The sequence below is a fragment of the Pseudoalteromonas luteoviolacea CPMOR-1 genome (genome assembly GCF_001625685.1).
Classification (GTDB): domain Bacteria; phylum Pseudomonadota; class Gammaproteobacteria; order Enterobacterales; family Alteromonadaceae; genus Pseudoalteromonas; species Pseudoalteromonas luteoviolacea_K.
The window spans coordinates 1-57,671 of sequence record NZ_AUYC01000027.1; the positions used below are offsets into that span (position 1 = coordinate 1).

Sequence of the window (57,671 nt, forward strand, 5' to 3'; positions counted from 1 at the left end):
TACATCGGTCATCCATGACCTCACTCCTTGTGCTGCGAAACTTCGTTTCGGTCACTCATCACCTAAGCTGCCTGTACGGCAGTGAGCGCAGGGTTCAGCGCTTTAGCAACTCTAGCTAATTTCTAAGCTGCCTGTACGGCAGTGAACGCAATCACGCGCTAAGTCGATCCGAGAAATATTTTCTAAGCTGCCTGTACGGCAGTGAACCAGGTGACTCGCTCGATGCAATGTCTGGATTTTTTCTAAGCTGCCTGTACGGCAGTGAACCGCATTATCGATGCATTAAAAAATCATTTATATTTCTAAGCTGCCTGTACGGCAGTGAACGAGCACACCAGTTCTAGCTCTCGCAAATCTCATTTCTAAGCTGCCTGTACGGCAGTGAACAACCACAATTTAATCCTGGTCAAACTCGTTTATTTCTAAGCTGCCTGTACGGCAGTGAACCTACAGCAAAAAGTAGCAAACGCCTGTGTTGTTTTCTAAGCTGCCTGTACGGCAGTGAACTGGTACCTCTTGTGAGCGCTGGAATATTGTGTTTTCTAAGCTGCCTGTACGGCAGTGAACGACGAAGCGCGTTATTAGCAAATTCTAATACTTTTCTAAGCTGCCTGTACGGCAGTGAACAATTCCAAAAAGAATGCCAAGAAATACTTGAATTTCTAAGCTGCCTGTACGGCAGTGAACAGTTTTTTGAAAGTCAAGACGCTGTATATGAATTTCTAAGCTGCCTGTACGGCAGTGAACTATGAGTTTTTAACACAAAAACATGTGAATACAAACACCTAACTAAATAATTCAAAAAACACCATGTTTTTTTAGATGGTTTGTAACTCATTGATTTTAAATATTATGATACTAAACAAAAATAAAAAGGTATTTTAGTATTTTTGCACCCACCAAAAAGGCCGCTGCACCGGCCTTTCATATCACCTATTATTTAACAACAAGGTTTAACTTTATTTATTTGCGCAGTTGTTCATACAACTTCTAATAAAATCATTACAGTTTGTCCAAGGTGGCGCCCATTTCACGCACGCCTCGTAGTGACTTTGACAGCGCGCCTCACACGCATTTGACGGCGTCAGCAACGCTAACACATTAGGCTGAGCTGGATAAGTAGCAGAAGTCACACCATCCACTGTTAACGTTTTATTTACAGTGGTCGATTGCGTATCGGCTGCAATAGTAGCAACGCTCATTCCTAAACAGCTAATCGCAGTGAGTAGTACTTTTTTCATGATTTCTCCTTAAATGGTCTGTATCAAATTAAGACCATAAAACGCTATCAGAACCACATAAAATTAACAATTGAGTTATTTTTAACCAAGCAACTTCTGAATTCCCACTTTTAAGAAGACACAAGCAAACTGCGACTTATCTATATTTCCCAAGTTTTTAAAGAACGTATTACCGATCTCATTATCGGTCACTAACAGGTATTCAACCGAGCCGCCTACTTTTATGTAAAGCCCCTTTACACGACATGAGATTCCGCTTTCCAAAGGCGAGTATAGTAACCCCCAATTGAAAGCAAACAACGGTGCGAGCCAGACTCCACGACTTTTCCCTGCTCTATCACTAAAATATTATCCGCCTGCACAATGCTAGATAAACGATGCGACACGGTGATCACTGTGCGGTTTTGTAATAAGTGCTGTATCGCACTGACCACATCCGCTTGTGTGATCGGATCTAATGAGGCAGTGATATCATCTAATAAAACAATCGGTGTATCTTTAAGCAATGCTCTGGCAATGGCAATACACTGGCGTTGCCCACCAGATAACAAAACACCACTCTCCCCAACCTGAGTATTTATCCCCTCAGGGAGTCTATTAATAAATTCAAGACAATGCGCATCAGCGCATGCTTGATATATTTCTTCATCCGTTGCATCAGGCTTACCAATTCGAATATTCTCTAAAATACTGGAATCAATGAGCTGTACATCTTCAAAGATCACACTTATTAGGTTATGTACGTTCTCAGAGCCTATCTCTTGCAAACCTACCCCGCCCACTTTTACACAGCCACTGCTTGGTTCAAAAAAGCGTGCGCATAGATTGAGTAAAGTCGACTTACCACTCCCCGCCTCCCCCACAATTGCAGTGATGGAACCTTCTGGTGCATAAAATGACATGTTATTAATAATATCAATACCATCATAACCAAACGATACACGCTCAAATTCGATACTATGATTCTGAGGCGTAATTGGATCGCAAGGCTCACTTAAAGTGGGCTTATTTAAGAATGCTTCGACTTTACACTCAGACTGAATTGCCATACGCAACGTACTGAAATGTTCTGCAACTTCATTGAGTATCATCAATAATGGGATGATCAATACCCCAAAAAAAATGGCATCAAAATTCATCGCAGATGTGTTTGCCTCAGGTAGTGATAAAGCCAGTGTCACAACAAATAAAACCAGTGCCATATTGAGTACAGCCCGATAGCCTAGTAAGGGGCCTACACTCCACATTTCAGCCTGTAACGCGTGTTGCTTAGCAACATCCAACTGTTTTTGGACGCGAGCCAGCCAATGGTGTGTTTGATCAAATAACCTAAGGGTTTTGAGTGCCTCAATATAATCTATTAGGGTACTACGGGTATGCTTTTCAGCATGCGCTTTCGCTTTAGAAATGTGGATAAATCGCTGCTTTAAAAGATGCATTACCCAAAATGCACAAGGCAAAATTAAACACATGCTCAGCGCATACAAAGGGGCAATAAACAGCAAGATCACCAACCCTAATAAAGCCGCCATCAGGGCTGACAGCAGATCAGGCAACACATACGAAAATATGCGCTCTATTTTCTTAATGTCATCACCGAATAATTCAAAAAATTCACTGCTGTGCATTTGATGCAAAACCCCTAGCGGCAAGCGCCTAAAATGCGAAATCGCTTTACTACGATAATCCTGCGCTATTTGGTAACTGCCTATAAGGCTGTGCTGCTGACCCACATAAGCACAGATGAGTTGTAATAAAAATACACCGCCCAGTGCCATTAAATAGTCACTCGGTGTCGACAGAAGCGTGGTGGTGATGGTGACTTTACTGAGCTCTGCATAAAGCCAGTAAAAACATAAAACACATGGCAAAATTGATAAGCATCGCTCTAATACCCTAAATGTAATGCCAATGATAAACGACTGCTTACCTGACTTTACATGGCCGAGTACTCGGCTAATACTGCTGATGGCCTGTCTATCCATTTAATTCTCGTAACTTGGTAACGGGGTTGGAATAACCGGTGTTTTCTGAGGAGGCACCCCCACTTGTAACTGCCACCCTTTTTTATAGTGCTCACACCGAGCTAACATAGCCTCATGCGTGCCCTGCGCTGTAATCGTGCCATCCATTAACGTGAGAATTTGATCGCTCTTTTCAAGACCAAAATAATGATGTGTGATCACTAAAAATGTGGTGTTTGGATAATGCCCTTTTAAGCCTTGATAAAACTTTGCATAGGTCAGGTTATCCATGGCGGCACAAACTTCATCTAAAATCACCAAAGGCGGTGCGTTCAATAATGCTCTGGCAATGGCAATACGGATGCTCTCTCCCCTTGATAAATTTATGCCGCGTGCTTCTACCCATGTATCCAACCCTTTAGGTTGGCGTCCCAGCCAAGACTTAAGTTGAGCCGCAACGATGGCATGCTCTAGTGCCTCTGTTGTTATGCCACTGCGACCAAATGTGATGTTATCTCTGATTGTCCCCTCAAATAAATAACTTTCTTGCATTACGACGTTCATCGCCCGAGCTCGAGCGCTATCCGTAAGTTCAAATACATCTTTACCATACCACTGGACACGGCCCTTATTTGGCGCAAATAACCCGCTTGCAAGCATTGCGATGGTTGACTTACCACTGCCCGTGCCACCGACAATCACATTCAGGGCATTGGGTAATAGCTTAAAATGCACATTCTTCAGCACAGAAGCCCGCCCATAACAAAAATCGACGCCATAAAATTGTAGTATCGGGTACTTTGAAGCCGCTTGAACCGGTGTAGTATCGTTTTCAGTAGGCGCCATACAGTACAATGGGGTGATCCGAGCAATACTGGCCAGCACATCATTAGCTTCGATAAAAAAACGGTTCACTTTTAACAGTGGGCCAACCATGCAGGTAGTCAACAAAACCGCTAATATAAACTGCTCGATTAAAATCAGCTGCAAGCTATATAACCAGATAGCCGTTGGTAACAAAAATAAACAAGACGACCCCAATAACACGCTATACGCAGCCCAACCAGATAACGCTTGGTGAGTAACCGACTTCACTATACGGTCATGGTTTTCCAGCTTGTGGTGGAGTATCTCAAACCGCTGGCTATCTAAATTATGTAACTTCATCAAAGGGGCTAATTTTACATAATCATAGAGTGTGGTGTTTAAGCCCGCTTCCTCATGGCTAAATTGTGCGTCGCGCTCGGTGGTTTTGCGCCTCCAAAAATCACGCAGAAAAAAGGCCAGCGGCAAAACGGCGATAGCGCTCAGAGCAAGCCGCCAATCAATTAGGCACAATGCACAGAATATAAAGAGCGGAGACAAACACGCGTTAAATAACTCAACGCTATTATGTGCAATAAAGTTTTCTAGTTTTTTAATATCATGGAGAATTTGCTGCTTTAACGCGCCTGTATTTTGCTGGCTTAACCACTTAAGTGAAACTCTGGCTAAATGTGTTGACAGTGTCACCCTGACATCAGCAAACGCTTTAGACGCAACTTGGTAACTAAAATAATACGCGCTAATACGAAACAACGTCTTACATACGATAACCGCAACCAGCCCTGCAGCGACCCAAAGTAATGTGTTGGCTGATGTGGAAATCGGGTCGAGTAATTCAGTTATGGTGATAAATAGCAAATATACAGGCAGTAACTGAGCACAACTCGCCAGCGCAGATAGGCTCAGTGCCAGCATCATTTTTCCTTTATATCGAGCACACATTGACCACAAAACCAGCCAAGGTTTATTGCTATTTTCGGTATCATAAGACTCAACACGCATATAAACAGCTCCTTGAAATGCGTTTTTAAATCGGGGCCAAACGGCTAGCCAGATAATAGAGGGGTAGCAAAGTAATGCAATGATCTCGCTACCAAATACAAATTTTGTTTAAGTGCATTTGTCATAAATCAAACAAATCTACGAGTCCTTTAAACAAAATCAATTATAAAGAATGAATTCAGATTACAAGCCTCATGATTTTTATCAACGTTAAATAATTCATACAAAAACCAAAATAAAGAAGCATTTATTCATTTCATGACGCAAACACTACAGTATTATTCATCGCAATTTGGTTGATAGGTAATAATGAAAGTACAAACAATACGCTGTATAAAAGTTTTTTTAATTACTTAACAATACGTTAGCATGTAGTTGCCGTGACTAGTTATTATTACCATTGCGGCTTGTACCAAAGACATAACCGAGCAAAGCTGTCAGGGTCGGAAATAAAACATTGAGCAAAATTAATTGCAAAGTATCAAACCAAAAAGCTCTAAAGTCGCTTCTCTGCTGCGTTAGCTGTTTTAGGACATCCGAATTAATTACTTGATTCGTTAACATCAGTTGCTGCGTTTCTCTCATCGCGATAAAGAACTGATATTCACCCCACATAAAAATACATAAGATGATGACCAAAAAAACAATTAATACACTGATGATCCCCCACGTTAAATTAACGCCTGCTTTTTCTTTTCCGGTGAGGGGTTCGGAGACAGGGGCATCCTCAGGCGTATAGTCCTGTGCCGATGCAAGATCAATATCCTGCCAAGATTCTGATGATGGGATTGCGTTTGATTGTGTGCAGTCCTGTGCACTTGAAGACATGATTTAACTCATTTAATAATTAATGTTCTATAAATTAGTTTTGGAAATATTATTTAATTCAGGTATGACAAGGCGATGTATGTCTTTGCCTTGTTTATTTGCGGATAAAATTGTTCTGTCGTGGACAACCTCATCTGATGCCCAATCAAGTAACGTCAAAGCGACTTTGGTCAGATCACTTGATTTTTTCAGTCCTAAACGGCTTTGTAGCGCCGCTAAATAATCTGCATCAACCGAAAACCTAACTTCTGTCTTTTTTGCATCCGCCATAAAAACTCCAAAAAATATCCAGCTTTTTTCCGATTCTAGTGGATATAATTTGTTTACGCAACAGCAAAAGAGGCTCCCAATTACCCAAATTAAAAAAATATTACACTGAATCAAGACTGGACACTTTTGCCATTGCTTTAATCTGTGGATCCACTCCATTAAGTAAATCAATTAGTTGTGCAGCAATTCCAAAGTCTGATTGCACACGACTTTGTGCTTCATACTCATCAATCCCATTTACCAGCTCCTTTAGTGTTAAAAAGAACCCACTGTTGCATTTATTACCAATGCCCTTTAGCGTAACGCACACCATCACATTTCTTGGTTGGCTCGCCGTGTTTAATATTACACTTAATAGCCGCGGTGGCATGTACATATATAAGCTAGCCAATGCCTGAAATTGATACTCTCCCATCTGAGTGTATATCACCCAAATTGGTAACTGCTTACTGTACAGGGGTTGATAATTAACTACTGGGCACCTATCTGTTGACAACATGTCTATTAACCCACACTGTACTTGGTGAGATATTCTTTGCTCCACACCGGCTCTAAATTGGTTTATCAACCTAATGTCATGTTCTATCCTTGTCATTACGGTATGCTCCATATATAGTATTTACATATTTTAACATTTTTATAATAAATGCTTAAACATCTAAAAATCTTTAGATTAGTTAACATTTTTGTATTTAGGGCGAGACATTGAATAAAACTGTTAGGCCGCACGATGAGCAAAGCTTAAGTGACTTAAAGGTAATGAGGCTCGCAGCTAACAAGACTCAGAAGCAAATGGCCAAAGTACTCGGGACGAGCGAAGCAACAATTATTAATTATGAAAATGGCGTAAGTGACATTAAGTACAAGGATTACCTTAAATGGTCACTCGCATGCAAATTCGATTTAAGCGCTATTGAAGAACAGCTTCAAACTTTACGTGATCTTGTTATCGAAAACAACTTGCACCGATACCGCAAAGTCAACAAGCTAAAGCACGAAAAATAGTCATCAAGCCTTATTCAAAAACCATAAAATGTCCCCAAACGGTGTGATAGATTAAAAATATAAGGAAAATAACCATGAAAATACCACTGAACACTCAGCTACTATCCCAAAATACGTGTCGACTTGTAAATGGTGCCTACAAAACCAAATACCCGACAACTAAACCCGTAAAACCCAAACAGCCACCTATTATTCAACTTTAAGTATTCTGTATCATGAACCTTTTGCGCATCTCCTGTGCAGCCTTCATGATCATCGCTTTGATATTTGTCTATTCATATGACTGGATGTTTATGTCATTTGCGACCATCTCATTTTGTTTTGGTGTTCTCCTGCTTAGGATAGACAATATCAACGCGGTCTCTATTACTGCCCTTATTCTCGCCATGTCTTTATTTGAATTTGTGTCATTCAATTACCTGATCCCTCTAGAGTCTGAGACACTCCCCATGATTTGGCTTGGTTCAATCGTATATGGTGTGCAGTTGTTGTTGTTTTTGAGTACCTGTATTGTACTTTTACTCAGAGTTCGACTGACCCAACGACTTTTCAAACAAACACACAATATTGCCCCGACCTATGCTGAGGGGCTCATCGCTTTTTGTCTCTTTATGACAACGATGTTAATGGCGCTCATGCTCATAGAAAATTTTGTCAGAAATACCATTGATCTGGGCTTCACAAACCACTTCTTTGGCGCATTGACTCATTTAACCATTGTTTATGATAGCTACGAAATAATTGCCTATACGCTACGTGCATCAATATGTGCCCTATTAATTTCTATGCTTTTTGTTGTTGAGATAGATACAGATAAACTGGTTGAACAGAGCAAGGTGCGCGGATAATCAGCCCTCCTTTAACATACCTTTTTACTCAGAAAGTACATATTTCATACACAACATCAACAGATGTTTGTTTTGTTATTATGAATAATCTCATTTCTTAATAAAAATTTCTCTAATTATGGTTTTTAGGATGACAAACCCCAATGGATCTGAGAGAATCCGCCCCACAAACGGTGAATTAGTCAGTATTTACTTACTACATAGTAATTTATAATTATAAGTCTTTTAATAATGCGTAACGCCCTAGTGTCATTAATTTTGCTGTTTACCTTTCTTCCCGTACTGACCTTACACGTACAAGCAAGTAATGCTTACTATAAAGTAACATACCACTACAACATTGGTGATGTATTTACAACGAAGGAAAATGGCGTTTGGCGAACCGCTAAAATTCTAGATATTGATACAAATGAGCAATCATCAACCATTCATGTCTTGCTTTACAACAGCACGAAACAAAAGCCAAAGCTTGAAGAAGTGTATAAGTTATCAGTTGTAACATATCACTCCACCATTGCACATGCCAAGCTTGAGAAAAAATGGCTATTCATTGGCAATGACACACCCCTTAAGGCTGAATTGAAAGGCTACATTAACTACTTAAAGAGTCATGACTTTAACAAGTACGCTGAGGCAACAAACCAAAAAGTTGATGACCTCATTTTCAGAGCCAATACGCTATATACAAAAGGGTATGCTTTAAATCAAGCAGCCCAATACCAGCAAGCGATTGAAGCGTATAAGCAAGCCATTCATATCTATCCTATGTACTTTGAAGCCATCGATAATATCGGCTTTGCTTACATGGATATGGGGGATTTTAAAACAGCCATCAACTACTTTGATCAATCTTTGGTCGTTAATCCACAAGGGATGACAGCGCTGTATTATAAAGGTATGTGTTATATCAACCTGGAAGACTATGTGCGCGCCAGTGAAGTTTTCAAACAAGGTATGCATGCCTTTCCCAAGCAAAAGCAAGTTTTCGAAGAGATCTATATAAAACTGCAACAAGATAACCTTTAATTCACCTTTGTTTCTCCTCATGATTTCGTAAGAAAGTTGGTTATAAATTCTTCTATAGGAATTGACTGCCAACCTTTATTCACGTATTTTATTTTCAACATCAGCAAAATAAATACCAATAACCATAAGGAGAACTCCATGGAAGGTAGTGTCGTGCTACTGACAGGCTTTATTGCCACGATTTGGATAACGATAGGTGTCTATATCGCGGGAAAACTCTATCCAAACTACAACCACAAAACGCAATTTTGCAGTGAGCTTGGCGCTGCAGGCAGCCCCACAGAAAAACTCTCACCGCTCATTAATAACTATCCCTTAGGGATACTGTTTTGTTTATTCGGCTGGAGTGTCATAGAGCATGCAAACGAAGCTCTAACGCTCATCGCTGTAGGTTGGTTAATCATTATCCATGGCATTGGCACCTGGGTTGCGGGGTTCTTTCCTATGGATAAAGATCCGTACACAAAAACCCCAACACTAAATTGCCAAATTCACTCTCACGCAGGGCTTATCATGCTGCTATCACTCTTAGTCGCACCGCTACTGATCCTATTTAGTGATCTGGCTATTGAATTTCGTATTTTTTCAGGTGTGTCTGCCATCGTTGCTTGTTTTTATCTATACCGAATGGCAAAGGCGTTCAAACAAAAAGCCTCTTTAGGTTTATATCAGCGTATTTCATATTGGGCCAAGCTCATCTGGCTAGCCGCACTGTCTTTGCTGCTTTGGATCACGACCTAATCGTACGACCTCTGCACTATTAAAACTGAATGGTGCAGAGGGTAACTTTCGACTAAAAAAAGCGTTTAGTCATAGCACCGATTTTGACTTGTTCAACTTTATCAAATTCAATTTCACGTATTTTAGACATATTTTTCCAAAGCAATTTGTAACCTCGAGTAAAACGAGTTTTGCTGACCCGCTTTTGAAATTTTACCTTCTCATACTCAGTGGCATCTCTTAGCTCCCCTAAAGTGCCATATAAACGCACTGCAGGCCGACTGACAAACTCGCCTCTAAGCAAAGACTTTAGCCAATACCACATACTGCCATTGACCGCTAAAATGCAGACTCTACCCTGAAAGTGGGCAGATTTAGGCAAGTGTGTTGTGAACTTTTCAAAATAATATCCTTTTCCTGGCTCAGTCAAAATTAACGAACCTATAGGCGTAATATGTGGTTCCCCCTCAGCAGAAATACTGGCAATCGCATAATGAAAGGAGGACTTAAAGGAGCGCTTAAACAGGGTTTTGATTTCGAGCCAATTGGTATGTATATCCATATTAATGTCCCATTTTTTGTTAGCTTATTTTATTGTGTCTGATTTTTACTCTCAAGCAAACTGGCAGCATAAAAGAGTGAATCCATATAAGGGTCTTTGAATTCATAGTATGCGGCTTCATCATTTGGAAAACGCCGAGCTAGTGCACTTTTTATTTTACCGTACGCATCTGCGATAGGTTTATTATCACGCAAAAAATCACGAAATTGTAAAGCGTAAACTTGGTTCACTCGGCCTACCTCTCTGATGTGAATATGGGTTTGCCGCTGCCCTTGTGGTTCTCGAAAGTATCGCTTCTCCAAGCATGCATCTCCCTCTTTATAACCGATTAAATTATCATGGGTAATGTCAGGTCTGAAAACATACCCTGATTCACGTAAAACGGATACTAAATACGGGTTGTCAAGGTCCTTTACACTCACTTGAATGTCTATGACATCTTTCGCTACAAGATTGGGAACTGCGGTCGAACCTATGTGATCAATACGCACAGCCAACCCGCCTAACACCTGCTGCAAAACTGACTGAATTGTAATAAACTCTTCTGTCCACCCTGGCTGATACTCTATCACTTCTATTTTTTTCATTGATGCTAACTCTTAACTATCGATACACGCTTTGACGAACACTCCGTAATGATAATTAAATAATTTATCACCAATCACATAGCCTTACTTGTTCAAACCACTTCGCATGAAATGGCTGAGTTCGCTGCTCAGTTAAAGCTGGGACTGTCACTTTTACTTTCGGTGCCAAATGTGTTGCAACTAACCGCCGGACTTGATCGCTCTCTAAGTGCTCAAATAATGCTTGTAACTGGGTGCGCTCTTGTGCTGATAGCTTTTGGCCTTGCTGAGTTAAATAAGTGATATTGATCCACTGTAAAAAAGCCTTTTTTGCTTGATTCGGAAAAGCATCAGTCAGCGCCTTTATAGGTGAATACAAACGCGCATAGTTGACGCTTTCACCTCTTAACACGAATAGAAAAAGTAAGTTGGTTCCCGCGGTAATATGACCAGAACGTTTATCCACACGTTGATAGCCTTCTAGCGCAGCTCTTAAATAACCATCCGCTTCATTATAATGAGTCAAATCTAATGCTATCGCACCTAAATTGTTATTAATGGTTGCAGCCATCGATACATTACGCTGTTTTTTGGCCAATAAAGCCGCTTGCTGATAGAACCCAATCGCTTTTTGGTATGCCCCCATATGTCTTGCTACTAAAGCTCTGCTATTTATCAATGTTAAGCGCTGTGATGCATTTTCTGCGTACTTGAGTGCACATTGCAAACTCATGTCCGCTTCACTCAAGTGCCCTTTTCGACGCAGCCAAATTCCAAGTGCACTTAAAATACTGGTCAATTTATTGGTGAAGTATGGATGTGTACTATGCGTAAACAAAGTCTCAAGAGACTGCTCTAGCAAAAGGAGTTGATTGGTAGGCACTGATGCACGCACCCGTAAAACATGCCAGCGTATCTTTAGCGCCGAAGGTAATGCATCAATATCAGGCATTGTTTTAAGCAAATACAAAGAGTGAGAGGGTTTCACCGTTAAATAATCTTCAACCTCCTGCAACCTCTCCATCTGTTGCTCTACAGACGGCTTTGCCTCAAGTGTAAAAGAAATAAACAACCCAATAGTGAACAGTACAGCTTTGCCTATCAAATCAAGTTCCTAGTCATTAATTACTTATTGAATATAGAGGAACAATATGAACAGACCAAATTATCCGTTCATAACAGGCCAAAATAGTAAATTAACTTGCAAAGCCTGCAGGCATTTTAGTTTCATGGTGATTGACTGCCAGCCTATCACATATGTCTGCAACCTCAGGATAATCAATTTTTAAAACCTGATGATCTGCAGCTTCAAAACAATCTCCTGTAAACCCCGGTGCCATTGTGCAGCCAAATATCGCATATTGTCCAAACTCACTCAGTTCACCAGCCTGCCAAACACCAGCAGGAATACGATACTGTAGCTGTTGTCCCTGCTTAAAGTCAGGGCCCATCACCACAGTTTCAACGTGCCCATCTGGGTAAAGTAAGTACAGATTGAACGCATCGCCTTGATAAAAATGCCACACTTCATCATGTGTGAGTCGGTGAAAACACGATACACTTTTAAGCGCATGGCAATACATACCAATCATGGCAGTACCAATTGGTTTATTATCATGAAGCTCTGTATTAGCACGCCAAGTGCTTTTATATAAAGTCCCTTCAACGGGAAGGCGAAGAAAACGATAATGTGCGAGCACATCTAACAGCGAGGATGACACTTCTCGATGTGCAAAAAGAGAATATTCAACAACATCGACAATCGCATCGGTATTGAGTTTGCCATAAATGTGTGGAAACAATGTATGGCTGCCGAGCCGCTCACTCGGCGCTTCAAAAATCAACTGCGCATGAATAAGGCGCGGATCAACCACAGCCACTTTGACGTCATCCAAGCTTGCGTAAAAATGCTGATAAACATCTTTTACTTGCTCTGCTGTACACGCATGTATGTAACCCTCTGCACTTAAGGAGGAGGGCGCATAAACCGTTTTATTGGACGTGATCTCATCACCACAAAATAGGATAAATATCGCGTTATGTTTTGTCATACAAGTCCTTAATTAACCAAGACGTTCAAGCCCCATATAGTCGGGTGCGCTACTTTAAAGAAGTATTACTATGTCGCTGGCGCAGCGCTGTGCTAACCGATTTCAAATGATGCGACGCCAAAGATGCGCGCAATTGGTAAGGTAGGAAAGTCTCCTGTGTACATTCTTGCCGTTTCAAAGACCATGTTCATACCTAATAATTCAGCTAAATTCACTGCGGCTTGATTTGGCTCAGGGGTATCTAAAAACACATCTAGCGGTTGCTCTAAACCCTTAGCAGCTTTTAACAGCAAGGCTTTGACCAGCGCCCTAGCATGCTCTGCATCATTTGCATAAAGAGGCCCAATTTTATATCCAGTTCTACAGGCTCGAATAACACCATATCCAAGTACTTCTTGTTGTGCTTGTATGCTCACAGCATGCGCATTAGGTTGAGTACGCCACCGATAATTAAACTCATCACGATCTGCTGGGAAAAAATCGCGTTCGTATTGAGTGAGCGATGTTTCATCTACAGCCTCTATATCACCATCAACTGCAGCATTTATCTTTAATATTTCACTCGCCGTGAATGTACCTTGATATCTGATATTCCGATAGGCAAGTTTAAAACCAGATTTTTGATAATTTGCTTGTTGATCAACAACACCATCTAGGCCAATGTTACAACCAGACAGATATGACATTGCCGCTTGCCAGATCTGGTAACCATAGCCCTTCCCTCTATAATCTGGTTTCACAATATAAAAGCCGATAAAGCCAAAACTCGCATCATATTTCATTGCAGAGATAACCGCGATAGGTTCATCATTGAGAAGCCCTATCAAAAACCCTTGAGGATCGGCTAATGCGTAACTTGTGGCATCACACTCCCCTGGATTCCAACCTTCTGCCGCAGCCCAATCTATAGCGATATTTATTTCATCATTAGTCATCGCCCTAATCACAAAATTATCCTTACTCATCTTTTCACCTTAGCTGCGTTATTCATCACTGATATTTAATTTTTCTCTAGCTTAATCAAGGAAAAATTAAATTCAACAGTGGCCTATTTTTCATTCATAAATATTTGCATAGAAATTGGCAGTTCGTTGCTTTTATTGAAACATAGTGTGTATCATAAATTGGCATTTCTAGGAGTATGATGTATATGGACTCAACGAACCAACCTACACAAGTAGGTCAAGACACCCCCAAACTTATTAGCTTTACGGGCAATGCCAAAGATTTCTTTGGCATATGGATTGTTAACCTGCTTTTAAGTATTGCCACTTTAGGCATTTACTCTGCCTGGGCAACAGTCAGAACTAAACAATATTTTTATGGCAATACCAGTATTGACGGTCATCGTTTTGAGTACTTGGCTACCCCAATGCAAATTCTGAAAGGGCGTGTTGTCGCAGCCCTGCTACTCGTAGCCTACTTGTTTTGTGCCAATTACTTTCCTGTTATTGGTTTAATAATGGCCCTCGCACTCACCATAGCCGCTCCTTGGCTCATCAATCAGAGCTTCAAATTTAATATGCGGATGACTCGGTTAAGAAATATCCGATTCAACTTTCAAGGCAGCTATGGCCAAGCATTTAAGGTCTTTGTTCTCCTGCCTATTCTGTGCCTATTGACTTTGTACCTACTGACGCCATGGGCGTTAAAAAAAATCGATGAATACTTGTGTAATAATATGCAATTTGGAGACAAACCGTTTTCAGCAAAACTGTCAACAAGTACCTACTTAAGTGCAATACTCATTACATTCTTAAGTTCTCTTGCCTCCATCCCATTGATTATTGCGATTATATTTACAGCAGGCGGCAGCTTCGAGAACTCAGCAAATGCCCTATTCATCGTTGTACCTGCTTATTTTGCTTGTATCTATTTATTGAAGGCAATTTACCAAGCGATAATCAGAAATCATATTTTCAATAGTACAACTATTAATGACGTTGCAGAGCTACATTCAGACCTTTCGCCTGCGAGGTATGCCTATGTCGAGGCCACGAACATACTTGCAATTGGCGCAACTCTTGGGCTTGCTTACCCTTGGGCAAAAATACGCAAAACCCATGTGCTTGCTAAAGCCAGTGCGATTAGCTTGTTACCAACAGCTGACAGCGTTTTGGACACAATGGATTCGTCGGAATCCTCGCTAGGAGATGAGGCAGCAACATTGTTTGATGTTGATGTGTCTCTGACGTAGCTATGCGAGTCTCAGGCCTACTTTACCCATTTTCAAATAGCACTGCATACGAAGTAGAAGCGCTGCTCGAAAATGGGCAGCTAGTGATCCATTACGATCAAAATCGCGCTGCTCGTTGTGCACTTGATAATGTGTCACTATCCACTCAGATCCCAGGCGTTCCAGTACAAGCCACCTTCCCTTCTGGAGAACGCTTTGTGCCTCATAGTCCCGACTTTATTTGGCCTATTAGCGCTCACCGTCAAGGGATGGCCAAGTTTGAACGTCACTATGGCATGATCTTATCGGCATTATTACTCACGCCCTTATTAGTTTACGTTCTTTTATTTAAGGTGACCCCGATGGCAGCCGTGCTGATAGTCGACTATGTACCTGACAGTATTGTAGAGACTATGGGTGAGCAATCTATGTATGTGGTTGAAGAAAACTTTTTATCACCGAGCGCATTGCCGCCTCAAACGCAGCAAGAAATACATGCCATTTGGGAAGATACGTTAGTCAACGTTGCTCTGTCGCAGGAGCAATATCAACTAGGTATTTATGCTTCTGAGCATTTTGGTGCCAACGCGTTTGCGCTACCCCATGGGCAAATTGTGATAACGGACGACCTTATCTCGGCACTTAAAGACAACCCCGATGCAATTCGTGCTGTATTGCTACATGAAATAGGCCATGTCGAAGGAAAACATAGCATTCGACTTGCTGCGCAGGCATTTGCAGGCACCATTGCTATGAGCTTTATATTTGGCGATATGGAAGGGATCTTAGAACTACTAATAGGTTCTGGAAACTTAATAATGGGCGCACAATTTTCACAAAAAATGGAGTGGGAAGCAGACCATTTCGCACTTGAAAGGCTTACTCAACTTGGTCGTTCAAACACGGATTTTGCCGACGCCCTCAAGCATTTAAAAGCGCTTTCGGAAACTGATAAAGACTCAACATCAGAGCGTGCACAGTGGCTAGAATACCTATCTACGCACCCAAGCCTTGAAGCGCGTATCCAACACGCACAATCATATCAACATCACCAATAGGCGGCTAATACAAGCCGCCTTTACCTGCTCATATCGAGCCATTACTCACACTTTGCGGCAGGGTAATCATCGACATATGTCTGAATATGCTGATAGTAATGATTTTGATCAATTGCCGTCGTGCCATAATGTCCAGCATCAGGCCCAATCGTAAAGCTACTGGTTTCGCCCAGCCCTGCACGAATAAAAGCTTCTGCATCCGTTTTTGCATTGCCATAGGCACGCACGATGTCTAAACCTTGTGCCTGTAAACGGTTTATTTCTGCTGTTTTATATTCTGCGGTACGGAATAAACTGGTCTCGTTGCTCAGTGAAGTACGTAAAAAACCTTGGGGTAATCCCATCCAATTAAGCCAATCTCGTGTACCTTTTGCATACCAATATACGCGAGCGGTCAAATACACGGGCTGATAACCAAGATCTAAATATCGACGAACTAAAGTGTATGCACCTTCTTTTTCATCCGCTCGGCTAATGCCCGTATAGTCTCCAATTTGCTCGGCATCTGATTCCGTCAATGTACCATCAATATCAAACAAGACCGCTTGAGTCCCTGCTTGCACAACCGTCACATAACCTTCAGTACCGGATTTATCTGCCGGTACACCTGCGTAAATTCGGTATTGCCCAGCTTGTAACGCGGGTAATGTCACTCTGGCTTTACCATCGTGGTCTGTCACAGCATTGGCCAAAAACCGCCATTGAGTATCCTGCTCTGAGCGAATATAAAATTTTACGGCTTCATACTCTAAATCTTTATGTGCTACAGCACCATAATCAAACTTTGCCGTGACCGTTACTGCATGCCCCTCAGCCACAACTTGATCATGAACCATATGAAATGCGGGCAGCCAAGTTATGAGTTTATTTAAGCGGTTTCTATACCCTGAATCAGGCAACTCTGGTTGGACAAACTGAGTTTCTAGCCATGCCAGATTTGGACAAGTAGGTAGTGCACTCGCCGCATTGCTAAATCCGGCGAGTAAAGCCATATAACCAAATAATTTCATCTTCTTTCTCATCATAATTTTGTCATTTAAAGAGTAAATACTCCACATTACAAAATTATTAACAATATTTTTTCTTTTTCCAGTGAGGTGTGGAGGCTTGTTGATGGGAATAATATTAAAAAATCATAAACCACTGAATAAAAATAACAAAATTGAAGTCTAGAAGAATAAAAGGGGCCAAATAAATGTAAAAAAAGTATGAAACTACTTTTTGGCAATGACATCAATAGGGGAAGAAAGCCTATCAGGGTACTTTAAATACTGCTTTTTACCTTCATATTGCGCTGCGATCCAACCATATTGCGCATGAGAACGGAACAGATATTCTCCATTCGTCGTTTGCAGTCGGCCAGCCACAGAGCGCCCCTCCAACGTCAGTTCAAGCGCCATATGTTGTTGCATATCATCAGCAAAATAACCAGAAACACTAAGGCCACCTTGCTTTGACTGCTCAATATCATTAATCACAATGAGGTAACTTCGTGCATGCTGAGGGACATAAAATGCAATTAAATCAAATACTTTTAAACTTTCAATCCGTCTAATATCAAATTCAATATAAGCCTGACTGATGTATTGATGATTATCAAATAGTGCCTTTCTTGCATTTGATGAAGCTTTGTTAATAACAAAGTACTCTGTATTATTTTGAGATAAAGCGGGCTCAAGTGACACCAAACTTTCCGCAGTGACGCTTAAAGCTTCTGGCTTTATTCCATTTGCACATACATTACTGAGCCCTCCCCATAGAAGGCATGCAATAAACAGTGCTACAGCGCAGGCTATTCCCTTATACATATCACTATATTAACAATTATCAGTTATTTAGGTACATTAAATGGTGCAAGTCAGTTAATCAAGCAATAAAACTCTATTATCAATCACAAAATTTTCACATTAGAAATACGTAATATGCTTGACACATTAAATTCAACAACTTGCATTAAATTATATGTTTACGTTGATTTACAAACAGCATCTATGGCCGTGATAACTTATTCGACAGGTAACGTGAAATACACATCATTATAAGGCTCATCTATCAATGTGAAGTGCCACCACTCTTCTGTTAGGCCCTTAAACCCTGCAGACTTCATGACGTTAGCTAACAACATGCGATTAGCCCGCTGCGAGGCATTGATGCCTTGATGGCTTGGCCATGATACTTTCGAGAAGTAATCCCACCCAGATCCCATATCCAACTCTTTACCGGTGGTCAGGTCAACCAAGGTGACATCCAAAGTACTGCCACGGGAGTGACCTGAACGCGCAGCGATATAACCACGCTTAAACAATTCACTTTTAGGTACATCAGGATAATATTTAGCTTTATTCTTTGTGTCATCTAACACTTTTGCCCAGCGAACAAAGTGATCAACCGCCATTTGAGGCCTATAACAATCGAATACCTTTAAGCCTAAGCCAAATTCATTTAATGCAAACTGCGCCTTTGCTGTTGCTTGCGCGGCAGCCTCGCTAAGTAGGCACTTTGGAGCCAAATAGCCATCGATTTTTGTGCCGACAAAATTGTCTGTGGTGAAATAGCGGATCTCTGTTCGAATATTTGGTACTTTGGATGTGATATCAACAAACTCTGCTGCTGATAGTTCGCTTGTGGCCAATACCAAGCAAGCCAGACCATACATGCATTTTTTCATTTTCTACCTCAAAGTACCTTTAACTTCCACAGAGGGCACAGTGTGAATTGAAATTATGGAAGAAGTATGGACAGTAAATTTTGGAATTCAACTACGTGGCAGTGCCTCAATACAAAAATGGGCATGCTTTTATTTTTCGAAAATGTGAGTCCATATAGTCAGTGCTTACTTACACTTTTTTACTTATTAACACACTCTATAACGGAATTATCGCTCTCGTGTTTTATGCTATAAGTAACTCACTATTGGGATGGACAAATGCTATATGCATTATTTTTCAGGGACGATGACTTTTTCATCGCCTGTTTACTCATCAAAAAGCCTTTATTTGGGCGCCAAAAATTCAGCAAATAAAGCCCTGACATCCACTTTAGCCCTTAACCTTGCAGCAATTAGATACAACCCAGCTAGCTTGCGATGAATAAATAACGCATCGACTGGCGGAGTATGCCATTGTCGTTCTTTTGTGCTCAGTGCCATGCCTTTATCACGGATCTGAGTCGCAATATCGCTCTGTGCAAAGTCATAAGGCTGCTGTGCTCTTAAAGGCTCGGTCGCCATAAAAAATAACTCTAACACAATCTCTTGATATGCTTCATCAATCTCATCGCCGAAGTAACCAATAGCATAAATAGCTTCGATCATTTTTTCTTTGTTATGTTCCAGGCCAGCTTTTAACAGTAACCAGTAACCTTGCGCCAACGGCAATGGAATGGAACGAGATGCCCCAAAATCCAATAATACAACTTGCTGTGCACCCTCATCGTACAGATAGTTTGCTAAATTAGGATCGCTTTGAATGGCGCCAATCTCAAACATCTCAATGAAAAACAAACGAATTAAATCTTCAGCAATGTTATCGCGCTGTGCCTGTTTAGCATTTTCAAATGCGACTAGCTCTTTCCCGCTGACAAATTCCATCGCCAAAATATGATCTGTTGAATATTGAGGATAAAATTCAGGCACTCGATATTGTGTATGACTTTTTAAGCCTTGCTTAAACTCTTGTAACCGCTTCCCTTCTGCAAGGTAGTCAGTTTCTACTAAAAGTTGCTGCTTAGCCTCCGCTATTAGAGGATCGATCACCACTTGTTTAGGCATCAAGCCCGACATTTTTATCAGCATAGCCACGTTGTCGACATCACTATCGATGCTATTGGCAACGCCGGGATACTGAATTTTTAACGCTAACTTTTCCCCTGACTCTGTCGTTGCTTCATGGACTTGACCGATGGACGCCCGTGCAAAGCTTCTCAATTCAAGGTGACTAAATTTATCAAGCCAATTAGGGCCCCAATTCGATTTAAGTAATTGAACCAGCTGCTTATGCGGCATGGGCTGAGCATCCGCACGCAGTTTATCTAACAGTACAGCCAGCTCCTTAGGTAACAGGTCACCAGAGTCCATTGAAACCAATTGACCCAGCTTCATCGCGGCTCCTCTTAAATGCGCGAGTTTGTCAGCAACGGCATGCATGTTCTTAGGCTGTAAGAGTAGTTCTTTTTTTGTGACAGATTGCCCAGTGAGTACCTGCTTTGCGCCTGAAAGTACAACATTTGACGCAACCTTTCCTGCTAACCCACCTAAATGTGCCAGTCGAGAAATACGTGAGGAAGGAACCCGCTTACTTTTATCTGTCATTTTATAAACCAATCAAACCCATGTTGATACGTGCGCAATAGAGGTACTGTGTTTTTTGCAATTTGGATCAATATTTCCCTTTCAAAATACAAAACACGCATAAGCAATGATATCAGTATATCAAAATCAACTTACATGCCCTACCAATGAAACATCCTCTTTTATAAATAACCGTCTAAGCTATAATTTGATTAATTTGGGATGTTCTCGTAGTTACTAATGAAGTATTTGCTTACCGCTGTTTTTCTAATGTTTACCAAGCCACTCTATGGCGAGACATATCACTTTGCCTCAATTAACTATCTGATAGAACAGGAAGTTGGCAGAATTGTACTCACCGAAGTCTATAAACAACTTAACATCGACATCACCATTACACCACTGCCTGGTAAACGCGCTCAATTTGAGGCTACAACAGGCATGAAAAATGGCGAAATAATGCGTATCTTTAGCTATGGTGAAGAGAACCCCGCAACGCTCAGAGTTCCGACCCCCTATTACTATTTAGAAACCACCGCATTTATTCGTAAAGATAGCGACATCAATATAAGAACTGCTGCAGACCTAGCGCAATACCACATTGTTAAGGTCAGAGGCGTAAAACACACCAATAATATCACCAAAGGCCTTAAACATGTTGAGGATATGGACACCACGGCGCAGATCCTAAAACTGGTGTCAAAAGGCTTAGCAGATGTTGCCTTAACAAATAAAACTGACGGACTCATGTATTTAAAAAAACTGGGTATAAAGAATGTCATGCATAGCCCAAGTCTAGCGGTGCTCGATCTTTATCACTATATACACGAATCACAGCGGCACTTAGTCCCTTTAGTAAACAGCAAACTCATAGAGATGAAAGAGTCAGGAGAACTCGCTAGACTGATTAAATCAGCCGAAGAACAAGTGATGTCTTCACGTCAATAAAATGATGCCAGCTCACTCATTTAACCATTCTTTTTTATAGAATGATTTTTTCGTATTTTATCAATTTCATTCGCATGTCAAGCCAACTAGAGTACGTTTATTAGCATACAACAGTGAGACAGCTATGAAGATTTTAAAGGTAACCAAAGCGCAACCAACACAAGATGGGGCTGGGGTAAAAATTAAGCGGATCGCAGGGTTTGACGGTAAAAGTATCGACCCTTTTTTAATGATTGATGAACTTAAATCTGACAACGCCCAAGACTATATTGGTGGTTTCCCTCCCCATCCTCACAGAGGTATTGAAACGTTTACCTATATTAGACAAGGCGGCTTTGAGCACCAAGATCAAATGGGAAATAAGAAAGCCATTCGAGCAGGAGAAGTGCAATGGATGAGCACCGGTCGTGGTGTAGTCCATTCTGAAATGCCACTCGCTGACGCGAAATACGGTATGCATGGATTTCAAATTTGGCTCAATATGCCAGCAAGGCACAAAATGGATCCGCCTAAATATCAAGATTCGAGTGAGCGAGCGTTGCCCACACTAACAACTGCACAGGGTGCAACTCTCAAAGCGCTTGCGGGTGAGTGGTCGGTAGGAGAAAAAACCATCTCTTCAGGATTAAACGACTTATCAGGGGAAGGGGCTATCAGCGATATCACGTTGCCAAAGCATAGCTCAATCCAACTCGACCTATCACACTTTGGCAAAGTTATCGCTTATATTCACTCAGGTTCATTAAAAGACGAGTCTCACCAGGCTGGTCGATTACTCACTTTAGATGCCAAATCTCCGATCCTTATAGAAACCGCAGAACATGACGCGGGGTTATTATTGCTGGCCGGTCAGCCCATTAACGAAAAGATCGCACATATGGGCCCATTTGTTATGAATACACAAGCTGAACTGCAGCAAGCAGTCAGAGACTATCATGCAGGGTTGTTTGGTACACTTTAACACGGTCATTGTAAACCCCATTTACATACAACAAACTCTTACTTTTCATTAATTTACAATTGATTGAGTGCAGCTTATACTCGCTGCGCTCAATATAATAAGGAAAGTAACACAGTGAACAAGTTAGTAATTGCGTTGATAACACTGATAGCGACTAATGCAAACGCCAAGCACGCTGAGATGAGTGTCCTACATGATGAGGCACGCAGCAGATCAATTCCAATTGAAATAACCTTTCCCACCAACGCAGCTCGCTGCACAACCAACACACCATGTCCTGTTGCGTTTATCAGTGCAGGCTATGGGGTATCACACCAAGACTATCAATTTTTAAGTAAGACATTGGCACATCAGGGCTATTTCTCCGTAGCCATTCGCCATGAGCTCAAGACAGATCCCCCTCTATCAGTTACGGGGAATCTATACGAAACCCGACTGGAAAATTGGCAACGAGGTGCAAAAACATTGGATTTTGTGCGTAATACACTCAAATCTGACTATCCACATTATGATTTTGATAACCTGCTACTGCTCGGCCATTCCAATGGAGGAGACATATCCTCTTTGCTAATTAACCAAGGTGCTTCATATATTTCAGGTTTGGTGACACTCGATCACAGACGTGTACCACTTCCTCGGAACAAAGCCATCTCGGTACTCTCAATTCGCGGCAGTGATTTCCCAGCTGATAAAAACGTTTTATATACAGTACCAGAATCGCAAACTTACCCTGTCTGTGTGATAGAGGTGCCTAACTCAAAGCACAATGATATGACAGATGAGGGCCCTGCTTGGCTAAAACAGTCAATGGTCACTTTGATTAAAGGGTACTTGCATGGCAAGACTTGCCCCACTCTAAAAGACACATTAAACAATTAACTTAATGCCAATGGCTTACAATAAGTGACTCCACCACAGCCGCTTATTGCAGCCTTTACTATAAGAGTAACTCCGACTCTATCGCAAAATACTCAGAGGCGGCATTCATCAAACTTGCCGCCGTCAATGACGGGACGCCATATACATGTGCCTCAGTCTGATATTTTTCACGTACTGTGTTGAGCAAAATATCAAAATCACCATCCCCAGAGACCAGTACAACTAAATCAGATTGCTTAGCGGATTCAAGTACATCGATGGTGATCCCCACATCCCAATCTCCTTTCGCAGACCCATCTGCACGTTGAATAAACGGCTTAAGCTTAACTTCAAATCCTATGGCTCTGAGAATATTTTGAAACTGCCGCTGCTTCTCATCCCCTCTATCAATCGCATAAGCGTAAGCGTTAATAACTTGCCTGTTCTGTGTCACTTCTGCCCAGAATCGATTGTAGTCAAAGTTGCGTTTATAGGCGCTCCTCGTGGTGTAATAGATATTTTGTACGTCGACAAAAATACTCACAGTTTGCATTAAACTCTCTCGCACACATAACTCACGTTGAAAAGTTTAAGTCTACCATTAAAGAAAATATTGAACACAGTCAAAAATCGCTATAGTTTTAGTAATTAAAAAATAATCAAAAGGAATAGAGTATGAACCCTCCATTACAAGATAAAGTAGCGCTCATTACAGGCAGTGCGAAAAATATGGGTCAAGCTTTTGCACTCAGTCTCGCCCAACAGGGCTGTGATATTGTCATTCATTATCACAGTGAAAGCGCACGCACAAATGCAGAAGATACCGCAGAAAAAATCATTGCGTTAGGACGCAAAGTCTCAGTTGTTCAAGCCGATTTAGGTTGCACGGCTCAGGTCAAAAACCTCTTTGCACAAGCGTTAGAAGCATTCGGCAAAATTGATATCGTCATAAACAATGCAGGTCAAGTGTGCAAAAAAGCATTTATAGATTATTCAGAGTCAGATTTTGATACGCTATTTAATGTAAACGCCAAGGGTGCTTTTTTTGTTATGCAAGAAGCGGCTAAAACACTTCAAGATAATGGCAGAGTGATCAATATTGGTACTTCACTTTTGGGCGCATTTACCGGTAACTATGCACTATACGCTGGCTCTAAAGCACCTGTAGAACATTTCACCAAAGCGCTAGCCAAAGAAGTAGGCGCACGCGGAATCACAGTCAACATGATCTGCCCAGGGCCCATCGATACAGACTTTTTTCATAAACAAGAAGATGCAGGCTCTGTCGCCTATTTAAGCGATGCTAGTGTGGCTGGTCGGATTGGCACCATTGAAGACATTGTACCTATGGTCGATTTCCTTTGCTCATCGCAATCGCAATGGACTACAGGACAAACTTTGTTTGTAAACGGTGGATTTGTCAGTCGATAGCCATTGTAATTGCCATGCTCAAGATTAAAAAAGTAGAGTATGGCAAAAATTAATACCTTCTCAATAAATGGCCACTTTTTTCGAGTATACGCTTCTCTGTCTTGATAATTTTCAAGTGCAAGCGAACGTTTTAACTGTGCATATTGCTGAGCAACTGTATCATTTGTGCGTAGAATATCCATGTGTACGCAAAGTCTCTATCGCATCAATTGACTCATTGAGGCTGCGCACTCCAACCATAATATCAATAATAGGCTTTGCAGAAATACCCGGTACAGAGGTACTACCGACATGCTCTATTGTGCCATGAAGCCAAGGCCTTAAAAGCGATAATAAATGTGCTTGCTCTCGCTCAAACTCTTTAGGCCACGCTTCATCGTAACTGACTAATTCTACCTTCATATGGTCACCTCACTCCCCATAATTACCTGACGATCACTGACACAACATGTTTAATCCACCAATCTTAACTCAAAGGTTCTTCAAAAAATCTAAAAACGCCCTACATAAACTGTCATCTTGATGGCGTACGTTCATAAGGTCAGTGATTGCGTTTCACATGCCAAACACATCGCTCTTATAGCAAGGATAAAGCATGGAAATTACCCTAAAGCGAGCATTAGAGTCCGACAAGCCCTATATACTCTCTCTGCGTGAGGAAACAATGACCGAGCACTTAGAGCGGCTAGGTATATTTTTGTGTCATGAAGCCCATTTAAGCAGGTTGGAGGAGTATTATCATTATGCCAATCTTATATTTATTGATGGGAAAAAAGTGGGCTGCATAAGGTATAGGGCCACAGTGCACCATCTTGAGATCATGCAACTGCAAATTGTGCCAAAGCATCAGAATAAAGGGATTGGAGCCGCCGTACTTAAATTTATTTTAAATAGTTATTCGACCATTCCTGCGCATCTCAGTGTGTTAAAAGAAAATCCAGCACAACGCCTCTATCATAAGCTGGGGTTCCAAACATACTCTGAAGATGAATTTGAATATCATATGGTACTCAAACGTGCCTAAAGACAGGTTAAAAAACTGTCAACCCCCTTTACATAGACGTACTGTTGAGCACTTGGTAGTGTGACTGTACTAATTGCCCCAACAACACAGACGTCGCCTGCAAACTTATTTTACTGTTGAGTGGACGCTCTGGCAGCCATTTTAGCCCCTGCCCCAGAACAACAGGCACCGTAATGACGATTAGCTCATCAATTAATTTTTTAACTAAAAAGTTTTGTACTAACTTACCACCATCTATGTACAAGCGGTAATGGCCCAATTGATGAAGCTGAGATATTACTTCTTGCTCACTTGCACACACCAAATAGGCTTTACCTTTACTTTGCTCAGGTAGTTTTTCTAAAGACTGGCTCAACACAAAAACAGGCTTATCATAAGGCCACTGTCCATATCGCATGACTTGCTCGAAAGTGTGTCTACCCATAACAATGGCATCTATCTGCGCCATGAAGTCAGCAAACCCAAGATCACTATGCTGTGGATTATCAATTTTAGATAACCAATCTATGCTGCCGTGCTGATCGGCAATAAACCCATCCAAGCTCTGTGCTAAATATACTGTATTTTTTGTCTTCATTACCTTAACCGCCCACCTTATCCAATGATTAAGTATCGGCTAAAAGTCTAGATTAATTAGCAGCTTTGATACATTTTTTAGTATAAAAAGACCACCAGCCTGTTTATAACTCTGACCATAGATAATCCATTTGATGAGCTGTTTGCCTGGCAACATCAAAGCCAAACCTTTTTTTAACCATATCTAGGCTCATATCAATGCCACACGCAACACCTGCCGAGCTAGTAAAATTTTGATCTGTTACAAACCGTTTATCATTAATAACCAATAAATGAGGATACTTTTCACGTAGCTCTTCGATACGCTGCCAATGCGTCGTCACGGTTTTACCCTCTATGAGCCCCGCTTTTGCAAACAGAAATACACCACTACATATAGATGCACAATGACGAGTATGTGTTGCAGTCTCTGCCAGCCAGTCTAATACCGCTTGGTTATCTATGACACGGTCAAGTTTGCCACCAGCCACAATTAACAGATCAAACCTAGGGTGACCATGAATGCAAAAATGAGGGTTAATGGATAAGTCGCCGCGCGCTCTAATGGGAGAATTACTCGGTGCAATCAAACTCACATTGATAGGGCGTTTTGAAATGCGCGAAGCAGTCGTAAAAACTTCAAGCGGACCACAAAAGTCCAAAGCTTCCACGCCATTATAAATAAAGATACCAATTTCCATGATGTCATCACGGGTTCAAAGTATGTGTAATTAAAGTGGCTCAAATTTGACCAACAATCAAGAGAAAGTTTTATGAATAAAATTAAAATTCAGAAATAAAAAAATATAAAAAATAGTAAATTTCATTAAAAATTCGATGAATAGCGGTTTAAAAGCGGCAGAGTTACCCTATGATTTGGCCGTCACATTTTGCAATACTTTTACGCTTGATCACATTTGCACTTTATATTGATTACAGTAGTATGTCCCCGAATTAGCAAGCTTGTATCTCCTGTAAAATTAGATATGGCGGCCACTACCTGGTCAATATTGCAACTCTATAACTCACAATTATCAATCGAACAAACTGAGAACACTATGAAATTAAAAATGTCATTTTTAAGCGCTGCGGTATGTTTAGCGCTGGCTGGGTGCGGTACTACACCTAGTTCACAAGACTCAGCACCCGTTGAACAAGTAAAAAAACAATATTCAAACCCTTTATTGAAAGCGTACACAGGCCCTTATCAAGGTGTTCCTCAGTTTGGCGACATGAAACTCGAAGACTTAGTGCCTGCAGCTGAGATTGCGCTTGCAGAACAACTTGCAGAGCTTGACGCCATCGTTAATAACTCTGAATCCCCAACGTTTGAGAATACCATTGCAGCCCTTGAGCGATCGGGCAGTGCTGTACAAAATATTTACCCTTATTTCGTTACCTATATTACGAACCTGTCGTCACCAGAAGTGCGTGAGCAGCAAGCCATTGTGATGGCAAAGATGTCAGAATTCGAATCAAAGCGTAACCAAAACAAAGCGCTATTCCAGCGTGTAAAGGCCGTATATGAAGGTGCTGAATACAAAACGTTGACGCCAGAGCAACAACGCGTCACTTGGAGTCAATACAACAGTTTTGCTCGCCACGGCGCAACCCTAGAAGGCGAAAATGCTGAACGTTATGCTGAAATCAATCTTAAATTATCAAAGCTGTATACTCAGTTTGGCAACAACGTACTTGCTGATGAAGAAGGTTATACGACGTTCTTAACCAAAGATCAGCTATCTGGTTTGCCACAAGCATTTATTGACTCAGCAGCAAGTGCCGCAGAGAAAAAAGGTCAACCAGGCAAATATGCGATCACCAATACACGTTCATCAATGGATCCGTTTTTGACCTACTCGACTGAGCGTGAACTGCGTAAAGCGGTTTGGCAAAACTACTATAGCCGTGGTAACAATGCCGGTGAGCACAACAACAAAGCGGTGATCTCAGAAATACTTAAACTACGTCGCGAACGTGTTGAACTGCTTGGCTACGAAGATTATGCACAGTGGCGCCTTGAAGACCGCATGGCGAAAAACCCAGAAAATGCCATCGCTTTAATGGATAAAGTATGGCCTGCTGCTATTGCCCGTGTTAAAGAAGAAGTTGCAGATATGCAGGCGATTGCAAACAAAGAAGGTGCAAACCTCACCATTGAGCCTTGGGATTATCGCTTTTATGCTGAAAAAGTCCGAAAAGCAAAATATGACTTAGATTCAAATGAAATTAAGCAATACTTACAACTAGACAAGCTCACTGATGCCATGTTCTATGTTGCAGGGCGCTTGTTTAACTATGAGTTTTCACCTATCCAAGACGGCTCAGTGCCAGTTTATCATGAAGATGTAAAGGTATGGGAAGTCACAGATAAAACAACTGGCAAGCATATTGGTTTATGGTATTTAGACCCGTTTGCTCGTCAAGGTAAACGCTCCGGTGCGTGGGCGGTATCCTTCCGCAGTCATACGTCTATGGATGGCAAAACTAACGTACTCAGTACCAACAACTCTAACTTCGTTAAGGGCCCTGAAGGTAAAGCAACGCTTGTTTCATGGAGCGATGCAGAAACTTACTTCCATGAGTTTGGTCACTCACTACACGCGCTCTCTTCAAACGTGAAATACCCAAGCTCAAACGCAGGTGTACGTGACTATACTGAGTTTCAGTCACAATTGCTTGAGCGCTGGCTGTCTACCGAAGAAGTGATCAATAAATTCTTAGTGCACCATGAAACTGGCAAGCCAATGCCACAATCTTTGGTCAAGAAGATCAAAGAGTCTGCAACTTTCAATCAAGGCTTTGCCACAACAGAATACCTGGCGTCTGCAATTATGGATATGAAGTTCCATACAACTGATCCAGATAAAATTGGCGACCCTGTGGCGTTTGAAAAAGCACAACTTGAAGCGATTGGCATGCCTAGCGAAGTCGTTATGCGTCATAGAACAACACACTTTGGTCATGTTTTCTCAGGCGAAGGCTATGCCACTGCCTACTACGGTTACCTATGGGCAGAAGTACTCACCTCCGATGCTGCGGAAGCGTTCGCTAATGCACCAGGTGGTTTTTACGATAAAGACGTTGCAAAACGCTTAGTAGATTACTTATTTGCAGTTAGAAATGCGATGGACCCAGCTGAAGCGTATCGCAAGTTCCGCGGTCGCGATGCAGATGTAAGCGCATTGATGCGCGACAGAGGTTTCCCTGAAACCAAATAATATTGGCTTTTATATCTAAAAAAGGGCGTACACAATACGCCCTTTTATTTTCATATCGTTAGTGACAAAGCTGACCGTGTTCATCCAGTACATTAATTCTTTTGAGTTGCTGTATTAATGTGGACATATTGAATGGTTTCACAACAAAGCCATCAACTTTCTTGAGCAAAATTTCCTGCACTTTTTCTTTACTATTTTCACACGTGACCATCAATACTGGCACCTGAGCTAAACGAGGTGTTTCTCTGATTTTACTGAGTAAGGTTAACCCATCGATATGTGGCATATTGAGATCCGATACAACCAAATGGTATTTGCGCTTACCAAGCAAAACCAACGCTTGCTTGCCATCTGTCGCTTCATCAATATCGTCAAATCCCAGTTTTCTCAGCATATTTATCATAACATGACGCATCGATGTCATATCATCTACCACTAAAATTCTCATTTTATATCCTTATTACTCGTATAGAATAAGTGCCGAGCTTCAAAGCTAGCCAACTTTTAAGCACTTGTCTAACCCCTTTACAGTGACATCGGATGTGCTGACAACAAGTCATAACGACTATAATCAGAGTGAACGAGATAATATTTTGCGAAAAACGCCAATGCGATGTGAAGATACCGATTTGATTGAAATTGCATGTATGAAGTCTTTCATACTAAAGATTACAACGAATACAAGAACATATGAAGGGAGAGCGAAAGACATTGTATACAACGAACATCGCATACAATGTCTTGTCATAGAACAAAACAGAGCGCTCACTCAGATAGCGCTAGACACAATCTCAGAGGTCACAGCACTGACACAAAATCCATTTTTTCAAACGATTAAGCTTAATGCTAAGACTTAATCGGATTGCAGGGATAATGACATAAACACACTGAGCGGATTATCTCTGTATAAACCAAATCGTTCACAGCGCTCAAAGCCTAAAGACTCATACAATTTAATCGACTCTGCTTGCTTAATACCCGTTTCGAGACGGATCAATGGAATTTGAGCATCACCTGCGTAGTGCAAAAGAATTTGCATAATACGCTTCGATAACCCTTTGCCACGAAAACTGGGTTTAACGTATAGACGCTTTATTTCGCCATACAGCCTTTTATCAAACTGCTTCACAATGGCACCACAAGCCACAATTTCTGATTCATCTTTTAAACCAACCGCTCTCACATTGGGCTGATTCAACTCCTCTAGAGCAAGCGATTGATCACTGGCAATTGGATAGAGGGTGTTCATTAGACGGTCTATTTCTGCAAATAAATCTTGAACATTAGGATCATCTGGCTTTAGCTCTACTAGCTGCATAGGGTCCCTTTTACATTGTTATTTTTTCGCTCATAAAGTGTGCACATACATTGTGATTGGTTTCATATATAGAAATGCACAACACACTCTAAGTCGTACTCCAAGGCACTCATATGCACCTTTAAACGAGGGGAGTCACTCAAGTAAACAACTCAGTGTAATCTAAATTGACGCAAGTATAACGGAAAATAGTTAAAATGTTATTAAAATGCGATTTCTTGCGCCAAATGGGTACAAAACATCTCAAAATGAGTAGAAAACAACCATAACGTCAGGGGAGGCTGATGGGGCTTAAAGCCGTGACATATTTAATTCCGGCACGTTCAAAGCAACGAATATCTTGCCTACTATGATAATGGTAAACCCATAATTGGCTGATTAATGAGCTTGGGTATTCGCGAAGTAAATCATCTATGCCACTGTGACTGGGGTTGCCCTTTACAGCACAGTCATGAAAAATAATTTCACTCTCTGATGTGACATGCGCAAGCAGCTCAGGGATTGGACGTGTATCTCCAGAATAAAACATAACTCCAGGAATATGTAACGCGAAAGCAGAGTTGGGAGCATGGTGACGAACAGGGTATACCCACACTTTCACCCCTTGATGCCAAAAATACTCACAGACAGGATGCAAAATAAAGGTATGCCAAACATCTGCTTTTAACTCTGCTAGCTTAGTGTAACGAAGCATGGCACATAACTGCGAAACCAAAAAAACAGGCACATATACTCTGATCTTTTTATCAGATAGCGTCGCTTTAAAATAAAGCTGCTCAAGACCGCCCACATGATCATAGTGTAAGTGTGTAATGAACACGCTATCGGGCAACTCATCAGGCAACACAGCATCATATCGATGCAATGTATCATGACCGCAGTCAATTAACAGCCAAGGTCTCGACTGATGCTGCAATAAACACGCAGAGTTACCCAGCTCCATAGCGCTTGCATCACCAACCCCTAAAAACAAGGCTGAATCAGGCCTGATTTCTTTTTTACATTGCGCCTCAACCATTGGCGTCAATGAATCTGGCATAGTCACATCTTGCAACACCATCGACCTCATTAACTAGAAGCTATTAAGCCAATATGCAGCATCAAATTGACAGAGCAATGACATGAAATTGACGAACCTGTTACGTAAAGCACTATATTTTAGTCAAAAAAACCATATCAACAATCAGCAAAAAACAATTAATTTATTAAAAATCAATTAATTAAAATATTTTCGAATTTGGTCCTATATTTGCTGCTAATATCTCAAACCAAACAAAATTAAAAAAGATTATAAAGATGAAAAGAATAATTACCCCAATTATCGCCGGATTATTGCTAAGTGGTTGTGTGGTTCACATCAATGGTAATGCGCAAGACGACTTAGTACAGTACACAAAATCCCTCTCTCTACCATCTGCAGGTCTATCTGAATTAAGCATAGATAATGGTTCTGGCGATATTATTGTCAAAGGTGCTAAAGATGCCACATCTATTTCACTCACTGCAAACATCATCACAGCCCCTGATAGAAGCTATACTTTGACATTAGATAAACACGGCGATACGGCAAAACTCGTTGCAAAACATGACGCATTCGTGGGCGTCGCTTGGTACTCAGGGAAAAGCCCACAAATTAGTATTGAGGTGACTGTGCCTGACTCTATGATCCTCGATATAGACGATGGTTCAGGTGCGCTGTTTGTCTCTAATGTTGACAGTGTCACCATTGACGATGGGTCAGGCCACATTGAGCTGAAAGACGTTGATGGACACATCAAGATTGACGATAACTCAGGCGATATCACCATTACTCATGCCACTCAAGATATTCGCATAAAGGACGGTTCTGGTAATCTAGAGCTAACAGATATTGATGGCCATATCGACATTGACGATGGCTCCGGCAACATTAGCATCGCCAACGCCGCAAAAGATGTTCGCGTGCAAGATGGCTCCGGTAATATCCTAATAAACTCTGCTCAACTTGTGTCTATTGAAGATGCTTCGGGAGATATTACGTTAAGAAACGTTGTGGGAGAGATACAAGTAGAAGACGGCTCGGGAAAAGTCGACATTGTCGGTGGCCAATCTGTGACACTCAAAGACGACTCTGGAGATATTCAAATCTCAAACATTGCTAGTAATGTAACCATCGATGACGGCTCTGGTGATATTTGGGTAACACAAGCAAAAGGCGAGGTATCTATAGAAGATGAGTCAGGTGATATCGCCGTCAGTGACAGCCACAAACTAGAAATTACTGAAGATGGTTCTGGCGATGTCAAAATTTCAAATGTCACACATGTTTCGAATCTAAATTTAGATAGATAATGACTGTGTTGTTTTAATCAAAACACGACAGCTGCGCGCCCCATTTCACGCGCGCAGCCCTGAAAAATACCGAGCCTGCACACTTAGCGCCATAAATTGCTACTAGGGCTTATGCTAAAGTGATCACATATTGGAAAAAAATGCATAGCTAACAAGCATTGTTAATAATAATTACCTATATCCCATCCCTTTAAGTTCTCATAATATAATCCTCTTGCTTGTTATACCTATGGGAATTCAGTGTTTAAGGTTTTTATCTCTGCGTGCTTATTGTCGCTTGCAGCAATCAACTCTATCGCACATGCCTCTGAAGACTTTACACAGTATAAAACTCAGTCTGAGGCCAAGGGCAAAAAAGATCGAAACGCGCTTTTAGAAGATGCGCAGAGCTTACTCGCAGATCCCACTTTAACGCACACACAGCGCACCTATGTATTGCATCGCAGCGCCTTACACTTAGTCAGGTCGAATCAATTTCAAAAAGCCGCTAGGCGTCTGGATGAACTTGCAGCTCACTTAGCGCAGTTCCCTGATACTAATTTACTGGGTAAATATCACTGGGTAGCAGGAGATTTGGCTATACTTCTTGGTAACAGCACCGATGCACAGCGTCACTTTGAGCAGGCGATATCCCAATTTGAGCAATCTGGGGACCTTCGTATGAAAAGTCACGCTCATCGAATGCTAGCCAATGTACTGTCTCAGAAGCAAGATTACTTTCCCGCACTAGCACATGTTTTTCAGGCCAAAGACACGGCAAATAAAATCAACAATGTACATTTATTTAGTGCTGCATTAAGTACAGAAGCGAGGGTATATAGAGATTTTCACCAGCTAGACAAATCACTAGATGTACTCAATCAACAATTGGAGTTTCAACTAGGTGAGCCAGACATCAGTCTTGCGCATATCTCATCTACTTACTATAGCTTGGCACGTATTTATGAAAAACTGTCAGACCATCATGCCGCAATTGAAGCACTAAACAAGTCGTACGACATAGATAAAAAGCTCGATGATAAAAATTATATGGGCTTAACTCAGCTCCATATTGCAAAGTTATATATAGAACTGGAAGACCTCACCGCTGCACGCACAGCCATTGATCTGGCAAGCTCATTATTTTCACTGGTTAATAATGAAAAAAACCAAGCAAGAGCACAAGCTGTACAAGGGCAAATCGCGCTGGCCGATGGCGACTATGTGAAAGCCATCCAACTGATTACCTTGGGCTTAGACAAGCTAAATGCACAAGATAATGAAAAGCTCTACCAAGAGTTTCAAGTTAAACTGGGCATGGCATTAGCCTATGAACAACCTGCAGAGGCAATTGAACTCTTATCGACATTACTTGATACAGTCAATGAAGAAGATAACTTAACGGTATTACAAAGCCTTGCAGTGGCACATAAAAGCCTCAATGACTTTGAACAAGCCCTTTATTACCAAGAGCGCGCCTTTGCAACCAAAGAACACATAAGTCAGCAAGCAATTACCACAAGGTTAGAGGCCAAAAAGCTTAATAGTGAGATAGGCCTCAAACGATTGGAGGTCAATGAACTACAGGCAGGTCTAGCACAACAAAAGCAAGACACAAAAACACGCACCGTCGTGTTGGCTGCTGCCATTATCGTATTAATTAACTTCATATTACTCTTTTATCTGTACCACTTAAAACGCCGCCGTGTGATGGAAAAGGAAGCCGAGTTATTAAACCAAAGCCTGAGCTTGAAGCAACAACTACTGGCCGATGTGTCTCATGAATTGCGTACGCCGTTAACCGTACTCAAGCTAAATATTGAAGCGCTCGAATATAATTTAACTGAAGACCCTAAAACAACGTATAAAGTGCTGCAACGCAGACTGGATATGCTCAATACCCTAATTGCAGACATTTATGAATTAGCTCAAGCCGACACAAATAACTTGCGACTTGAGTTTGAGCTGTGCCAAGCAAAAGCTTTATTCGATGACTTAACTATCGCTATCGCCCCAATCATTGATTCATCTGATTTAGAGGTGATATACATCAATCAATTGCCAGAACAGTTACAAGTTGAATGCGATATCAGTCGTTTAAATCAAGTGTTTAATAATTTAGCGCGTAATAGTGTGCATTACACCGATCAACCGGGACAAGTAAAAATAACGGTGTCTCAGCAGCAACAAACCGTGGTATGTACCTTTGAAGATAGCGCGCCTGGGGTCAGCACGGACGCACTGGAAAAACTATTCGAGCGACTCTATCGATGCGATAAATCTCGCAGCCGAGATTTAGGTGGCTCAGGTCTAGGCTTATCAATCTGTGAAAAGATCATTGAACTACACAAAGGTCATATCGCGGCTATGCACAGTGAATTGGGGGGAGTAGTGATTCAATTTACCTTACCAATCAAGCCCTAACCAAATCGCTCTCTCACTAACATTGTCAACTGACCCCCAGTGATCACACGTCTATCCAGTTTGGTCACGTCTTCCTCATTCCTACTGACGGATTTTCAGGCCCATACGCTGTAAGTCAGCTAATCAATTTGTCATTTAACGTCTATATTTTGAATATGTTTTGATATATGAACAACCAACCCATCAATTTTTTGGATTGGTTTGATTAATTCAATCAAATATACAAATTAAATGTTCAGCGACATAATAGCTCCATCAACTTTAGAGGAGAATCAAAAAATGCTAAATAACATCGAAGGCAAAAACGTACCATCAGTTACTTTTCCAGTGCGCGTAGGTGAAGAGTTTCAACACATCACATCTGATGAGTTGTTCAAAGGTAAAACCGTCATCGTATTTTCACTACCAGGTGCTTTTACACCAACATGTTCATCAACACACTTACCGCGATACAACGAGCTTGCGCATGTATTTAAGCAAAATGGCGTAGATGACATTGTATGTATGTCTGTCAACGACACGTTTGTTATGAACGCTTGGGCAAAAGATCAAGAAGCAGAGAATGTCACACTCATCCCAGATGGCAATGGCGAATTCACTGACGGTATGGGCATGCTTGTCGACAAAAGCGACCTTGGCTTTGGCAAGCGAAGCTGGAGATACTCAATGCTTGTGAAAGACGGCGTAATTGAAAAAATGTTCATCGAGCCAGACTTACCTGGCGACCCGTTTGAGGTGTCTGATGCTGACACCATGCTCGAGTACATCAATCCGGAGCAAAAAAAGCCAGAGCCAGTATCCATTATTACTAAACCTGGCTGCCCATTCTGTGCTAAAGCAAAAGCACTGCTAAGCGAAAAAGGCTTGGTATATGAAGAGCTAGTACTTGGTCAACAGGCAAGCTTAACCAGCTTAAAAGCTTTATCTGGTCGTGAGACAGTGCCTCAGGTATTCATCGGTGGTGCACACATCGGCGGCTCAGATGACTTGACCACCTACTTCGAAAATAACTAACTCCTAGCACTGTAAAGGGGCATGACAGCCCCTATAAACCACATTTTCAATCTTTAGTGAGGTAATAATGAAACAGCTTGAAACAGATGTCGTTGTGATTGGTGCAGGTACTGCTGGCCTGAGTGCTTATCGTAATGCAAAGCAATACACACCCAACGTGTTGATGGTCGAGTCAGGTAAATATGGTACAACTTGCGCACGTGTTGGCTGCATGCCGAGTAAACTGTTAATAGCTGCTGCAGAAGCCGCTCATCATGTCGAACAAGCCCCTCAATTTGGCGTCATGAGTGAACCGGCAAAAATCGACGGGAAAGCAGTTATGGCCCGAGTGCGCAGCGAGAGAGACCGTTTTGTCGGCTTTGTAGTCGAAGCTGTCGAAGAGTTACCAAATGAAGATCGCATCATTGGTCACGCTAAGTTTCTTGATGACAATCGCGTTCAAATCGATGACCATACCATTATTACCGCTAAACGCTTTGTGGTTGCCACAGGTTCTAGACCCAACATTCCACCACCATTTTTAGCATTTGGAGATAGGCTCATCATCAACGATGATGTGTTTGATTGGCAAGACCTTCCAGATTCAGTCGCTGTATTTGGCCCTGGTGTTATTGGGTTAGAGCTTGGACAAGCACTTCATAGACTTGGGGTAAATGTAAAGCTATTTGGCGTTGGAGGCAATATAGGCCCGCTGACGGACCCCGTGATCCGTGACTACGCAAACACCGTATTTGCCGAAGAGTTTTATGTTGATACGGATGCAAAAGTATCTGACATGAAAGTCGTTGATGGCAAAGCCCAACTCACCTATATCGATAAACAAGGTCAATCTCAAACTGAACAGTTTGATTATGTGCTGGCTGCAACGGGCAGGGTACCTAATGTAGATCAACTTGGCCTAGAAAATACGTCATTAGAGTTAGAAGATCATGGAGTACCAATTGCAGATCCCCATACCATGCAATGTGGTGATAGCCACATCTTTGTAGCCGGTGATGCCAGCGATCAAATTCCGCTACTACATGAAGCGGCTGATCAAGGCACGATTGCGGGCGTTAATGCCGGACGTTTCCCTGATATCCGAAATGGGTTACGCCGCACACCAATCGCAGCTGTATTTAGTGACCCGCAAATCGGCATGGTTGGTGATAATTACGCTCAGTTGACTGCAAATTATGGAGAATGTGGATGCTATGAAATTGGCGAAGTCAGTTTCGAAAACCAAGGTCGCAGCCGCGTGATGCTCAAAAATAAAGGCCACATGCGCGTGTATGCAGAGCAGGGGACTGGTTTGTTTTTAGGCGCTGAGTTTATTGGACCAGCTGCCGAGCACATTGCGCATTTACTTGCTTGGGCTGTGCAAAATAAGATGACGGTACCGCAAATGCTGGATATGCCATTTTACCACCCTGTAATTGAAGAAGGTGTTAGAACAGCACTTCGTAACGTCAATGCGAAATTAAAGTTCGGCCCAGACATTATCAAACATTGCTTAGAGTGTGGTCCAGGCGCTTAATTAAGGCCGCTGTATTTCAGCATACCTAGAGTGAGCACTATGCTCACTCAGTCTGGCTGTAAAAGTGTTCGGGATCAAATATCTCTGGCCGACGGCTTCTTATTACCTTCAGCGCGTCATTCATTTTATTAATTATTTTTTTATCTATCGCTTTGTTGCAAGCGAACCCTAAATAGGAAGAACGCAACGGCATCACAATTCGATAGTGCTTTGGATTGATCCCAGCTCGTTTAAACTGATAGCGTGCAATCACATCCCCATATGCAATTAAATCTATACGCTTTAACTTTAACATTTGTACCAACTCAAAACCTGAGGCTAAAAAGACTAAACTCTCTTTATCAATCCCAGATTGACGCAATAATTGATGACCAATATCATTTTTCACCACACCAATTTTTAAATCGCCAATACTTTTCAGGTTCGCTAAGTGATAGCTTGTTTCTTTGTGGCCAATAATTGCAATGTGATTATCCATGGTCGGGCCAATAAATTGAAAAAGCTTGGCACGCTCTTCAGTGTAAGTCATAGAAAAAATGCAAGCATTGTGATTAGACAGCGTCATCTGATAGGCCCTAGGCCAAGGCAATAACATAACGTTGTTATCGTCAAAATCCCAGCCTAAATCAAGATAGATAAGCTTCAACGCTTCAATAGCAATGCCTTCTACTTGGCCATTCACATGGTAATTAAAAGGCGGGTAGTCTTCAGTAAACCAAACAAGGCTAGGCCCCTTAGCGACAGCCGAATGCGTTAACATCACAATCAGTAAATAAAACGCGAATTTGAGCATCATTGGATTTCCTCACTTCACTTATAGTGTAGATGCAATCGCATCGTTTGTAAGGTGCGTTTTACTATACTGATACAACCAAAAAAGGCAGCCTACGCTGCCTTTTTTGATAAAAATTTGAACTTAAGCTTTTTTAATCGCTTTTTTCAGCTTTTTAATTTTTGCTTCATGCTTTGCGATCTTCTTAATGCGTTGCTTAACTTCTTTTTTTAGCTTTTTAACTTCAACTTTCTTAGCCATTATGATCTCCTATTGACTTTGATTTATGCTTATTTAAAAACCTTTTGATAAACTTTCTAATTTCTTTTGATGAACTCGTTTCTAGCTCATTACACAACGCAATAAACTGATCTTTCTGGTCTTTATTAATACGCACTAGTAACTGTGCATCTTTGTTCTTCGCCATACCTTCCCCTAAGCGTATATACAAACGTATATACATTTACTATCTATGTCAACGATAAATCTGTACAGTATTTGTGCTGCCATTATACATGTCTTAATCTGTCCTATGCTTGTCGAGAATAGGTATCTACTTACTTTGCTTCAATTTTTATACTGGTCACAACAAAGTAACCGATATAGGACAAACGCGATGAGCAAAGCACTTATCATTATTGATACACAAAACTCTTTTTTTAAAACGGATTATTGGCAGGAAAAAGATTTTCCCACATTCAAAAAAAATCTAGGGAGTCTGATCACGCATTTTAACAATGCTAACTTGCCGATTATTAAAGTGCTACATAGCCGAGAGGATGCGATTGACAGCCCATTCAATCCTGCTTCAGGCTTAGTTGAACCGATGGCCTTTTTACCAAACTCATTTACGAAAGTGTTTTACAAATCCGTACACAACGCTTTTACAGATACTGGGTTGGCAACATGGTTGAAACGATACAACATAGATACAGTGGTGATCAGCGGCATACGCACAGAGCAATGCTGTGAGACCACTGCACGTGTTGCCTTTGATTTAGGCTTCAACGTTGAGTTTGTTACTGATGCCACACTGACCTTTGATATGAATTGTCCCATAACGGGAGCAGATTATTCATCAGATGACATCAAAGCCAGAACAGAATTAGTACTTGCTAATCGTTTCGCTTCCATTCATTCTCATCAAGACTATTAGTGCTTCAAGTTGGCGGTGCACCTTGTTTATAAGAGGTTTATCGCCATTTTATATTAACAATTCCATCCTTTTACAATGTGGCGACAACCAGTGACTATTTATTTTGTTTTGCTTGCAGACACACTCCCACTCGATTTTGCAGGCCCTCTGCAAGTGTTCATAGAAGCTAAACGCTTAGGTTTAGACTACGAGATAAGCTATGTCAGTACATCTAAACAGCTAAGCTGCGATGGGGGGTTGCAATTAGCCAACCTAGCACCTTTACCGCCAACATTAGCGCCTGAAGACATCATAGTACTGCCTGGTTGCCATCGTGCTTTCGATGCATATTCAACTCAAGATGCGCGAGAGACTATTCAATGGCTAAAAAACGTCATCGAAGATCACACGGTCCTCACCATCTGCTCTGGCGCTGTGCTGGCTGCAAAAGCGGGGTTATTAGTTAATAAATCCTGCACAACGCACTATCAACTCATAGATACAATGCGCACAGCATTTCCGGAAAGCCACGTATTAGATAATAGAATATTTGTTGAAGATACGCATATCATTAGCAGTGCTGGCATTAGTTCGGGGATCGATATGGCACTTTATTTTGTGAGCACTCAATTCGGCGAGCATATTGGCGCTCAAGTGGCGCAAGAAATGCTTGTCTATTTCCGTCGAACAGGCCAAGATCCTCAGCTCAGTAGCTGGCTGAAATATCGTAATCACATGCATCGCAGTATTCACAAAGTGCAAGACGCAATTTGTAGTAATGTCACTGAACACTATTCGCTCGAGCAACTCGCCGATATTGCACACTTGTCACAGCGTCAATTAAGTCGTCTTTTTTCTGTACACCTCGGCATCTCCCCCCGAGAATACCTCCAGCACATCAGAATCGGTCATGCAAAACAGTTGTTGAAACACAGTAATCATAGCGTTGAAATTGTTGCACAAAACTGCGGTTACTCAAGCGGCCGTCAGTTCAGGCGCGCGTTTACTCAAACAACACACATGAGCCCCCAACAATACAGGCTACAATATAGTGGTGTGTAACTTCTCAAGGGTAAGAGATCACCTGTGCGATATATCAATACATCAACAAAGTAGATCAGATAGTGTATTTATATTATCTTTATGAACGTCTAGACTCAAAGAAACCACTATCTATGGAGTGTTTATGAGTGACTTATTACTCTACGTCCAATTACGCTTAGAACCGGGTTGTATGGGCCCGCAAGGTAAAGACCATATTGAAGCTTTTTGTAAAAAGGAAAACGCGTCTCCTTGGCAAAATCAATTTGCAACGGTGAGCGTAGTACCTCGATATGACAAAACCCTACCTGAGTGGGAATATAGAGTAAAAAACAAATTACTGAGCGCAGAACAAGCCACTAAGTTTATATCTATGCATGATACAACTAAATCAGATTTAGAGGATGACATTGAATCTCATATGGCCGAAGAGATTGATGCCTACATGCAGGGTAAGTTTTAGTCAGAAAACTCCACATTACGATATCAACCTACTTACCACGGGGTGATCTATACACGATCACCTTCTAATATATTTATCGTATACATTAAACACAGTTATATTCATACGCGTACTGAAGACTTCTAAACAACAAATGCGCTTTGTTATCCCAATATAACAACTCAAAACGATCAGTAGTGCAGTTAGTATTTGGTTTTGCCATGCATTCAATGCCCATTGCCCAGACCAAACTAGATTATAATCAGTCATCATTGGATACGCATACTGAATAGGCCATTGGAAGCCATCGGGGCCTTTTGACCCCAATACATCGCAGAAAATATGCAGGTGAAAGCAAAAAAATGATGCAAACCAGACACAAGCTTTATTTGTCTTTGCTATCCATGCACATAACAAGGAAATAGTAAACGCAGCGAGCAGGTTATGCCCTAACACATGATGGTATTGACTATACCAAGCGGTTTTACCCGTGATGGCATCGACCACAATCCCCAACCCATCCAAATCTGGAGCAATACCAGATAAACTGACTAACATACGATTTCGTCGACTTTTAAATGCAGCAACCGATACCGTCCAGCTCAATAATAAATGAGTAACTGGTGCCATGCACTCACTCCCAATATTTATAATTCAGATACTCTCGTGATTTCGTAATCAGGACAATATTATAAAAATGGGCATAAATATGCGCTGAATAATTTTTATAAAAATGAGCGCAAGTCATAGTGTAAAAAATAGAGTGTGACAACAAGAAGGTGCATCACGCAATGCGAGTAAGAGGCACAATGCCACTGTCTGCCTCTTACTTTTATATTTTTGGGTGCTAGGGGTGTAATGCCCCTTTACAGCCTTGAGTGGCCTCATTGCTCTGCATAAAAATAGTAACCTCAGCCATCACTAAGCCAAACTTTTTTATATACGAGCGGTTCATTAACGTGCATTTATCAAACGCCCACATCCAATCATCAAAAACAACACGGTAGGTGCTCTCATCAACGGGTAAATCCATTTCGTACTGCCATCTAAGCGCATTGCCGTAGACAGTCCCAACAGCGGGTGTTGCAATGTCAGATGCACGACCTGTAAACCCGTCACCGCGCTTTTCTATGGTCCAAACTCGATGCTTAACACCATCACCGACTCCGTAAGTAAACGTTTCATCAAGCACCAGTTTTCCCTGCGCATTGACAAAGCCGTCTATGCTCACTTTAAAACGCTGAACAAGCTCGCCACTGCGATTTTGAACGATACCCCATGCATTGACCTGTCCATCAAAGAAGCGAAAAACGTCAATTTCTGGATTCATATTTTGGTATTCATCGCTTTGCACTGAACTTTGGCAAGCAGAAAGTAAGACCAATACGCAGCATACAATCACAAACTTCATTATTTCTCTCCCAACAATTTCATGCGCATTTTGGGTTCAGTGGTCTTTTCACCCAACCAAATATCAAAAAACCACTTAGTAAAATTTTGATCTGCGATTTCGCCTAATAACTTTTCAGAATCATAAAAACGTGTCGCTCCCTTCTCATCTCTCACACCATAAAGCGAGTAATTTTTGGAAACATCGGGAAAAATCGACTGCATTTGTGTTAGCCAAATATCACCCAGCGCTTGATCATCGAAACCTTGCTTTTGCATTTCTTCCAACGAGCGTTTCGCAATTTCTTGACCATCTAAATCGCGTAAATACGTTAACTGTAAGACAAACGGCTTTAGGCGTTCATATTGACCGGAGGGCGAATAAAGTCGGATATCATACACGTCCCAAAACAAATAAGTCATTCGCGCCGTTTGACCAACTTGCGTCATGTCTCTTGTCAGATCAAGTCCTATATTTTCACTGCTATTGGCCAAGCCGCTCACCACAAGGAACAACGCCAATACACTATTTTTAAACTGTTTCATTTTTAATCCATCATTTATGTTCAACAGCTTATACGCAAGTATTATATGTTTCGTTCACTTAGCAAGCGGCTATCTTGTAAGAATGTGTATTGGAGTATCTAGGAAGGCATCGCTTCGACCAATGAGAAGTTAATGTGGTTCGTGATGTAAGCCGTAAAATTGACAAAACTGCGATATAAACCACTGTAACTTCGGGTCTCGTTGACGCGTTTTGTGCCAATATAATTTTACACGATAATTTGGTACGTTGATGGGGGGGATATGGCTAGACAACTGATACTCTTTTGCAGCATGTGCAGCATACCTTGCAGGCAGAGTGATCAGCCAATCAGTGTCTTTTATAAGCGCTAGCGCATTAAGCATATGCGGCGTCGCCATAACGACATGACGAGACTTTTTAGACTGTGCCAAAATACGATCCACGATTCCTCTTGTTTCATTCCAAGGTGCAATCAACACATGTGATTTCGACAAAAAAGTTTCCAAAGACAATTGCTCGGGAAATAACTGCTTTGCGCAGCTCAATGTCACATAACTCCCTTCAAAGCAATTTAACTGTACCAACCCCTCTAACGTTTCTTGCTGGTGCTCAAACCCACAAACAAGATCTAGTTTTAGGTCTTTCAATGCCTGAACGGGAATGCGTTCTTCCAATTGAATTATTTGAATAGATAAGTTCTTAAATCGAGATAATATGTCACTTAAAAATGGCTTCAAGCACCATGCTGTATAATCTGTAGCGGCCAGTGTAAGCCGCTCCACTTGTTGCGGATCAAACGGTTTTGCCCCTTGCAGTCCCAAGATAATCGCTTCAAATGCAGGCAACACATCCGCGGCTAGTCTATTGGCATAATCCGTTGCCAACATCTGATTATTTTCTCTGACGAACAGCTCATCTTTTAACCCTAACCGCAACCGAGTCAAAGCATGACTGCATGCCGACTGGCTCATATGTAAAATATTCGCGGTTTGGGTCACTGAGCCAGTTTGATACAACACAGCAAACAGCTTCAACAAGTTTAAATCTATATTGGGTATATTGTTCATGCATTTAATACATATACTAAGTGCAAACCATGCACTTTATTCATGTGTTACTAAACAGTACACTGATACGCATCTAAGTCAAACAGGAATAAACCACCATGAGCTTATCTATAAGACCTGCAGAAATGAAAGATGCAGCCACTATCTTGCACTTCATTAATGAATTAGCCATTTATGAAAAAGAACCTGATGCGGTAGAAAATACGGTACAAGATATTGAAAAAAAACTATTTGGCGATGATGTGCGGGCCCATGCACTTATCTGCGAGCAAAACGGCGAAGCCATTGGCTTTGCGGTATACTTTTTCAACTATTCAACGTGGCTAGGCAAATATGGTTTATACCTTGAAGATTTATATGTTGCACAAGACAAGCGCGGCGTAGGTGCGGGTAAAGCATTGATGAAACACCTTGCCCAAACGGCAATACAAAAAGACTGCGGCCGTTTTGAATGGGTGGTTTTAGACTGGAACAAACCCGCCATAGACTTTTACCAGAGCATAGGTGCACAGCCGCAAGATGAATGGATAATTTATCGTCTGACCGGGCAAGCACTTAAAGACTTTGCAGAGCAGCCTTAAACATCTACGTATTTATCTTGCATTGCTTTGAGCTCCGGTGGAAGAGCAATGCCTTCACGCTCAGCAATCGTAAACATGGCCCGTTGAATATACCCACCATAAATATTGCCGGCATTATCCGTGATCTGCCAATCTTCTATGTCTTCCAATTGGCAGACATAATTGTGGGCCATTTTACCGGTATGCGTGATCGGAGGTGTAACCAAAAATACACTCACTTCATTGCCCTTAATTGTCTCAACGTGCGCACCCAAATGTTCAATGACACCTCTATCACTTTCAAAGCCAAGTTTGACAAATGCATCCTTTGGATATCTTAAGAACAAAACCCGAAATTCATCGATTGTCGCTTTCGCAAGCGCAACGGCCTCCAATACCAGAGGATCATTCGGATCGGTCTCAATTGGCGGAAAGTCTTGTGATTCAGAGCTATAACGATTGTGTAGCCAAAACCCAGCGAGTATTACCAAAACAACTAGACCCCAGTACATACTTTCTCCTTCCGGACTATTATCGAAGTGTGAATCTCACTTTTAGACACTCACTATGTCATTGTTAAACCTATAACACTCAGTTTAGGACAATTTTGATCTAAATTAAGGCGATTATTGAAATGTAGAACAGGATAGTAGGTAAATTGAAATCGAGACTATTCCGAAGTCGGAGTTGATAAATAAAACATGCCTAACTTAACAAAGCAAATACACAATAGAATAACAATCTATATGTAAACAAATGCAAAAAATTGAATTTTCACAATTATTTACAATAAAAATATTAATTTTTTGGCTTACCGATATACAGCGGGCTTTTGTTCTCTCTTGGTCTGTTTTCTGCTCATATTGTTACCGAGCAAATCTTCTCGGCTAACTAAAAATCCACATATGCTGCTTACCACAATATAGATCCCATACATGGATCCAATGTAAACCCAATCATTTTCGCTGGTTAGCAATGATAAATTAGTCCCATCATTCACAAACAATACATTGATGATTGATAACACAAACGCAGCTCGATAGTACAGTGAGTGACCAAGGTGACTGGCAAAAGCAGAGACTAGTAATGCAAATAAGCACAAATAAAAGCCTATCACAGAACCTGCGCCAGGTTGATAGCTCGGGTATATGGCAAAAATCGAAATTAACACCGAGATCCATCCCGATAGGTGGTAAATCATTTTCAGTTCCCTTGAATTAAAATGTTATATTTTGTAAACCAAAGCATGTGGCGATTATGGTAGATGTGCGGCATTTTAGCAACTCCTTTGAGATGACATATTTATTGACTAACTCGTTAAAACGTCTGATATTCGTTTTTTTAATGCAGGAATTGCATTTATTTCAAACCAAGGATTCCGTTTCAACCAATAATGATTTCGTGGGCTTGGATGCGGTAATGGCATCTTAGTTGGCATAAACCTTTCCCAATTCTGAACAGCTTCGGTGACATTTGTATAGCTCGCCAAGTGATAAGCTTGCGCATACTGCCCAATTAATATTGTAAACTCAACCTGATTAAATTCCGCCAATAGTTTTTCACGCCAAGTGCTAGCACATATTTTAGGTGGCGCTTTATCACCGGTTTTACCTTTTCCCGGATAGCAAAACGCCATAGGGATAATGGCAAACAATGATGGATCATAAAATTGCTGCTCCGTAACACCCAACCAGCCTCGAAGCTTTTTACCACTCGCATCATTAAAAGGTTTCCCTGTTTTATGTACTGTCATGCTAGGCGCTTGCCCTGCGATTAGTATCCTAGCGTTGGCACTGCCTTGCACAACAGGGGAAGGCACATGACCAAACTGTGTATGACACAAACGGCATGCCGCTATCTCATCTAATAACTTCATGGCTATTCTGCATTCTTAAAAAGTACACTATCATTGCTTAAGTAGACCGCCATAGCCAAATATTAATTCACGCCAGCCCTAACTTTTTTAATGATATAGAATCACTTACTAGAATAAAGAATAAATTAACCCAATAAATAGATGGAATTTTACCAAAAAATTAATTTTCCCGCTTTCTTGTAGCAAAAACTTTAACTTCTTTCACTTCTAGTGACGACACCATACTTTTAAGTGTATTTAGCAATGATAATTACTGTTATTTACAAAACTATTCGTAGATAATAATTTACCTAATCAAAAAACTTAGGAACGTTATGTCACACGCCGATAATGCTTTGACTTTTCAATATAGGTTGAGCGTTGCGTCCCGATTTTGCGCTGCAATTTTAGGGGGATATTTTTTCACAGCCTACTGTGTTTCGCTTTTAAGTCTCTTACTGCCTACAAGTAAAGTAGATGCCGTTTTATACAGTGTATGTGCGAGCATATTAATTTATAGCTGTGTATTTATTGCCGTTTTTGCTGCCCGCTCCCTATTTAAAGTATGGGTAGCATTAATCATTAGTACTGGCGTATTTGCGCTATTCACGACCTATATTCAGGGAAGTATATGAAAGACAGTTTTTTTCGCTCAATGACTTGGCTACATACTTGGGTTGGTCTTTTAATGTGCTGGCTACTATTTTTAATTTTCTTCGCCGGTACAATTAGCTTCTTTCGTCATGAGATTAGCCTTTGGAATCAACCTGCTGTGCATAGCATTGATAACAAACCTACGGAACAAAAAGCTTTAATCAGCGCAGGGTTGGATTACCTTCATGAAAAGGCACCCGAGGCAAATAGATGGTGGATAGGCTTGCCTTCTCCCAGACAACCAGAAGTACATGTCTCTCATCGTCACAGCCAACCAGATGGGCAAAGAGATAAATGGATTGACGAGCGCCTTGACCCGAATACGTTAACCCAAGTAGAGGGCATCGTTGATACTCGGGGCGGTAACTTTTTTTATCGATTGCACTTCGACTTACACTACATGGACCGCAAATTAGCACGATGGTTAGTCTGCTTGGCGTCCTTGTTTATGTTAATCGCGCTCATCTCTGGCATTGTTATTCATAAACGTATCTTTAAAGACCTATTTCAATTTAGGCCGCAAAAGGGAGTGAGAGCTTGGCTCGATGCACACAATCTATCTTCTGTGCTGGCGCTGCCATTTCACCTTATGATCACCTATACAGGCCTAGTCACATTAATCTTTATGCTATTTCCGGATCCTGCCAATACACTCTATGAAGAGGGTGTAAAAGGCTTTAGAGCCGACTTTTATCCTGAGCGTCAGAGTATTAAAAAGTCAGATCAACCACTCAATTCACCTGCTTTCGAAAGTGCTTTTGCACACTTTCATCAAAACTGGCCAGAGCAGAAAATTAAGCGCGTGATCGTCGACTATCCAACTGACCTGAGTGCCACCATTAAAATCTATGGCGACAATGGTACGCTTATTCGTGATGAATATCCGTACTGGCAATACTCAGGTTCAACCGGAGAGCTTATAAAAACAGCTCGCCTAGATCCAAGTGGCGGGGAAGTGCTATATGGCGGTATGATAGCAGTGCATAGTGGCAGGCTCGCTCACCCTGGTCTACGTTGGCTTTACTTTATTTGCGGTATAGCCGGATGTGTGATGATTGCCACGGGCTGTATAATGTGGGCCAAACGAATTCGAGAACGTTTAAAGCCAAATCAATCACCTAGTTTTGGGCTCAAATTAGTAGAAGCATTAAACCTTGGCACAATCATGGGGTTACCACTAGCAACTGCAGGTTTCTTCTATGCTAACAGGTTATTGCCAGCAGAAGTCACCGGTCGGGCTGATAAAGAGATACTCGCTTTCTTTTTAATTTGGCTTGCTGCAACAGTGACAGCAGGACTTTGGCGATCTCGTCGTGCGTGGCAAAGATTCGCTCATCTTAATGCCGCAGTGTGGCTACTATTGCCTATCTGTAACGCGCTGACAACAGATGGAAATTTAATCACCTATATCATGGACGGAAAGTGGATCTTAGCCAGTTTTGATCTCACATTTTTAGCAACGGCTGCTGTTTTTTATATGCAAGGCAACAAATTAGGCGCTCAATCAAATACCGTCAAACAAGGCTCAGTGCAAAACCGCCGTTTAGGTCGGGAGCAAAAAGCATGATTTATAGCTTAGCGACACTGTTGTGTTTTAGTGCCTTTTACGCGTTTGCAATGGCCAAAACATCCCATTACAAAAGTGTATTTGGCTCACGTCCAGATCAAACACTTACTCAGCGTTTTAATTACTCCGCTTGGATCATTATTTTACTAAGCTTGAGCATCAACTTATCCCAAGCTATTGGCTATGGCAGTTTGATGTTTTGTGGGCAAATGGCGCTCTCTGTCATCATCATTTCACTCTGTATGACCTATAGAGCACATTGGCTGAGATCACTTTTATACGTACTTCCCGCAATAACTTGTGTACTCACCATTTTAGCGCTCCTGTACTAACCAATTTCGGCGGCTGATTAGATGAATATCAGCCGCTGAGATCAATATTTTACTATCTCAACCCCCAAATCCTGCCATTCCAAGCTCTTTGACTCGCTACTTACTTAGCTGATGTTAGTAAAATTTTGATCTCAGAGCTATTTTCATCATATTCAGCTAGTAAAAACCTGATCTATATTTTAAATACCACATGTACAGTTAGTAAAAAAATGATCTGTCTAAAGTAACTTAGTAAAAATATGATCTCTGTAACCTGAAGATAAACTCTATGTTAGTAAAAAACTGATCTCTAAAAACCCAATAAAAAATCAAAACATTGAAAAGTAATAATTTTGTTTTTAAATATGTGACTTGAACACAGAACACCTTAAAAAGTTAGTAAAATAATGATCTGCTAAATATCAATGCACATTTTTACTAAGTAAGCGGTGTTCAAGTTAGTAAAAACGTGATCTATTCGACTAGAACTTAGTAAAAATGTGATCTCAAAATAAAAAAGCACGTTTAGAGCAACAAACACTTTCAGAGCCTGCAAATATGTGCTGTCAGACATCACCTTAAAGATGGATATAGGCTGATTTCAAACGAACTAGGTAAAATCATGATCTGTAGGGACAAACAACACATACATCCGGGAAGTAAGCGCATTTACTTCCCCGGATATAGCGGTTTAAAGCAACTAATTTTTAGACCAATCTAATTGCATATCCCATTTAAATTGCTTGTCTTGCTGCAACGGCGCTTGTGAATCATCCACTCTTTCAAGTACATTTTTCGCTTTTACTAGGGTCGCATCACGGCCAAATAAATAGCTTTGCTCTCTGACAATGGTCAGATACGCCTTATTTAAAGCCAAAGCACGCTCTTTTGATGGTGTTATGAGTTCATAAAGGTTCACGGCTTTTTCAACTTTTTGCATATCAACCTTGCCCCCTGTGAACCATTTTCGAAGCATTTCTTTATTTTGACGAAATTCATCCCCACCGCCCACTCGAGACATATAAGTTAAGAATTCACCTTGTTCTTCACCCACGTTAGGCACATCCGTTTGCGCTTTTAAATTGATATAACCCCAGCCAGCTGCACCTTCAACCTTACGCGCAAATGAAAAGGTTTGATCATATGTTGCCCCCACCGTTTTATGACACCCATTACAGAATGCCAATTCCTGTGCGTGTTGCGGACGAAGTGCACCTTGACTGTCTTCAATATAGCCATTAATTGTCCAGCCAAATGTATTATTCACGCCTTTATCACCGATATAGAGTGTTACAGGCAGTTTCTCGAATTCTTTTTCTTTGGCCTCACGGTAGTATGAGCCTGCAATTTCTTGTTTTGACTTGAAGTTATGCTTCCTCATATAACGTAACTCTTTCAACCTAGGGGCGTTATAAATCTTACCTTGTTTATCCACCCCTAAATATCGTACCGTATGCAGAAACTCCGTGCCCTCAGGATATAGCATATACGCCAACTCATCATGCGCATCACCCACATAACGCGCCTGTTTCGTAATACGAGTTATCTGGCCTAGCTGACCATCACCATTTAGATCTTGACCAACTACTCGCTCAGAAATCAAAGGAACGGAGATCACTTCCAAACCTTTAACAGCCAGCTCAGTTAAACTCAAATTAGCAAGGTATACATCTTTACTATATAGGCCATTTACCGTTTGAAAAGCGCGAGGAAGCCTTATCATGACATCTCCAGTCGAGCCATTAGTTGGCCAAAATGTACTTGGGAAGGGCTTGTAGTTAAATGCAACCCAACCGCTACCATCGCGTGCAAAGCCTTGCTCATCAAAAGCTTTGTCTGGAAAAGCCAAGTTTGCAAGCGGCGTCACTTCACCGCGCCAATCCTTGCGCTTCGCCATTTTCTCGATGAAAGGGGTGTAGTTATCCTGCTCGACCCAGTTAGTAATTTCTTGATCTGAGATCCCTTTTATTAACTCAGTGCGGTCGATAAAGAGGTTTTTCCAATGATTTTTTAGACCAAGATCTGAAAATGCATAGTCGCCTTGTAAATCACCATCTTTCATCACATTTGGGCGCGCCTTTTCGTTATGATATGACTGATGGCAAGCATAACACGGGTTATTGACCCCATCCGTCTTCGTATAACACTGTGGCGGGATAACCGACTCAGGGTTGTATACCTCATCATGCGCTAAATAGGCTGTTGCAGGGATCTCATCGCCAGTACGATAAGGCGCTGTATGGTTTGGTTGATCAGCGCTAGTTGGTAAAATTTTGCTTTGCTCAAGTATATCGGAGCAACCACTCAATACCATGGTCAAAACCATGGTCGAAATAAGTAACCGGTATTGCATTTGTATGACTTCCATTTTTAGTGCCAAAAAAGCGGTGCAAAGCACCGCCTAGTCGTTAGTTTTTATTCTGATTTTGGGTCATACATCCACAAGGTATTATTGTATTTCCAATCCGCACTGTGATCTTCACCAATCAATATACGTCCATCACGCATAACGATCACATTGTCTGGCTGTGCCAATAAGCTGGCGTCACAACGCTCATTTTCATCAAGTGAAGAGCGATAAGTCGATCCCATCACCACAGGTTCAATGCGCGTTAAGCTATAATTATTGTCGATATGAGCACGATAAACACCACCACAACTCAATACACGAGACGACAATTGAATATCGCCTTTATCATCCACCATGGTTTTATTGATGTCAGCAATTCCGATATATAGGTAGGCTTTATCTACCACTTCACCTTCAATCATATCCTGTCCAGTGATCGCCTCAAGAACACGGTCATGATTAATTGCCAACCCTTCTAGCTTTCGCCACTCCGCTGTTGCACCTTTTAAGCGTGCAGCCTGACGAGACTCTAAGAATGCCACGCGATTATCCATTGGCTTGCCCGCAGTAACGGGTGAGCCACCTTCCTCAGTAGTCGGATAAGTCTGTTTACCATCCGCCCACGCTTGTACATCGGCCATGGCAATGTAATTCGTTTTGCCATCCACATATGCATCAGGCGTGATACCATCATACTCTTCAATCCACTCCAGAATAGTTGCATTCGTACCTGAGGCAATTTCCACCCACTCAATATCAAACCCAGTTACAGCAGGATCATTTAACCCTTTATCTTGAGTCAATTTTGCACCATATAAGGTACCAGCGCTTAAGTCTTCCGCCGTGTCAGCTACAAACTTGAACAGCACACCACCTGTATCATCTTGTGAAGAATACACAGTACGTCTATCAGGCATAACAACCGCGTTCTCATGTTCGTAACGACCGATGGTGTAGTGTTTTTCGACAACAGGCTTATCAGCTAATGGTGATTTAACTTCTGCGATATAGCCATAACGGTATGGATTTGGTGATTCAGGTGCTAAAAAGTCTCTAAATTGCGTTAGGCGTGAATTCACCTCAGGTGCATTCCATTCAGGGTTTGTCGTCGTATCCACTTCTGAATTTACGATCCACTCTTCTGAGGTTAAGGGCGTGCCCCAAGGAGATACCGAACCAAAGCAATTCGCTGCTGTGCCTTTGACAGCATCAAAGTCCAGCATCATGGCTTCTTCTACATTCCACTTACCACTGTCGCTTTTCGACATTTTTAAGCGGCTCATTCCACCGGGATAATCTTCCCAGTTAGTAAATAAATAGCCTGTTGATTCGGACTCAAAAATGAAACCGTTAAAATCTGGCATATCATTCTTAATGATTTCATCACCGGAAGTCATGCCGTAAATCACGCCTAAACCGCCAGCCAACCCCTTATCACCAAGGTCGGAAAACTTATCACCAGTCTGACCCAATATTTGATATTGACCAATTGCTGTTACCACGGTTTGCTTTTCATAATCAGTAGAATGAAGCGGCGCATCAACTAAATTACGCGGTAATTCATTGAAATTCACCCCTGTAAGTACACCGACAGTACCGGTGTTGAATGGGCGCTCGTTAAAGTTATCTTCAGCAGTATTGCTGTCGCTTGGATGCTGGGCATTAAAAAACAAGTCACCTTGCTCAGTTAAAAATATTCCAGTTACCTCTGAGCCAGTAGGCACTGTTGCAATACGCACCAAACCTGTCCCTGTGTTTAGGTTAGGTTGTGCATTCTCACCATCTTTACCGTCTGCACCATTGGCCCCGTTTTCACCAGCTGAACCAGACTCGCCCTGAATACCTTGCTCACCTTGAGCACCTTGCTCTCCCTGAACACCTTGTGCACCATCATCACCATCACATGCTGTTAATGCCAAAGCGACGGCAGTGGCAATTAACGAATAGGTTATGCGCTTCATTTTATTACTCCGATTAGTTTGTTGCTACATTGGGTTTTTACAAGCGCAACTAGCCTGACCGGAAGTAATGACAATTAAGTTTATGAAATATTAATCTTTTTGGTCACTAACAAGACACTATTAATGTAACTGTAAAGGGGGATTACAGTGACTCAACAGCTTGATGTTCCATATAAATCAACGCATCCACTGCATAGCCAAGTTTGTGTGCAGTCTCTTGAAAGTCTTGTAAGACCTCGGCAGGTACTTGCGGTGTTCGAGACAATAACCATAAATAATCTTTATCATAACTGGTCACATACGCGTATTGATAGTGTTTTTGGTCTAATTTAAAAATCACATAACTGCCGTAAAAAGGTCCGAAAAAAGAGACTTTTAAATGGCCGGTACTTTCGTCAGACACAAATTTAGCCACGCCTTCGGCCTGCTTCCAACTTTTTTCATCCGTCACATACCCACGGTTAACCACCGCAACACTGCCATCTTGATTCAAAGAGTACGTTGCTGTCACATTTTGCATACCCCGCTCAAAACGATGATCGAGTCTCGCTATTTCGTACCACATGCCTTGATAACGCTGAAGTTCAAAGTTTTTTACTGGCGCAACTCCCTCAGGTACTCCGGTACATGCGGACAAAATAACGAAGGAACTCAATACACACACTTTTAAAAAATAATTCATTTTCAACACTCTGCTCCTATATCGTTAATTAGGCTGATACAATTAATATTGTGGTCTATACGACCTGTTCGCGCCACGCGATCTATTTGCTGGCATAATATTAAGTCATTGAAATTACTTTGCAGTTCATGAAAATACTAACTCACGGATTTGGCGCCTCAAATGGCATTTTGGCTGTGTATGTCGAAAATAGACCGAACCTTGTCAAATACAAAAATATCAATTATGTCATGCCATTACAGCCAGGAGAGATAGAGTATATCAACCAAGAATGTGGTAATGGGTGGCGAAAATTATTTAACGTGTATAGCAAATTTATTGCTGAGCTGCGGCATCCAGATCATCATTTTACTAACGATGAAGGTGCTGCTCAAACATGGCAACAATATCGAGACTCCACATTGCTCCAAGCAGGGTCGCAGGAGGCTTTGCTGTTTTCTCCACCGGATTTGGCTCAAAAAAACTATCAATGGCATATTATTGCTGGACGCACTTATGCCAAGCAACTCTTAAAAGATCACGATTTAACCCAGTCAATGGTGTGGTTAGATGAGGAGTTTGCCATAGATAGTATCAATAAAATCATCGTATGCCCTTACTTTGACTATCGCCAGCTCAGCAATATTAAAATCACTAAGCTGGTTACACTTATCAGGACCTATTTGAACTGATCAGGCATGTTTTGTCATGGTATAGGCGCTAAATCCTAGTGCCTTGAAATAGAGAGTAGGGGAGCCAAACCCAGTGCGGTGAGTCAATTCATGCAATCGAATGTCTCCCACAGGATAGAATGCTTCCTGAAAATTACGACGCATGGTCTCCGCGCCCGCTTTTGATAGCCCAAGTTCAGTTTGGCAATACCGCAATTGGGCCGCGCGCTCAAAGGCTGTATCGGGGAGCATAAGGTCGGCTAAAAACAGGGACCCATTAGCACGTAAGTTCGTACTAATTTGCTCCAATAGCACAACCTTACCACCATCGTCTTTCACAAAATGCATAACCAAAATACATAAAGCGGCATCTGCTTGATAGGTATTTTCTTCAATTGGACCATGATGAATGGTCACTCTGTCATTCAACCCCGAGTTAGTAAAATTGTGATCTGCAACGTCAAGCATATCAGCTGACACATCTTGCGCGATGAAACGCCAATGAGCATTGAGCTTAGCAAGTTCAATGACTTCTTTGCCTGTACCGGCACCTACCACAAGTATCGTCGCTTCCTCTTCAAGTATGACGCTTAGCTGTGCCGCAGTCGTATGATGCAGCAGCTCATAGCCTGGCACAAGTTTGCCTATTCGTTTATCGTAGCTCAGGGCTTCGTCACCGGTGAATGTTGGCATAAATTTCCTCGTTAACTTTCCTTTGTTGTCACGGTAGAGTAACCGCCAGACTGTTTTTTAATCCTAATTTGTGTTGCAACCCGCTCGGTCATTTGCGCCACATGAGAGATCACCCCCACTTTTCTGCCTTGTGACTGCAATGCATCCAGCGCGTCCAGCGCAACACTCAATGTTTCTGGGTCGAGTGTGCCAAACCCTTCATCTATAAACAGAGAATTGATTTGCACTTGGTTAGAAGATAGCGATGCAAGCCCTAATGCCAACGCAAGTGACACCAAAAACGATTCACCTCCGGACAAGGTGTTCACACTTCGCTGTTCATCAGCCATATCACGGTCAATAATCGCAATCTCCAGAGACTGACCAATGACAGTCAGGCGATAACGGCGCGACAAACAAGACAGATGGTGGTTGGCATAGTGTAATAAAATCTTCAATGTTTGCGTTTGAGCCAAATTACGCATTGTTTTCCCTGTCGCATCACCCAACAAGCGATTCAATAAATGCCAGTGCTCATAGTCAGCTTGCATTTGCTGCAATACACCTTGTTGCGATTGAAGCTTTTCAGCGTTATCTCGATGAGTTTGCAGTGTCACAGACACCGTAACGATATGTGTTTGCAGATCGGCCTGCTGTGCATTGACATCCTTCAACGCGGTCGTAATTTCTGAAAGCAAGTGCTCGGGTTTAGCGTGCTCTAGATGCTCAGCGAGGTTGCCTTTTACATGCGCTAACTGTGACTTGGTCGTATCACGCTGCTGCTCTAGCTGCTTGGCTTGCTCCATCAAAGGCTGCCATATCGCAGGCTGCCAATCCAGCAGTTCTTCAACTAAAACTTCTGTCAGTACTGGATGTTGCTGTTGTACATGCGCAAACCAATCTAAAAATCGCAGTTGGTTTTCTTCTAGGGTGCTCTGGTATTCGTCTATCTGTTGGTTCAAATGAGCCTGGCGCAGTACTTTCTCGTCATGCTGCTTATGTAACTGCGCAAGTGTATCTTTGTGAGATTGGATTTGTTGCCTTATAACAGAGACCCCATCTTGCAGCTGCTGGTGCCACTGATCTGCCGTCATATCCAATGCCAATAATGCACTACGCTGCACCTTTGCATGTTCAGAAAGCTGTTGATGCTCACTCAACTGTACATTTAAGCTGTCTAATTGTTGCCTTACTTTATCGAGTAAGGTTTGCGTAGTCTGTTGCTGTGGAATACACTGCTCAATGTTTTTAACGACTTGCGCATAGTGTTCTTGTTGGGTATTGAGCACATTCACTTGCTCAGACAGTATATTGACGGCAGGTTCGGGCGCATTCGTAAACTGTGTAAGCCACTGTTCATCATTGTAAACTTCGGCAACTCTTTTGCTCAATTGCTCACAAGATTGAATGAGCTCATTATCCCTCTGATTTAACGTGGTTTGTGACTGCTCAATAACCTGAAGCTGCTGCTGATGATGTGTCAAACTACTCTGTAAAGTTTGAAGCTGTTGCTGACTTTGTTGTAGTGTTTGAAATTTCTGCTGCTGAGTTTTGCTCAGCTCACTGTACAAAGCTAAATGCTCATCAATTAGACGCAGCTGCTCTGCGTGTTGATCCACATGTCGAAGTGATTCAGGCAATTCATCCAGTACTGCTTGATTAACTTGCTGTTTATTCATCAGCTGTGCTTTTTGTTGCAATGCAGCTTGTAACTGGCCGTTAATTTGCTCAAGGTGAGACACGACTTCATGATAGCGATCTTGTGTTTGCTGGCGTGCTTTTTCTGCGGCCTGATATTGACTCGTAAAGTCTCGGATCAATTGCTGCCAGTGGCTGTCGATGTGATCTACCCGGTAAGGATGCTCCGTAGCACCACACACCATACACTCTTTACCATGCTCTAATTGTCCACGTAAAGCACTAATATTATCACTGGCACGTAACTTTACTTGATGCAGGTTTTCCTGCGTTAAGTTCAATTGCTGACGAGTTAGCTCATCCTGATGTTCAGCATCTTTTCGCTGCGA

The 57,671-nt window shown here is 41.6% G+C and carries 59 protein-coding genes, 1 pseudogene and 1 CRISPR repeat array (1 of these 61 running past the window's edge); of the genes and pseudogenes, 24 read left to right on the forward strand and 36 right to left on the reverse strand.

What is annotated here, in order from left to right; translation table 11 throughout:
- Window positions 1–59 precede the first annotated feature (59 nt).
- Window positions 60–747: direct repeats of the CRISPR family, unit length 28 nt; unit sequence TTTCTAAGCTGCCTGTACGGCAGTGAAC.
- Between the two features lie 212 nt (window positions 748–959).
- The 6 genes from N473_RS10625 to N473_RS10650 all read right to left on the reverse strand — a co-directional run bounded on the left by N473_RS10625 (window position 960) and on the right by N473_RS10650 (window position 6,725).
- Window positions 960–1,241: a hypothetical protein gene (locus N473_RS10625; RefSeq protein ID WP_063367885.1), complete on the reverse strand. Its 282-nt coding sequence runs from the start codon at window positions 1,239–1,241 to the stop codon at window positions 960–962.
- A gap of 236 nt (window positions 1,242–1,477) precedes the next feature.
- Entirely contained in the window at window positions 1,478–3,226 is a 1,749-nt protein-coding gene (locus N473_RS10630; RefSeq protein ID WP_063367886.1) for an ABC transporter ATP-binding protein, read from the reverse strand.
- Window positions 3,227–5,032 carry an ABC transporter ATP-binding protein gene (locus N473_RS10635; RefSeq protein WP_063367887.1) on the reverse strand — a complete coding sequence of 602 codons (1,806 nt, stop codon included), beginning with the start codon at window positions 5,030–5,032 and terminating at the stop codon, window positions 3,227–3,229.
- A gap of 384 nt (window positions 5,033–5,416) precedes the next feature.
- On the reverse strand, window positions 5,417–5,860 hold the full coding sequence (locus N473_RS10640) for a hypothetical protein (protein ID WP_063367888.1): 444 nt from the start codon (window positions 5,858–5,860) through the stop codon (window positions 5,417–5,419).
- 27 nt (window positions 5,861–5,887) lie between these two features.
- The gene (locus N473_RS10645; RefSeq protein WP_039610569.1) at window positions 5,888–6,130 is read right to left on the reverse strand and encodes a hypothetical protein; all 243 of its coding nucleotides are present in this window, start codon (window positions 6,128–6,130) and stop codon (window positions 5,888–5,890) included.
- A 100-nt stretch (window positions 6,131–6,230) separates the two neighbouring features.
- Complete coding sequence (locus tag N473_RS10650; protein ID WP_063367889.1) at window positions 6,231–6,725, reverse strand: hypothetical protein; 495 nt, start codon at window positions 6,723–6,725, stop codon at window positions 6,231–6,233.
- Window positions 6,726–6,835: 110 nt separating this feature from the next.
- Here N473_RS10650 and N473_RS10655 point away from each other — a divergent pair, with 110 nt between their 5' ends.
- The 4 genes from N473_RS10655 to N473_RS10670 all read left to right on the forward strand — a co-directional run bounded on the left by N473_RS10655 (window position 6,836) and on the right by N473_RS10670 (window position 9,750).
- The gene (locus tag N473_RS10655; protein ID WP_046356816.1) at window positions 6,836–7,135 is read left to right on the forward strand and encodes a helix-turn-helix transcriptional regulator; all 300 of its coding nucleotides are present in this window, start codon (window positions 6,836–6,838) and stop codon (window positions 7,133–7,135) included.
- 215 nt (window positions 7,136–7,350) lie between these two features.
- Window positions 7,351–7,983, forward strand: a complete 633-nt coding sequence (locus N473_RS10660; RefSeq protein WP_063367890.1) for a hypothetical protein — start codon at window positions 7,351–7,353, stop codon at window positions 7,981–7,983.
- Window positions 7,984–8,214: 231 nt separating this feature from the next.
- Window positions 8,215–9,009: a tetratricopeptide repeat protein gene (locus tag N473_RS10665; protein ID WP_063367891.1), complete on the forward strand. Its 795-nt coding sequence runs from the start codon at window positions 8,215–8,217 to the stop codon at window positions 9,007–9,009.
- Between the two features lie 138 nt (window positions 9,010–9,147).
- Window positions 9,148–9,750, forward strand: coding sequence for a DUF998 domain-containing protein (locus N473_RS10670; protein ID WP_063367892.1), 603 nt, complete (start codon window positions 9,148–9,150; stop codon window positions 9,748–9,750).
- A 52-nt stretch (window positions 9,751–9,802) separates the two neighbouring features.
- Here N473_RS10670 and N473_RS10675 read toward each other — a convergent pair whose 3' ends face one another.
- From N473_RS10675 to N473_RS10695, 5 genes are all read right to left on the reverse strand, one after another.
- Window positions 9,803–10,291, reverse strand: a complete 489-nt coding sequence (locus tag N473_RS10675; protein ID WP_063367893.1) for a hypothetical protein — start codon at window positions 10,289–10,291, stop codon at window positions 9,803–9,805.
- Between the two features lie 29 nt (window positions 10,292–10,320).
- Window positions 10,321–10,878, reverse strand: coding sequence for a GrpB family protein (locus N473_RS10680; RefSeq protein WP_063367894.1), 558 nt, complete (start codon window positions 10,876–10,878; stop codon window positions 10,321–10,323).
- Window positions 10,879–10,945: 67 nt separating this feature from the next.
- On the reverse strand, window positions 10,946–11,962 hold the full coding sequence (locus N473_RS10685; RefSeq protein WP_063367895.1) for a tetratricopeptide repeat protein: 1,017 nt from the start codon (window positions 11,960–11,962) through the stop codon (window positions 10,946–10,948).
- Window positions 11,963–12,053: 91 nt separating this feature from the next.
- Window positions 12,054–12,908 (reverse strand): cupin domain-containing protein, encoded by an 855-nt coding sequence (locus N473_RS10690; protein ID WP_063367896.1) that lies wholly within the window; start codon window positions 12,906–12,908, stop codon window positions 12,054–12,056.
- A gap of 92 nt (window positions 12,909–13,000) precedes the next feature.
- On the reverse strand, window positions 13,001–13,873 hold the full coding sequence (locus N473_RS10695) for a GNAT family N-acetyltransferase (RefSeq protein WP_063367897.1): 873 nt from the start codon (window positions 13,871–13,873) through the stop codon (window positions 13,001–13,003).
- A 185-nt stretch (window positions 13,874–14,058) separates the two neighbouring features.
- Here N473_RS10695 and N473_RS10700 point away from each other — a divergent pair, with 185 nt between their 5' ends.
- Window positions 14,059–15,105 carry a YjgN family protein gene (locus tag N473_RS10700; protein ID WP_063367973.1) on the forward strand — a complete coding sequence of 349 codons (1,047 nt, stop codon included), beginning with the start codon at window positions 14,059–14,061 and terminating at the stop codon, window positions 15,103–15,105.
- 2 nt (window positions 15,106–15,107) lie between these two features.
- Window positions 15,108–16,142: a M48 family metallopeptidase gene (locus N473_RS10705; protein ID WP_063367898.1), complete on the forward strand. Its 1,035-nt coding sequence runs from the start codon at window positions 15,108–15,110 to the stop codon at window positions 16,140–16,142.
- Between the two features lie 41 nt (window positions 16,143–16,183).
- On the opposite strand, the gene N473_RS10710 is transcribed toward N473_RS10705, so the two are convergent.
- The 4 genes from N473_RS10710 to N473_RS10725 form a co-directional block, all read right to left on the reverse strand.
- Complete coding sequence (locus N473_RS10710; protein WP_155735580.1) at window positions 16,184–17,152, reverse strand: phosphatidylinositol transfer protein; 969 nt, start codon at window positions 17,150–17,152, stop codon at window positions 16,184–16,186.
- A gap of 204 nt (window positions 17,153–17,356) precedes the next feature.
- Window positions 17,357–17,950, reverse strand: coding sequence for a hypothetical protein (locus N473_RS10715; protein ID WP_063367899.1), 594 nt, complete (start codon window positions 17,948–17,950; stop codon window positions 17,357–17,359).
- A 197-nt stretch (window positions 17,951–18,147) separates the two neighbouring features.
- Window positions 18,148–18,810 carry a M15 family metallopeptidase gene (locus tag N473_RS10720; RefSeq protein WP_081221088.1) on the reverse strand — a complete coding sequence of 221 codons (663 nt, stop codon included), beginning with the start codon at window positions 18,808–18,810 and terminating at the stop codon, window positions 18,148–18,150.
- Window positions 18,811–19,134: 324 nt separating this feature from the next.
- Window positions 19,135–20,451: an ABC1 kinase family protein gene (locus N473_RS10725; RefSeq protein ID WP_063367901.1), complete on the reverse strand. Its 1,317-nt coding sequence runs from the start codon at window positions 20,449–20,451 to the stop codon at window positions 19,135–19,137.
- Between the two features lie 219 nt (window positions 20,452–20,670).
- Here N473_RS10725 and N473_RS10730 point away from each other — a divergent pair, with 219 nt between their 5' ends.
- The 3 genes from N473_RS10730 (at window position 20,671) to N473_RS10740 (ending at window position 23,218) form a co-directional block, all read left to right on the forward strand.
- Window positions 20,671–21,378 (forward strand): substrate-binding periplasmic protein, encoded by a 708-nt coding sequence (locus N473_RS10730; protein ID WP_063367902.1) that lies wholly within the window; start codon window positions 20,671–20,673, stop codon window positions 21,376–21,378.
- A 124-nt stretch (window positions 21,379–21,502) separates the two neighbouring features.
- On the forward strand, window positions 21,503–22,339 hold the full coding sequence (locus N473_RS10735; protein WP_063367903.1) for a pirin family protein: 837 nt from the start codon (window positions 21,503–21,505) through the stop codon (window positions 22,337–22,339).
- Between the two features lie 114 nt (window positions 22,340–22,453).
- Complete coding sequence (locus N473_RS10740; protein ID WP_063367904.1) at window positions 22,454–23,218, forward strand: alpha/beta hydrolase; 765 nt, start codon at window positions 22,454–22,456, stop codon at window positions 23,216–23,218.
- Window positions 23,219–23,276: 58 nt separating this feature from the next.
- Here N473_RS10740 and N473_RS10745 read toward each other — a convergent pair whose 3' ends face one another.
- Complete coding sequence (locus tag N473_RS10745) at window positions 23,277–23,750, reverse strand: NYN domain-containing protein (protein ID WP_063367905.1); 474 nt, start codon at window positions 23,748–23,750, stop codon at window positions 23,277–23,279.
- 122 nt (window positions 23,751–23,872) lie between these two features.
- Between N473_RS10745 and N473_RS10750 the strand changes: the two genes are divergently transcribed.
- Window positions 23,873–24,628: an SDR family oxidoreductase gene (locus N473_RS10750; protein WP_063367906.1), complete on the forward strand. Its 756-nt coding sequence runs from the start codon at window positions 23,873–23,875 to the stop codon at window positions 24,626–24,628.
- Window positions 24,629–24,738: 110 nt separating this feature from the next.
- On the opposite strand, the pseudogene N473_RS10755 reads toward N473_RS10750, so the two are convergent.
- Window positions 24,739–25,030: pseudogene (locus tag N473_RS10755) on the reverse strand (GrpB family protein); the annotation flags it as partial.
- 193 nt (window positions 25,031–25,223) lie between these two features.
- Between N473_RS10755 and N473_RS10760 the strand changes: the two are divergent.
- Window positions 25,224–25,652 (forward strand): GNAT family N-acetyltransferase, encoded by a 429-nt coding sequence (locus tag N473_RS10760; protein WP_063367908.1) that lies wholly within the window; start codon window positions 25,224–25,226, stop codon window positions 25,650–25,652.
- Window positions 25,653–25,680: 28 nt separating this feature from the next.
- Here N473_RS10760 and N473_RS10765 read toward each other — a convergent pair whose 3' ends face one another.
- A complete protein-coding gene (locus tag N473_RS10765; RefSeq protein ID WP_063367909.1) occupies window positions 25,681–26,229 on the reverse strand; it encodes a dihydrofolate reductase family protein in 549 nt (182 codons plus the stop codon).
- A gap of 103 nt (window positions 26,230–26,332) precedes the next feature.
- On the reverse strand, window positions 26,333–26,908 hold the full coding sequence (locus tag N473_RS10770) for a DJ-1/PfpI family protein (RefSeq protein WP_039610551.1): 576 nt from the start codon (window positions 26,906–26,908) through the stop codon (window positions 26,333–26,335).
- A gap of 357 nt (window positions 26,909–27,265) precedes the next feature.
- Here N473_RS10770 and N473_RS10775 point away from each other — a divergent pair, with 357 nt between their 5' ends.
- Entirely contained in the window at window positions 27,266–29,428 is a 2,163-nt protein-coding gene (locus tag N473_RS10775) for a M3 family metallopeptidase (protein ID WP_063367910.1), read from the forward strand.
- A gap of 58 nt (window positions 29,429–29,486) precedes the next feature.
- Here N473_RS10775 and N473_RS10780 read toward each other — a convergent pair whose 3' ends face one another.
- Window positions 29,487–29,876 carry a response regulator gene (locus N473_RS10780; protein WP_039610549.1) on the reverse strand — a complete coding sequence of 130 codons (390 nt, stop codon included), beginning with the start codon at window positions 29,874–29,876 and terminating at the stop codon, window positions 29,487–29,489.
- 94 nt (window positions 29,877–29,970) lie between these two features.
- Here N473_RS10780 and N473_RS10785 point away from each other — a divergent pair, with 94 nt between their 5' ends.
- On the forward strand, window positions 29,971–30,285 hold the full coding sequence (locus N473_RS10785) for a Rho-binding antiterminator (protein ID WP_155735581.1): 315 nt from the start codon (window positions 29,971–29,973) through the stop codon (window positions 30,283–30,285).
- Here the strand turns inward: N473_RS10785 and N473_RS10790 are convergent.
- Both N473_RS10790 and N473_RS10795 read right to left on the reverse strand, forming a co-directional pair.
- Window positions 30,282–30,746 carry a GNAT family N-acetyltransferase gene (locus N473_RS10790; protein WP_063367912.1) on the reverse strand — a complete coding sequence of 155 codons (465 nt, stop codon included), beginning with the start codon at window positions 30,744–30,746 and terminating at the stop codon, window positions 30,282–30,284. The genes N473_RS10785 and N473_RS10790 overlap by 4 nt on opposite strands.
- A gap of 271 nt (window positions 30,747–31,017) precedes the next feature.
- Entirely contained in the window at window positions 31,018–31,806 is a 789-nt protein-coding gene (locus N473_RS10795) for an MBL fold metallo-hydrolase (RefSeq protein ID WP_231099555.1), read from the reverse strand.
- 236 nt (window positions 31,807–32,042) lie between these two features.
- On the opposite strand from N473_RS10795, the gene N473_RS10800 reads away from it, so the two are divergent.
- The 4 genes from N473_RS10800 (at window position 32,043) to N473_RS10815 (ending at window position 38,010) form a co-directional block, all read left to right on the forward strand.
- On the forward strand, window positions 32,043–33,077 hold the full coding sequence (locus N473_RS10800; protein ID WP_063367914.1) for a DUF4097 family beta strand repeat-containing protein: 1,035 nt from the start codon (window positions 32,043–32,045) through the stop codon (window positions 33,075–33,077).
- Between the two features lie 240 nt (window positions 33,078–33,317).
- Window positions 33,318–35,480, forward strand: a complete 2,163-nt coding sequence (locus N473_RS10805) for an ATP-binding protein (RefSeq protein WP_063367915.1) — start codon at window positions 33,318–33,320, stop codon at window positions 35,478–35,480.
- Window positions 35,481–35,759: 279 nt separating this feature from the next.
- Window positions 35,760–36,494: a glutathione peroxidase gene (locus N473_RS10810; RefSeq protein WP_039610545.1), complete on the forward strand. Its 735-nt coding sequence runs from the start codon at window positions 35,760–35,762 to the stop codon at window positions 36,492–36,494.
- Window positions 36,495–36,561: 67 nt separating this feature from the next.
- Window positions 36,562–38,010 carry a dihydrolipoyl dehydrogenase gene (locus tag N473_RS10815; RefSeq protein WP_063367916.1) on the forward strand — a complete coding sequence of 483 codons (1,449 nt, stop codon included), beginning with the start codon at window positions 36,562–36,564 and terminating at the stop codon, window positions 38,008–38,010.
- Window positions 38,011–38,053: 43 nt separating this feature from the next.
- Here the strand turns inward: N473_RS10815 and N473_RS10820 are convergent, their stop codons facing one another.
- A complete protein-coding gene (locus tag N473_RS10820) occupies window positions 38,054–38,806 on the reverse strand; it encodes a substrate-binding periplasmic protein (RefSeq protein WP_063367917.1) in 753 nt (250 codons plus the stop codon).
- Between the two features lie 229 nt (window positions 38,807–39,035).
- Window positions 39,036–39,209: a hypothetical protein gene (locus N473_RS26495; RefSeq protein ID WP_196766396.1), complete on the reverse strand. Its 174-nt coding sequence runs from the start codon at window positions 39,207–39,209 to the stop codon at window positions 39,036–39,038.
- Window positions 39,210–39,398: 189 nt separating this feature from the next.
- Between N473_RS26495 and N473_RS10825 the strand changes: the two genes are divergently transcribed.
- The 3 genes from N473_RS10825 to N473_RS10835 all read left to right on the forward strand — a co-directional run bounded on the left by N473_RS10825 (window position 39,399) and on the right by N473_RS10835 (window position 41,421).
- Window positions 39,399–39,938 carry an isochorismatase family protein gene (locus N473_RS10825; RefSeq protein WP_063367918.1) on the forward strand — a complete coding sequence of 180 codons (540 nt, stop codon included), beginning with the start codon at window positions 39,399–39,401 and terminating at the stop codon, window positions 39,936–39,938.
- Window positions 39,939–40,028: 90 nt separating this feature from the next.
- A complete protein-coding gene (locus tag N473_RS10830; RefSeq protein ID WP_081221091.1) occupies window positions 40,029–40,979 on the forward strand; it encodes a GlxA family transcriptional regulator in 951 nt (316 codons plus the stop codon).
- Between the two features lie 124 nt (window positions 40,980–41,103).
- Complete coding sequence (locus N473_RS10835) at window positions 41,104–41,421, forward strand: hypothetical protein (RefSeq protein WP_039610541.1); 318 nt, start codon at window positions 41,104–41,106, stop codon at window positions 41,419–41,421.
- Window positions 41,422–41,478: 57 nt separating this feature from the next.
- Here N473_RS10835 and N473_RS10840 read toward each other — a convergent pair whose 3' ends face one another.
- From N473_RS10840 to N473_RS10855, 4 genes are all read right to left on the reverse strand, one after another.
- Complete coding sequence (locus tag N473_RS10840; RefSeq protein WP_063367920.1) at window positions 41,479–42,030, reverse strand: metal-dependent hydrolase; 552 nt, start codon at window positions 42,028–42,030, stop codon at window positions 41,479–41,481.
- 217 nt (window positions 42,031–42,247) lie between these two features.
- Entirely contained in the window at window positions 42,248–42,811 is a 564-nt protein-coding gene (locus N473_RS10845) for a DUF3833 domain-containing protein (RefSeq protein WP_063367921.1), read from the reverse strand.
- Complete coding sequence (locus tag N473_RS10850) at window positions 42,811–43,335, reverse strand: chalcone isomerase family protein (RefSeq protein ID WP_063367922.1); 525 nt, start codon at window positions 43,333–43,335, stop codon at window positions 42,811–42,813. The genes N473_RS10845 and N473_RS10850 overlap by 1 nt, the downstream gene beginning before the upstream one ends.
- A gap of 129 nt (window positions 43,336–43,464) precedes the next feature.
- Window positions 43,465–44,382 carry a LysR family transcriptional regulator gene (locus N473_RS10855; RefSeq protein WP_063367923.1) on the reverse strand — a complete coding sequence of 306 codons (918 nt, stop codon included), beginning with the start codon at window positions 44,380–44,382 and terminating at the stop codon, window positions 43,465–43,467.
- Between the two features lie 98 nt (window positions 44,383–44,480).
- Here N473_RS10855 and N473_RS10860 point away from each other — a divergent pair, with 98 nt between their 5' ends.
- A complete protein-coding gene (locus tag N473_RS10860; RefSeq protein ID WP_063367924.1) occupies window positions 44,481–44,963 on the forward strand; it encodes a GNAT family N-acetyltransferase in 483 nt (160 codons plus the stop codon).
- Here the strand turns inward: N473_RS10860 and N473_RS10865 are convergent.
- The 3 genes from N473_RS10865 to N473_RS10875 all read right to left on the reverse strand — a co-directional run bounded on the left by N473_RS10865 (window position 44,960) and on the right by N473_RS10875 (window position 46,818).
- Window positions 44,960–45,454 carry a DUF2314 domain-containing protein gene (locus tag N473_RS10865; protein WP_039610536.1) on the reverse strand — a complete coding sequence of 165 codons (495 nt, stop codon included), beginning with the start codon at window positions 45,452–45,454 and terminating at the stop codon, window positions 44,960–44,962. The two genes, N473_RS10860 and N473_RS10865, sit on opposite strands and share 4 nt — an antisense overlap.
- 299 nt (window positions 45,455–45,753) lie before the next feature.
- Window positions 45,754–46,143 (reverse strand): hypothetical protein, encoded by a 390-nt coding sequence (locus N473_RS10870; protein ID WP_063367925.1) that lies wholly within the window; start codon window positions 46,141–46,143, stop codon window positions 45,754–45,756.
- A 108-nt stretch (window positions 46,144–46,251) separates the two neighbouring features.
- Window positions 46,252–46,818 carry a uracil-DNA glycosylase family protein gene (locus tag N473_RS10875; protein ID WP_063367926.1) on the reverse strand — a complete coding sequence of 189 codons (567 nt, stop codon included), beginning with the start codon at window positions 46,816–46,818 and terminating at the stop codon, window positions 46,252–46,254.
- 610 nt (window positions 46,819–47,428) lie between these two features.
- Here N473_RS10875 and N473_RS10885 point away from each other — a divergent pair.
- Window positions 47,429–49,018 carry a PepSY-associated TM helix domain-containing protein gene (locus N473_RS10885; RefSeq protein ID WP_063367928.1) on the forward strand — a complete coding sequence of 530 codons (1,590 nt, stop codon included), beginning with the start codon at window positions 47,429–47,431 and terminating at the stop codon, window positions 49,016–49,018.
- The gene (locus tag N473_RS10890) at window positions 49,015–49,350 is read left to right on the forward strand and encodes a DUF3325 domain-containing protein (protein WP_063367929.1); all 336 of its coding nucleotides are present in this window, start codon (window positions 49,015–49,017) and stop codon (window positions 49,348–49,350) included. Before N473_RS10885 ends, N473_RS10890 begins: the two co-directional genes overlap by 4 nt.
- Before the next feature lie 679 nt (window positions 49,351–50,029).
- Here the strand turns inward: N473_RS10890 and N473_RS10895 are convergent.
- From N473_RS10895 to N473_RS10905, 3 genes are all read right to left on the reverse strand, one after another.
- Complete coding sequence (locus N473_RS10895) at window positions 50,030–51,682, reverse strand: hypothetical protein (RefSeq protein ID WP_063367975.1); 1,653 nt, start codon at window positions 51,680–51,682, stop codon at window positions 50,030–50,032.
- 62 nt (window positions 51,683–51,744) lie between these two features.
- Window positions 51,745–53,640 (reverse strand): alkaline phosphatase PhoX, encoded by a 1,896-nt coding sequence (locus N473_RS10900; protein ID WP_063367930.1) that lies wholly within the window; start codon window positions 53,638–53,640, stop codon window positions 51,745–51,747.
- 142 nt (window positions 53,641–53,782) lie between these two features.
- Window positions 53,783–54,322 (reverse strand): lipocalin family protein, encoded by a 540-nt coding sequence (locus N473_RS10905; protein ID WP_063367931.1) that lies wholly within the window; start codon window positions 54,320–54,322, stop codon window positions 53,783–53,785.
- Window positions 54,323–54,450: 128 nt separating this feature from the next.
- On the opposite strand from N473_RS10905, the gene N473_RS10910 reads away from it, so the two are divergent.
- Window positions 54,451–54,993: a DUF6942 family protein gene (locus N473_RS10910; protein WP_063367932.1), complete on the forward strand. Its 543-nt coding sequence runs from the start codon at window positions 54,451–54,453 to the stop codon at window positions 54,991–54,993.
- On the opposite strand, the gene N473_RS10915 is transcribed toward N473_RS10910, so the two are convergent.
- Both N473_RS10915 and N473_RS10920 read right to left on the reverse strand, forming a co-directional pair.
- The gene (locus tag N473_RS10915; protein WP_063367933.1) at window positions 54,994–55,665 is read right to left on the reverse strand and encodes a class I SAM-dependent methyltransferase; all 672 of its coding nucleotides are present in this window, start codon (window positions 55,663–55,665) and stop codon (window positions 54,994–54,996) included.
- An 11-nt stretch (window positions 55,666–55,676) separates the two neighbouring features.
- Window positions 55,677–57,671, reverse strand: partial view of an AAA family ATPase gene (locus N473_RS10920; protein WP_063367934.1) — the 3' portion only. It continues 1,659 nt past the right edge of the window; only the last 1,995 of its 3,654 coding nucleotides appear in the window; the start codon falls outside the window, past its right edge — the gene reads right to left on this strand; it ends in the stop codon at window positions 55,677–55,679.

What these genes read in the sequence shown, in the direction of transcription:
- N473_RS10910 (WP_063367932.1), top strand. Translation starts at nt 54,451, where the DNA reads ATGAAAATACTAACTCACGGATTTGGCGCCTCAAATGGCATTTTGGCT.
- N473_RS10770 (WP_039610551.1), bottom strand. Translation starts at nt 26,908, where the DNA reads ATGGAAATTGGTATCTTTATTTATAATGGCGTGGAAGCTTTGGACTTT.
- N473_RS10635 (WP_063367887.1), bottom strand. Translation starts at nt 5,032, where the DNA reads ATGCGTGTTGAGTCTTATGATACCGAAAATAGCAATAAACCTTGGCTG.
- N473_RS10690 (WP_063367896.1), bottom strand. Translation starts at nt 12,908, where the DNA reads ATGACAAAACATAACGCGATATTTATCCTATTTTGTGGTGATGAGATC.
- N473_RS10820 (WP_063367917.1), bottom strand. Translation starts at nt 38,806, where the DNA reads ATGATGCTCAAATTCGCGTTTTATTTACTGATTGTGATGTTAACGCAT.
- N473_RS10875 (WP_063367926.1), bottom strand. Translation starts at nt 46,818, where the DNA reads ATGAAGTTATTAGATGAGATAGCGGCATGCCGTTTGTGTCATACACAG.
- N473_RS10680 (WP_063367894.1), bottom strand. Translation starts at nt 10,878, where the DNA reads ATGAAAAAAATAGAAGTGATAGAGTATCAGCCAGGGTGGACAGAAGAG.
- N473_RS10840 (WP_063367920.1), bottom strand. Translation starts at nt 42,030, where the DNA reads ATGGCACCAGTTACTCATTTATTATTGAGCTGGACGGTATCGGTTGCT.
- N473_RS10700 (WP_063367973.1), top strand. Translation starts at nt 14,059, where the DNA reads ATGGACTCAACGAACCAACCTACACAAGTAGGTCAAGACACCCCCAAA.
- N473_RS10660 (WP_063367890.1), top strand. Translation starts at nt 7,351, where the DNA reads ATGAACCTTTTGCGCATCTCCTGTGCAGCCTTCATGATCATCGCTTTG.
- N473_RS10775 (WP_063367910.1), top strand. Translation starts at nt 27,266, where the DNA reads ATGAAATTAAAAATGTCATTTTTAAGCGCTGCGGTATGTTTAGCGCTG.
- N473_RS10795 (WP_231099555.1), bottom strand. Translation starts at nt 31,806, where the DNA reads ATGGTGTTGCAAGATGTGACTATGCCAGATTCATTGACGCCAATGGTT.
- N473_RS10715 (WP_063367899.1), bottom strand. Translation starts at nt 17,950, where the DNA reads ATGTATAAGGGAATAGCCTGCGCTGTAGCACTGTTTATTGCATGCCTT.
- N473_RS10695 (WP_063367897.1), bottom strand. Translation starts at nt 13,873, where the DNA reads ATGAGTAAGGATAATTTTGTGATTAGGGCGATGACTAATGATGAAATA.
- N473_RS10780 (WP_039610549.1), bottom strand. Translation starts at nt 29,876, where the DNA reads ATGAGAATTTTAGTGGTAGATGATATGACATCGATGCGTCATGTTATG.
- N473_RS10760 (WP_063367908.1), top strand. Translation starts at nt 25,224, where the DNA reads ATGGAAATTACCCTAAAGCGAGCATTAGAGTCCGACAAGCCCTATATA.
- N473_RS10650 (WP_063367889.1), bottom strand. Translation starts at nt 6,725, where the DNA reads ATGACAAGGATAGAACATGACATTAGGTTGATAAACCAATTTAGAGCC.
- N473_RS10815 (WP_063367916.1), top strand. Translation starts at nt 36,562, where the DNA reads ATGAAACAGCTTGAAACAGATGTCGTTGTGATTGGTGCAGGTACTGCT.
- N473_RS10855 (WP_063367923.1), bottom strand. Translation starts at nt 44,382, where the DNA reads ATGAACAATATACCCAATATAGATTTAAACTTGTTGAAGCTGTTTGCT.
- N473_RS10665 (WP_063367891.1), top strand. Translation starts at nt 8,215, where the DNA reads ATGCGTAACGCCCTAGTGTCATTAATTTTGCTGTTTACCTTTCTTCCC.
- N473_RS10885 (WP_063367928.1), top strand. Translation starts at nt 47,429, where the DNA reads ATGAAAGACAGTTTTTTTCGCTCAATGACTTGGCTACATACTTGGGTT.
- N473_RS10630 (WP_063367886.1), bottom strand. Translation starts at nt 3,226, where the DNA reads ATGGATAGACAGGCCATCAGCAGTATTAGCCGAGTACTCGGCCATGTA.
- N473_RS10895 (WP_063367975.1), bottom strand. Translation starts at nt 51,682, where the DNA reads ATGCAATACCGGTTACTTATTTCGACCATGGTTTTGACCATGGTATTG.
- N473_RS10845 (WP_063367921.1), bottom strand. Translation starts at nt 42,811, where the DNA reads ATGAAGTTTGTGATTGTATGCTGCGTATTGGTCTTACTTTCTGCTTGC.
- N473_RS10725 (WP_063367901.1), bottom strand. Translation starts at nt 20,451, where the DNA reads ATGACAGATAAAAGTAAGCGGGTTCCTTCCTCACGTATTTCTCGACTG.
- N473_RS10705 (WP_063367898.1), top strand. Translation starts at nt 15,108, where the DNA reads ATGCGAGTCTCAGGCCTACTTTACCCATTTTCAAATAGCACTGCATAC.
- N473_RS10800 (WP_063367914.1), top strand. Translation starts at nt 32,043, where the DNA reads ATGAAAAGAATAATTACCCCAATTATCGCCGGATTATTGCTAAGTGGT.
- N473_RS10640 (WP_063367888.1), bottom strand. Translation starts at nt 5,860, where the DNA reads ATGTCTTCAAGTGCACAGGACTGCACACAATCAAACGCAATCCCATCA.
- N473_RS10730 (WP_063367902.1), top strand. Translation starts at nt 20,671, where the DNA reads ATGAAGTATTTGCTTACCGCTGTTTTTCTAATGTTTACCAAGCCACTC.
- N473_RS10870 (WP_063367925.1), bottom strand. Translation starts at nt 46,143, where the DNA reads ATGATTTACCACCTATCGGGATGGATCTCGGTGTTAATTTCGATTTTT.
- N473_RS10865 (WP_039610536.1), bottom strand. Translation starts at nt 45,454, where the DNA reads ATGTACTGGGGTCTAGTTGTTTTGGTAATACTCGCTGGGTTTTGGCTA.
- N473_RS10720 (WP_081221088.1), bottom strand. Translation starts at nt 18,810, where the DNA reads ATGAAAAAATGCATGTATGGTCTGGCTTGCTTGGTATTGGCCACAAGC.
- N473_RS10710 (WP_155735580.1), bottom strand. Translation starts at nt 17,152, where the DNA reads ATGAAATTATTTGGTTATATGGCTTTACTCGCCGGATTTAGCAATGCG.
- N473_RS26495 (WP_196766396.1), bottom strand. Translation starts at nt 39,209, where the DNA reads ATGGCGAAGAACAAAGATGCACAGTTACTAGTGCGTATTAATAAAGAC.
- N473_RS10915 (WP_063367933.1), bottom strand. Translation starts at nt 55,665, where the DNA reads ATGCCAACATTCACCGGTGACGAAGCCCTGAGCTACGATAAACGAATA.
- N473_RS10750 (WP_063367906.1), top strand. Translation starts at nt 23,873, where the DNA reads ATGAACCCTCCATTACAAGATAAAGTAGCGCTCATTACAGGCAGTGCG.
- N473_RS10905 (WP_063367931.1), bottom strand. Translation starts at nt 54,322, where the DNA reads ATGAATTATTTTTTAAAAGTGTGTGTATTGAGTTCCTTCGTTATTTTG.
- N473_RS10675 (WP_063367893.1), bottom strand. Translation starts at nt 10,291, where the DNA reads ATGGATATACATACCAATTGGCTCGAAATCAAAACCCTGTTTAAGCGC.
- N473_RS10670 (WP_063367892.1), top strand. Translation starts at nt 9,148, where the DNA reads ATGGAAGGTAGTGTCGTGCTACTGACAGGCTTTATTGCCACGATTTGG.
- N473_RS10890 (WP_063367929.1), top strand. Translation starts at nt 49,015, where the DNA reads ATGATTTATAGCTTAGCGACACTGTTGTGTTTTAGTGCCTTTTACGCG.
- N473_RS10735 (WP_063367903.1), top strand. Translation starts at nt 21,503, where the DNA reads ATGAAGATTTTAAAGGTAACCAAAGCGCAACCAACACAAGATGGGGCT.
- N473_RS10835 (WP_039610541.1), top strand. Translation starts at nt 41,104, where the DNA reads ATGAGTGACTTATTACTCTACGTCCAATTACGCTTAGAACCGGGTTGT.
- N473_RS10765 (WP_063367909.1), bottom strand. Translation starts at nt 26,229, where the DNA reads ATGAAGACAAAAAATACAGTATATTTAGCACAGAGCTTGGATGGGTTT.
- N473_RS10825 (WP_063367918.1), top strand. Translation starts at nt 39,399, where the DNA reads ATGAGCAAAGCACTTATCATTATTGATACACAAAACTCTTTTTTTAAA.
- N473_RS10850 (WP_063367922.1), bottom strand. Translation starts at nt 43,335, where the DNA reads ATGAAACAGTTTAAAAATAGTGTATTGGCGTTGTTCCTTGTGGTGAGC.
- N473_RS10645 (WP_039610569.1), bottom strand. Translation starts at nt 6,130, where the DNA reads ATGGCGGATGCAAAAAAGACAGAAGTTAGGTTTTCGGTTGATGCAGAT.
- N473_RS10860 (WP_063367924.1), top strand. Translation starts at nt 44,481, where the DNA reads ATGAGCTTATCTATAAGACCTGCAGAAATGAAAGATGCAGCCACTATC.
- N473_RS10745 (WP_063367905.1), bottom strand. Translation starts at nt 23,750, where the DNA reads ATGCAAACTGTGAGTATTTTTGTCGACGTACAAAATATCTATTACACC.
- N473_RS10900 (WP_063367930.1), bottom strand. Translation starts at nt 53,640, where the DNA reads ATGAAGCGCATAACCTATTCGTTAATTGCCACTGCCGTCGCTTTGGCA.
- N473_RS10790 (WP_063367912.1), bottom strand. Translation starts at nt 30,746, where the DNA reads ATGCAGCTAGTAGAGCTAAAGCCAGATGATCCTAATGTTCAAGATTTA.
- N473_RS10625 (WP_063367885.1), bottom strand. Translation starts at nt 1,241, where the DNA reads ATGAAAAAAGTACTACTCACTGCGATTAGCTGTTTAGGAATGAGCGTT.
- N473_RS10810 (WP_039610545.1), top strand. Translation starts at nt 35,760, where the DNA reads ATGCTAAATAACATCGAAGGCAAAAACGTACCATCAGTTACTTTTCCA.